At 38.4% G+C, this 41,739-nt stretch carries 41 protein-coding genes and 1 pseudogene; 23 read left to right on the plus strand and 19 right to left on the minus strand.

What is annotated here, in order from left to right:
* The 5 genes and pseudogenes from EYS08_RS26190 to EYS08_RS23165 form a co-directional block, all read right to left on the minus strand.
* Window positions 1-206 (minus strand): annotated as a pseudogene (locus EYS08_RS26190) (IS110 family transposase); the annotation flags it as partial.
* Between the two features lie 328 nt (window positions 207-534).
* On the minus strand, window positions 535-1,728 hold the full coding sequence (locus tag EYS08_RS23150; protein WP_131032317.1) for a Gfo/Idh/MocA family protein: 1,194 nt from the start codon (window positions 1,726-1,728) through the stop codon (window positions 535-537).
* Window positions 1,729-3,093 (minus strand): 3-keto-disaccharide hydrolase, encoded by a 1,365-nt coding sequence (locus tag EYS08_RS23155; protein WP_131032318.1) that lies wholly within the window; start codon window positions 3,091-3,093, stop codon window positions 1,729-1,731.
* Between the two features lie 98 nt (window positions 3,094-3,191).
* On the minus strand, window positions 3,192-4,547 hold the full coding sequence (locus EYS08_RS23160; protein WP_131032319.1) for a Gfo/Idh/MocA family protein: 1,356 nt from the start codon (window positions 4,545-4,547) through the stop codon (window positions 3,192-3,194).
* Between the two features lie 421 nt (window positions 4,548-4,968).
* Window positions 4,969-7,635 (minus strand): valine--tRNA ligase, encoded by a 2,667-nt coding sequence (locus EYS08_RS23165; RefSeq protein WP_131032320.1) that lies wholly within the window; start codon window positions 7,633-7,635, stop codon window positions 4,969-4,971.
* 210 nt (window positions 7,636-7,845) lie between these two features.
* Between EYS08_RS23165 and EYS08_RS23170 the strand changes: the two genes are divergently transcribed.
* Window positions 7,846-8,268 (plus strand): DoxX family protein, encoded by a 423-nt coding sequence (locus EYS08_RS23170; protein WP_131032321.1) that lies wholly within the window; start codon window positions 7,846-7,848, stop codon window positions 8,266-8,268.
* Window position 8,269: 1 nt separating this feature from the next.
* Here EYS08_RS23170 and EYS08_RS23175 read toward each other — a convergent pair whose 3' ends face one another.
* Both EYS08_RS23175 and EYS08_RS23180 read right to left on the minus strand, forming a co-directional pair.
* Window positions 8,270-8,485, minus strand: a complete 216-nt coding sequence (locus EYS08_RS23175; RefSeq protein ID WP_244216029.1) for a Uma2 family endonuclease — start codon at window positions 8,483-8,485, stop codon at window positions 8,270-8,272.
* A gap of 489 nt (window positions 8,486-8,974) precedes the next feature.
* Entirely contained in the window at window positions 8,975-10,957 is a 1,983-nt protein-coding gene (locus tag EYS08_RS23180) for a heavy metal translocating P-type ATPase (RefSeq protein ID WP_131032322.1), read from the minus strand.
* A 347-nt stretch (window positions 10,958-11,304) separates the two neighbouring features.
* Here EYS08_RS23180 and EYS08_RS23185 point away from each other — a divergent pair, with 347 nt between their 5' ends.
* The 3 genes from EYS08_RS23185 (at window position 11,305) to EYS08_RS23195 (ending at window position 14,950) form a co-directional block, all read left to right on the plus strand.
* Window positions 11,305-13,338: a M13 family metallopeptidase gene (locus EYS08_RS23185; RefSeq protein WP_131032323.1), complete on the plus strand. Its 2,034-nt coding sequence runs from the start codon at window positions 11,305-11,307 to the stop codon at window positions 13,336-13,338.
* Between the two features lie 311 nt (window positions 13,339-13,649).
* Window positions 13,650-14,462 (plus strand): DUF2625 domain-containing protein, encoded by an 813-nt coding sequence (locus tag EYS08_RS23190; RefSeq protein ID WP_131032324.1) that lies wholly within the window; start codon window positions 13,650-13,652, stop codon window positions 14,460-14,462.
* 23 nt (window positions 14,463-14,485) lie between these two features.
* A complete protein-coding gene (locus EYS08_RS23195; RefSeq protein WP_131032325.1) occupies window positions 14,486-14,950 on the plus strand; it encodes a DinB family protein in 465 nt (154 codons plus the stop codon).
* Between the two features lie 40 nt (window positions 14,951-14,990).
* Here the strand turns inward: EYS08_RS23195 and EYS08_RS23200 are convergent, their stop codons facing one another.
* Window positions 14,991-15,329 carry an MmcQ/YjbR family DNA-binding protein gene (locus tag EYS08_RS23200; protein ID WP_131032326.1) on the minus strand — a complete coding sequence of 113 codons (339 nt, stop codon included), beginning with the start codon at window positions 15,327-15,329 and terminating at the stop codon, window positions 14,991-14,993.
* Window positions 15,330-15,554: 225 nt separating this feature from the next.
* Between EYS08_RS23200 and mnmD the strand changes: the two genes are divergently transcribed.
* From mnmD to mazG, 6 genes are all read left to right on the plus strand, one after another.
* Window positions 15,555-16,223 (plus strand): tRNA (5-methylaminomethyl-2-thiouridine)(34)-methyltransferase MnmD, encoded by a 669-nt coding sequence (mnmD, locus tag EYS08_RS23205; RefSeq protein ID WP_131032327.1) that lies wholly within the window; start codon window positions 15,555-15,557, stop codon window positions 16,221-16,223.
* Window positions 16,224-16,476: 253 nt separating this feature from the next.
* Complete coding sequence (locus EYS08_RS23210) at window positions 16,477-17,424, plus strand: aldo/keto reductase (RefSeq protein WP_131032328.1); 948 nt, start codon at window positions 16,477-16,479, stop codon at window positions 17,422-17,424.
* 79 nt (window positions 17,425-17,503) lie between these two features.
* Window positions 17,504-18,613, plus strand: coding sequence for an AI-2E family transporter (locus tag EYS08_RS23215; protein WP_131032329.1), 1,110 nt, complete (start codon window positions 17,504-17,506; stop codon window positions 18,611-18,613).
* A gap of 1 nt (window position 18,614) precedes the next feature.
* Window positions 18,615-18,911: a hypothetical protein gene (locus EYS08_RS23220; RefSeq protein ID WP_131032330.1), complete on the plus strand. Its 297-nt coding sequence runs from the start codon at window positions 18,615-18,617 to the stop codon at window positions 18,909-18,911.
* A gap of 16 nt (window positions 18,912-18,927) precedes the next feature.
* Window positions 18,928-19,377: a DoxX family protein gene (locus tag EYS08_RS23225; RefSeq protein ID WP_131032331.1), complete on the plus strand. Its 450-nt coding sequence runs from the start codon at window positions 18,928-18,930 to the stop codon at window positions 19,375-19,377.
* 20 nt (window positions 19,378-19,397) lie between these two features.
* Window positions 19,398-20,204: a nucleoside triphosphate pyrophosphohydrolase gene (gene mazG / locus EYS08_RS23230; RefSeq protein WP_131032332.1), complete on the plus strand. Its 807-nt coding sequence runs from the start codon at window positions 19,398-19,400 to the stop codon at window positions 20,202-20,204.
* Between the two features lie 41 nt (window positions 20,205-20,245).
* On the opposite strand, the gene EYS08_RS23235 is transcribed toward mazG, so the two are convergent.
* Window positions 20,246-20,635, minus strand: a complete 390-nt coding sequence (locus EYS08_RS23235) for a YchJ family protein (protein WP_244216030.1) — start codon at window positions 20,633-20,635, stop codon at window positions 20,246-20,248.
* A 74-nt stretch (window positions 20,636-20,709) separates the two neighbouring features.
* Here EYS08_RS23235 and EYS08_RS23240 point away from each other — a divergent pair, with 74 nt between their 5' ends.
* Genes EYS08_RS23240 through EYS08_RS23250 form a run of 3 tightly spaced genes read left to right on the plus strand, consistent with a single transcriptional unit; the run spans window position 20,710 to window position 22,406 of the window.
* Window positions 20,710-21,510, plus strand: a complete 801-nt coding sequence (locus tag EYS08_RS23240; protein ID WP_131032333.1) for a tRNA pseudouridine synthase A — start codon at window positions 20,710-20,712, stop codon at window positions 21,508-21,510.
* A 36-nt stretch (window positions 21,511-21,546) separates the two neighbouring features.
* On the plus strand, window positions 21,547-21,993 hold the full coding sequence (locus EYS08_RS23245) for a hypothetical protein (RefSeq protein ID WP_131032334.1): 447 nt from the start codon (window positions 21,547-21,549) through the stop codon (window positions 21,991-21,993).
* 11 nt (window positions 21,994-22,004) lie between these two features.
* Window positions 22,005-22,406 (plus strand): hypothetical protein, encoded by a 402-nt coding sequence (locus EYS08_RS23250; protein ID WP_131032335.1) that lies wholly within the window; start codon window positions 22,005-22,007, stop codon window positions 22,404-22,406.
* A gap of 56 nt (window positions 22,407-22,462) precedes the next feature.
* On the opposite strand, the gene EYS08_RS23255 is transcribed toward EYS08_RS23250, so the two are convergent.
* Window positions 22,463-23,683 carry an ABC transporter permease gene (locus tag EYS08_RS23255; protein WP_131032336.1) on the minus strand — a complete coding sequence of 407 codons (1,221 nt, stop codon included), beginning with the start codon at window positions 23,681-23,683 and terminating at the stop codon, window positions 22,463-22,465.
* Between the two features lie 179 nt (window positions 23,684-23,862).
* Between EYS08_RS23255 and EYS08_RS23260 the strand changes: the two genes are divergently transcribed.
* Window positions 23,863-25,131, plus strand: coding sequence for an exo-beta-N-acetylmuramidase NamZ family protein (locus EYS08_RS23260; RefSeq protein WP_131032337.1), 1,269 nt, complete (start codon window positions 23,863-23,865; stop codon window positions 25,129-25,131).
* 144 nt (window positions 25,132-25,275) lie between these two features.
* Window positions 25,276-25,482 carry a hypothetical protein gene (locus tag EYS08_RS23265; protein ID WP_244216031.1) on the plus strand — a complete coding sequence of 69 codons (207 nt, stop codon included), beginning with the start codon at window positions 25,276-25,278 and terminating at the stop codon, window positions 25,480-25,482.
* Window positions 25,483-25,596: 114 nt separating this feature from the next.
* Here EYS08_RS23265 and EYS08_RS23270 read toward each other — a convergent pair whose 3' ends face one another.
* Window positions 25,597-26,640: a DNA topoisomerase IB gene (locus tag EYS08_RS23270; RefSeq protein ID WP_131032339.1), complete on the minus strand. Its 1,044-nt coding sequence runs from the start codon at window positions 26,638-26,640 to the stop codon at window positions 25,597-25,599.
* A gap of 91 nt (window positions 26,641-26,731) precedes the next feature.
* On the opposite strand from EYS08_RS23270, the gene fmt reads away from it, so the two are divergent.
* Complete coding sequence (gene fmt / locus EYS08_RS23275) at window positions 26,732-27,640, plus strand: methionyl-tRNA formyltransferase (RefSeq protein WP_131032340.1); 909 nt, start codon at window positions 26,732-26,734, stop codon at window positions 27,638-27,640.
* Window positions 27,641-28,138: 498 nt separating this feature from the next.
* On the opposite strand, the gene EYS08_RS23280 is transcribed toward fmt, so the two are convergent.
* Together EYS08_RS23280 and EYS08_RS23285 are read right to left on the minus strand one after the other, a co-directional pair.
* Window positions 28,139-28,978, minus strand: a complete 840-nt coding sequence (locus EYS08_RS23280; RefSeq protein ID WP_131032341.1) for an aminotransferase class IV — start codon at window positions 28,976-28,978, stop codon at window positions 28,139-28,141.
* A gap of 3 nt (window positions 28,979-28,981) precedes the next feature.
* Entirely contained in the window at window positions 28,982-30,010 is a 1,029-nt protein-coding gene (locus tag EYS08_RS23285) for an RluA family pseudouridine synthase (RefSeq protein WP_131032353.1), read from the minus strand.
* A 103-nt stretch (window positions 30,011-30,113) separates the two neighbouring features.
* On the opposite strand from EYS08_RS23285, the gene EYS08_RS23290 reads away from it, so the two are divergent.
* From EYS08_RS23290 to EYS08_RS23295, 3 genes are all read left to right on the plus strand, one after another.
* On the plus strand, window positions 30,114-30,557 hold the full coding sequence (locus EYS08_RS23290; protein ID WP_131032342.1) for a DUF6588 family protein: 444 nt from the start codon (window positions 30,114-30,116) through the stop codon (window positions 30,555-30,557).
* On the plus strand, window positions 30,472-30,744 hold the full coding sequence (locus EYS08_RS26545; protein WP_317130089.1) for a DUF6588 family protein: 273 nt from the start codon (window positions 30,472-30,474) through the stop codon (window positions 30,742-30,744). Before EYS08_RS23290 ends, EYS08_RS26545 begins: the two co-directional genes overlap by 86 nt.
* A gap of 173 nt (window positions 30,745-30,917) precedes the next feature.
* On the plus strand, window positions 30,918-31,787 hold the full coding sequence (locus EYS08_RS23295) for a 1-aminocyclopropane-1-carboxylate deaminase/D-cysteine desulfhydrase (protein WP_131032343.1): 870 nt from the start codon (window positions 30,918-30,920) through the stop codon (window positions 31,785-31,787).
* Window positions 31,788-32,059: 272 nt separating this feature from the next.
* Here EYS08_RS23295 and EYS08_RS23300 read toward each other — a convergent pair whose 3' ends face one another.
* The 3 genes from EYS08_RS23300 to EYS08_RS23310 form a co-directional block, all read right to left on the minus strand.
* Window positions 32,060-33,475 (minus strand): alpha-L-fucosidase, encoded by a 1,416-nt coding sequence (locus tag EYS08_RS23300; RefSeq protein WP_131032344.1) that lies wholly within the window; start codon window positions 33,473-33,475, stop codon window positions 32,060-32,062.
* A gap of 280 nt (window positions 33,476-33,755) precedes the next feature.
* Window positions 33,756-34,061, minus strand: a complete 306-nt coding sequence (locus EYS08_RS23305; RefSeq protein WP_131032345.1) for a GNAT family N-acetyltransferase — start codon at window positions 34,059-34,061, stop codon at window positions 33,756-33,758.
* A 128-nt stretch (window positions 34,062-34,189) separates the two neighbouring features.
* Window positions 34,190-34,537 (minus strand): winged helix-turn-helix transcriptional regulator, encoded by a 348-nt coding sequence (locus EYS08_RS23310; protein ID WP_131032346.1) that lies wholly within the window; start codon window positions 34,535-34,537, stop codon window positions 34,190-34,192.
* 98 nt (window positions 34,538-34,635) lie between these two features.
* Here EYS08_RS23310 and EYS08_RS23315 point away from each other — a divergent pair, with 98 nt between their 5' ends.
* From EYS08_RS23315 to EYS08_RS23325, 3 genes are all read left to right on the plus strand, one after another.
* Window positions 34,636-35,388 carry an SDR family NAD(P)-dependent oxidoreductase gene (locus tag EYS08_RS23315; protein WP_131032347.1) on the plus strand — a complete coding sequence of 251 codons (753 nt, stop codon included), beginning with the start codon at window positions 34,636-34,638 and terminating at the stop codon, window positions 35,386-35,388.
* A 372-nt stretch (window positions 35,389-35,760) separates the two neighbouring features.
* Window positions 35,761-36,156 carry a hypothetical protein gene (locus EYS08_RS23320; RefSeq protein WP_131032348.1) on the plus strand — a complete coding sequence of 132 codons (396 nt, stop codon included), beginning with the start codon at window positions 35,761-35,763 and terminating at the stop codon, window positions 36,154-36,156.
* Window positions 36,157-36,616: 460 nt separating this feature from the next.
* Window positions 36,617-36,796, plus strand: coding sequence for a hypothetical protein (locus tag EYS08_RS23325; RefSeq protein WP_131032349.1), 180 nt, complete (start codon window positions 36,617-36,619; stop codon window positions 36,794-36,796).
* Between the two features lie 206 nt (window positions 36,797-37,002).
* Here EYS08_RS23325 and EYS08_RS23330 read toward each other — a convergent pair whose 3' ends face one another.
* The 3 genes from EYS08_RS23330 to EYS08_RS23340 all read right to left on the minus strand — a co-directional run bounded on the left by EYS08_RS23330 (window position 37,003) and on the right by EYS08_RS23340 (window position 41,204).
* The gene (locus EYS08_RS23330; RefSeq protein ID WP_244216032.1) at window positions 37,003-38,694 is read right to left on the minus strand and encodes a sigma-54 interaction domain-containing protein; all 1,692 of its coding nucleotides are present in this window, start codon (window positions 38,692-38,694) and stop codon (window positions 37,003-37,005) included.
* 337 nt (window positions 38,695-39,031) lie between these two features.
* A complete protein-coding gene (locus tag EYS08_RS23335; RefSeq protein WP_131032350.1) occupies window positions 39,032-40,204 on the minus strand; it encodes an MFS transporter in 1,173 nt (390 codons plus the stop codon).
* 64 nt (window positions 40,205-40,268) lie between these two features.
* Window positions 40,269-41,204 carry an alpha/beta fold hydrolase gene (locus EYS08_RS23340; RefSeq protein WP_131032355.1) on the minus strand — a complete coding sequence of 312 codons (936 nt, stop codon included), beginning with the start codon at window positions 41,202-41,204 and terminating at the stop codon, window positions 40,269-40,271.
* 278 nt (window positions 41,205-41,482) lie between these two features.
* Here EYS08_RS23340 and EYS08_RS23345 point away from each other — a divergent pair.
* On the plus strand, window positions 41,483-41,739 hold a 257-nt coding region (locus tag EYS08_RS23345; protein WP_208745942.1), incomplete at its 3' end, for a transposase DNA-binding-containing protein.

The following is a 41,739-nucleotide window of genomic DNA, read 5'->3' on the forward strand; positions in this document are numbered from 1 at the left end:
CTTTCATAAGCACATTCATAACGGGCTTCTGGATAATTGGTTGAAAGAAAATTCCAAAGTCCATCCACTGACGGGGGAGACTGGACGAAGCTTTTGAGATACTGTTTCCCTAGATAGAGTGAAACAGTCCAGCTTTTAAGGTGAACATCGATGCCACAGCTTATCGTATGACCGCTAAAATCTAATTTTTCTGCTAAATTTGTCATGATCTTAGTTCTATTGTTTATTTAAATTTAACAATTGTGGCTTGCTAAAGACCACTTGAACTAAGATCACTTTTATTACATAGATACTGATTGAAATGTAAAGCCCACAGCGAGGACTTGTAATGAAAAGCAGGACTAACTTTAAAACCAACCACAACAATTGCTTTCGAAAAAAATTAAGAGCATTAAAGATTCTTTCTTTTTCCGTCATTGCGAGGAGGAACGACGAAGCAATCTTACAACGATCGCTATTAATCTATCTTTTAGATTGCTTCGTCGGCTGAAAAAGCCTTCTCGCAATGACGATTTTGTGCAGATGACAGATCACCTAAACACTATATTCCGTCTTCCAAATCTGTTTATTCCCGCTATAAATGGCTTCGTTACACATGGCCACACAAATAGCCGCTTGCGTTCCGGTATTGATATTTGATGCTGGTTCTTTCCTGGTTGTTATCGATTTATAAAATTCATCCAACGCATAATTTGTTCCATCAATGGTGGCTTTATCTAAAATCGGGATTCCGCCATCTTTATTTACCACAATCTTTGTGGCCCCGGTTACCCCATCAACTATGCCTAATTCTTTTTTAACACTTTCTTCAGGATAAAACAAGCCGGTATTGGTTAGCAAAGAAACCGAACCTTTGGTGCCTTTTATTTTAAACAGATAACCATCATGTGCATTGCCACAAGTGGCTCCAAAATTGCCGATCATGCCTTTTTCATTATAACGGAGAATGGCTTGGATATTATCGTAGGTTTCGCGCCCATCTTTAAACACATCTATCCCACCCGACCCCATAATTTCATCAGGCTGCGTTTCGAAAGCCCAATTGATAAAGTCAATCTGGTGCGATAAAAGTTCGGCAGCTAAGCCTCCAGAGTACTCCTTATACATCCGCCAGTTGATCTTACGTTCTAAAGCCGGATCTGGCACTGCCCTACGCCAATTGCCATTACGGTCCCAACGGCAATCGATCTGGCTAACCTTGCCCAAATAACCACTTTGGATCATATCCTTCACCTTAAAATATAAAGGCGAATAACGGTATTGATACCCCACCTGAAAAACCTGATTGGGATATTGTTTTACCAGTTTTTTAAGTTCGAGTGCCTGGGCAATATTGTATGTCATGGTTTTTTCTACATACACGTGTTTGCCAGCCAGTACCGCATCTTTGGCAATTCTGAAATGTTCACTTAAAGGTGTGGCAATAAAAACCGCGTTGATTGTTTTATCGTCTAAAACTTTGTGGTAATCTTTTATGGCCTTTGCATCTGCAGGAACATACTTTTCGGTTTCCTTAAGCCTAAAATCGAGTAAATCGCAATAAGCTTTAATTTTATACTTTGCAGGCATTGATTTAATTACCGACAAAACGCCTTTGCCACGATCGCCACAACCAATCATTGCCACATTAATAATTTCATCAGCCACTAAATTAGCAAAGCCCTGGTTACCCAAAAGTAAACCAGAGCCTAACAAAGCTGATGTTTTAACAAACGATCTGCGCTGCATCTATAATGTTTTAATTTTAATCGTCCTGAAATCTACTTTGTTACCGTGATCCTGAAGGAGGATATGTCCTTTTGGTGCTTCACCAAAGTTTTTCCAGTCTTTATATTTACTAATAGCTACCAGTTTTTTAAATTCCTCTGAGCCACGTGTATATTCCAGAACCTTTACGCCATTTAAATAATGCTCTACTTTGTTATTTGGGTAAACCACCAAACGACCATTGTTCCAGCTTCCAATGGGGCGCAGGTAACGGGCTTCTTTTTTCGAAGTCATTAAATCGTATAACGAAGCTAAAGTTCTGTTTCCATCTCTGCCCAATTTTGCATCTGGGTGTAAAACATCATCTAAAACCTGATACTCGAGACCAATAGCAGAACCTGTATTTTTTTCGCTCAGGGTAACAAAATATTTTACGCCACTGTTGGCACCTGGGGTAAGTTTAAACTCGAACGACAAATCAAAAGCAGCATATTCGTTCTTGGTTACAATATCGCCGCCGTTGGTCGATTCTGCGCCACCCGACGGCTCTACACTGATAACGCCATCGGCAATTTTCCATCCTTTGGCAGGGAAAGTAGTTTTATAAGCACCAACCCAACCTGCATTACTTTTACCATCGAACAAAAGTTTATAACCCTCTGACTTTTCGTAAGCAGATAAGGTATTTGGGGTTAAATTAACCGTATAAATTCCTTTTGGAAAAGCTTTGGCTTTTAACCCCTCTGTTTGAATGTTAATGTTTTTGAAATATACTTTCTTGCCGTCATTATCGAGGTTATTGCCAATACCGTGAACCTGCAAACCGATAAACCCCGATTTATCCAACGTATCGATTACATAAGCAACAGGAGTTCCATTTACCCAGGTTTTAGTTTCGTTACCAATGCATTCGATTTTGTAATGGTTAAATTCATTCTTTTTATACAGTGGTTTTGCTGATGGGCTAAGTTCTAAAGGATAAAGCCACAATCTTCTGGCTTCGTCGTAAATTCCGCCTGTCCACGCCCTGGGGGTAGGGTCTATTTCCATCTGTCTACCAAAAACCAATCCTTTACCGTTGTTCCCTTCTGGTTTAATGTGGCTGCGTGTTTGTACGCCCGAGTTGGTAGTTTCTCCTTCTAGTTTTACATCCAGTTCTAAAACGAAATCGCCATATTCTTTTTCAGTGATTAAGAATGAATTTGGTGTGCCTTTGGTCATTGTTCCGATAATCATTCCATCTTCAACTTTGTATGGAGCGGCTCCTGCAACTGCTTTCCAACCGGTTAAGGTTTTGCCATCAAATAATGGTTTTGCTTTTTGGGCAGCGGCTGATAAACTGATTAGCGAAAGGGCTAGAATACTATATTTTTTAAAATTTAACATGATTGGTTTTTTCTTGCCGTCATTGCGAGGAAGAATGACGAAGCAATCTTTTTTGCTAAGTAGATTGCTTCCTTCCTCTCAATGACGGTACACTGTGATTAATATTTAAATACTTTTCCGTTTGCGATTACTTCTTGTCTGTTTTCATCGAAAATTGCTTTTGCTCCTGTTCGTACCGCAGCATTGGTCATTATATTGGCAATAGAGTGTGAATAACCAGCTTCAACAGGTGCATTTGGTGTTTTACGACTACGTACACATTCCATCCAGTTGCGCATGTGGCCAGAGGTTAACGAATCCCCGCCCATATTGGCTCCTGTAGCCGCTTTAATTTCCGTTTTACTTAAATCAAATTCTGGCAAAAGATTGGCTTTTAGGCCCATAGCTGCAGCCTCTCTCTCCTTTAAACCACCTTTTGGCGATACTTTATTGGTAATCAAATTCAGTTCACCACCATTCGAATAATAAACTTCACCCACATCGCCCACACTATTCTGCATTCTTGAGGTAAAAGTAACCTGGAAACCATCTGTTGTATCGGGCTGACCATAATCGAATACGGCAACCATCGAATCCCAGTTTCTACGGCCATCTTTCCAGGTGTAAATACCTCCGTTTGCCACTACACTCCGCGGATGTTTTAAATTGGTAAACCAGTGTACGGTATCAATCTGGTGCGACATCCATTGTCCTGGCATACCTGAAGAATATGGCCAGAACAAGCGGTATTCTAAATATTTTCTTGGATCGAAGGCTTCGGTTGGGCGGTTCAATAAGAATCTTTTCCAATCGATATCTTCTTCTTTTAATTTGGCTACTAAATCTGGTCTGCGCCATCGGCCTGGCTGGTTTACATTCCAAACTAAATCTACAGCAGTTATCGGCCCAAATTTTCCATCCTGAATAAATTTTGCCGCATTGGTATAATTCTCTCCACTCCTTCTTTGCGAACCAATCTGTACAATCTGTTTGCTTGCTTTAACGGCTTTAAATGCTGCTTTGGCATCGTCCATGGTTTCGGCAAAGGGTTTTTCTACATATGCATCGCAACTGGCTTTTACGGCCTCGATGGTGTGAAGTGCATGCTGAAAATCGGCAGTACTGATAATTACGGCATCAAGGTCTTTTGTAGCATAAAGCTCATCGTTGTTACGGCAGGCTTTAATATCGTGACCAAATTTTGCTTTTAAATGGGCAATTCCTAAATCTCTCCGGTAGTTCCATAAATCAGAAAGACCAACGATATCGAAATTGAGTTCCTTGTTGTGGTTCAGGAAACAAGGCAAAAGGGTGTCTTTAAAACGATCAGAAAAGCCAACAACACCAACGCGCACCCTATCATTTGCACCGATGATGCGTCCATAACTTTTGGCACTCATGCCCATTGTACCCGCGTAAGTTGCAGCAGCAAATATTGCTGATTGTTTAATAAATTTTCTTCTGGAATTTTCCATTTGGGATATTAGGTTAGATTATCTCTTAGTTTGCTAATCTGACAAACCATTTAAATAAAACCTAAAATATGGTTAATAAAAACAAACCTTAAATATTCGCAAGTAATATTTTTGAAACTTTATATTAAAACAATGGCTTATAATCATATTAATCCTAAATAAATAGCCAGGAAGCCAGTATTTAAGGCAATAACATATTTTTATCGATATGTAGGAAAACGTTTGAAATAATTTATTCTTAATCAAATACTTTTATTCGACTATTAATAAAAAAGCCTTTCAGAAAATAATCTGAAAGGCTTTTTAGTAAAACTCATCACCCTGTCCTGAAACTTCGGGATTAGGGTCTAAATATAATAGCAGGAAAGATGCTTATCCCGAACATTCGGAACAGCATAATCGCAGCGTCTGTAAATTATTATTATCCTAAAACCGCTAAACTTTCTTCAATAATTTTGATTTTAGCTTCAGCATCGGCTTTTTTATTCCGTTCGTTTGCAATAATTTCCGGTTTTGCATTCTGTACAAAGCGTTCGTTGCTCAATTTAGAATCAACCGACTTTAAAAAGCCCCGTAAATATACTAAATCGGCATTTAAACGCTCACGTTCTGCTTCTACATCAATATTTTCAGTCAGCGGGATGAAAAATTCATCTTTACCAGCCATAAAAGCAGTTGCGCCAACAATTTTATCGTTTACAATTTCCGCTTCTGAAACATTGGCCAATTTGAAAACAATGTTCAACCATTTTTCATAATCCAGATCAGAGTTTATTTTGATGCTTAAAGGCAATGCTTCTTTAGGCGAAATCTGCTTCTGGTTCCTTACATTTCTAATTTCGGCTACCACGGTTTTAATTACCTCAGCATCTTTCAATAATTGCGCATCAAAAGCCCCTCCTTTCGGAAATTCGGCAACAATACAGCAGTCCATTTCTCCACGTTCGGCAAACAGATCATCATGCCAAAGCTCTTCAGTTAAGAAAGGCATGTTAGGGTGCAATAATTTGATGATATTTTCGAAGAAACCGACTGTAGCTTTAAAACTCTCCGCATCAATTGGTTGTTGGTAAGCAGGCTTAACCATTTCTAAATACCAGGCACAGAAATCATCCCAAACCAATTTATAAGTGATCATTAATGCTTCCGATAGGCGGTATTGCATAAAGTTAGCTTCAATCTCTACCAGAGCTTCGTTAAAGCGGTTTTCGAACCAAGATATGGCCTGGGTATTTGGGTTCGCTAAGTTTTCGTCAACTTCCCATCCTTTTACCAAACGGAAAGCATTCCAGATTTTGCTGGCGAAATTACGTCCCTGTTCGCAGTAACTTTCATCGAACATTAAATCGTTTCCGGCAGGTGACGACATTAACATCCCCACACGAACAGCATCGGCACCATATTTTTCGATCAAGCCAATCGGATCAGGTGAGTTACCCAACGATTTAGACATTTTACGGCCTAATTTATCGCGTACAATCCCTGTTAAGTATACATTTGTAAATGGTTTTTTACCCATAAACTCATGTCCGGCCATAATCATACGGGCCACCCAGAAGAATAAAATTTCAGGCGCGGTAACCAAGTCGTTGGTTGGATAATAATAATTGATGTCTTTATTTTCAGGATTTTTAAAGCCGTCGAAAACCGAAATCGGCCATAACCATGACGAAAACCAGGTATCCATCACATCGTCGTCCTGCCTTAAAAACGGTTCTAACTGATGTTTGAATCCAGCTTTCTCCGTTTCAGAGCAGCTTTCATCCAAATGTTTTTTCTTCCAGAATTCTTCTAATGCTTCATCTTTGGTTTTGGCAACCACCCAATTTCCTTTATCATCGTACCAGGCCGGGATTCTCTGTCCCCACCACAACTGGCGACTAATGTTCCAATCGCGGACATTCTCCATCCAATGGCGGTAAGTATTTTCAAATTTATTTGGAATCAGGTTTACTTCTCCATTCAATACATCATCCAAAGCTGGCTGTGCCATTTCTTTCATCTTCACAAACCATTGCATGGAAAGTTTTGGTTCGATAGCGGCATCAGTACGTTCAGAAAAACCAACCTGCGATTTATAATCTTCAACTTTATCCAAATGCCCGGCTTCCTCCAGCATTTTGGCGATTTTTTTACGGGCAACAAACCTGTCTTCGCCCACTAAAATAACTGCTAATTCATTTAAAGTTCCATCATCGTTTAAGATATCGGTAACTGGTAAATTGTGCTTAACCCCCAACTCATAATCGTTCAGATCGTGTGCCGGTGTAACTTTTAAACAACCTGTACCAAATTCAATATCAACATATTCATCTTCAATAACCGGAATTTCGTGGTTAACGAGAGGGACAAAAACCTTTTTGCCTTTTAAATGTGTAAAACGTTCATCGTTCGGATTGATACAGATGGCTGCATCGGCCATAATCGTTTCAGGACGGGTTGTAGCTATCGTTAAAAACTGGTCTTCCGTGCCTGAAATCAGGTATTTAATGTAATATAGTTTTTGATTTACTTCCTTACGGATTACTTCTTCATCAGAAACAGCAGTTTTACCGGCTGGATCCCAGTTTACCATACGGATACCACGGTAAATCCACCCTTTTTTATATAAGTGGATAAACGAATCAATCACCGCTTCAGAAAGATCTTCTTCCATCGTGAAACGGGTACGGTCCCAATCGCAACTTGCACCCAGTTTCTTTAACTGTTCTAAAATAATACCACCGTATTTCTCTTTCCACTCCCAGGCATATTTCAAAAATTCTTCACGCGAAAGATCTTTTTTGTTAATCCCCTGCTCCTTCAACATAGCCACCACTTTTGCTTCAGTAGCAATAGAGGCATGGTCAGTCCCAGGTACCCAGCATGCATTTTTACCTTGCATACGAGCCTTACGGATCAACACATCTTGAATGGTATTGTTAAGCATATGCCCCATGTGCAGCACACCCGTAACATTTGGCGGTGGAATAACGATGGTGTAAGGTTCGCGATCATCTGGTTCGGAGTGGAAAAATTTCTTCGATAGCCAATAGCTATACCATTTATCTTCTGTTTCTGCAGGATTGTACTTGGTGGATATGCTCATGAAAAATTATTCAATATCAATTTGAGTGGCAAAAATACGTTTTTAAGGGCAAAAATTAAAGCAGAAATCATTTGAAAGCAAGCATAGAAGTGAAATATTATAGTTTAAACGCCCACGATTTGATTCATCTTTCCGTCGATAATTGTATTTTAGTGTACACCAAATACCCATTACAAAGATTTGCTCCGCCATAAAACCATTTAAACTACCATGACTCCAAAAAACCTCAAAATTGGTTATGCCATATTACGTGTGTCAATAGCCATCATTTTATTGTCGCACAGTGTTTTGGGTGTATTTGATGGCGGGATTAATAATTTTGGCAATCTCTATCTGAATAAAATTGGATTTGCGCCCTATGGAGTAGCAATTGCATGGATAATTAAACTTTCACATATAGTTTGTGCCCTATTGCTTGTGATGAATAAATATATCCGGCTGGCATGCTTTGCAACCATTTTCTTATTGATTATGGGAATAATTATGGTACATTTTAAGGAGGGCTGGTTTGTTGTAGGTGGCGGAAGAAATGGCATGGAGTATAACTTCGTACTTATATGCGTACTAACCGCTATTATGTTTTTGAATCAGGATTCAAACAATACAACACAAAAATCAAAATTGAAAAAATAAGTTAATCGATATCCTCAAAAACATCATCTAATTCCAATTCAAAACCTGGCAATACCGATGAAGTGATTTTTTCGCTATGGGTAAATATTTTAGAAGGCTGAAATTTGCCTGAATCATTAAGGGTGTAAATGAGGATGCTTTGATCGCTTTGGCTAACCACCCAATATTCTTTAACCCCAAATTCTTCGTAAACGCGGTATTTATTAAGCAGCTCCATTTTGGTATTGCCAGGAGATAAAATTTCAATACTAAATCTGGAGCACCGATACAACCACGGGCATCTAATTTACTTTTATCACAAACAACACAAATATCGCATTAAGAAGTTAAGAAAGTTTAGAGAACTATTCCACCATAATCTTTTTAATGCCCTTAACTTCTTAATGGTAAACGGATCTACATTGTTTTTTCATCATTAAGAAGTTAAGAAAGTTTAGAGAACTGTTACACCATAATCTTTTTAATGCCCTTAACTTCTTAATGGTAAACGGATCTCCATTGTTTTTTCATCATTAAGAAGTTAAGAAAGTTTAGAGAACTGTTACACCATAATCTTTTTAATGCCCTTAACTTCTTAATGGTAAACGGATCTACATTGTTTTTTCATCATTAAGAAGTTAAGAAAGGTTAAGGCTTTATGTAATTTTCTTAATTATTTAAATGCCTTAATGGTAAACGATTATATACTCCGCATATAAATAGCGTATTAAAAATTCATCTTCTGAATTCGTACCGCATTTAAAATGGCCAAAAGTGCAACACCAACATCGGCAAAAACGGCTTCCCACATGGTGGCAATACCACCTGCACCTAAAATTAAAACCAATGCTTTTACCGTGAATGCCAATACGATATTCTGGATCACAACCTTTTTGGTTGCCTTACCGATTTTAACCGCAGTTGCAATTTTAGAGGGCTGATCGGTTTGGATAACTACATCGGCCGTTTCAATAGCAGCATCGCTCCCCATTGCCCCCATGGCAATACCAATGTCGCTAATGGCCAATACAGGCGTATCATTTATTCCATCACCGACAAAAGCCACTACCTTACTTTTGTCGCTTTTAATTTCTTCCAGCCTGGCTACTTTATCTTCAGGTAATAAATCACCAAAATAAGTATCAATACCTAAGCCCTTTGCTACTTTTTTAACGATTGAGGTTTTATCACCGCTCAGCATCACTACCTGTTTTATTCCGTTTTCGTGAAGCTGTTTGATGGCTTCTGCGGCGTCTTCTTTTATTTCATCGGCAATTAAAACATATCCAACATATTTTTCGTCAACGGCAACAACCACAATACTTTCTTCAATAGCTGTAATCTTGGCATCAAAGGCAATATTAAATTTCTCTAAAAGCTTTGTGTTCCCTGCCAAAACCGCTTTGCCATTTACCGATCCCTTTAAGCCCATTCCAGCAATTTCCTCAATGTTTTCGGCGGGATGAATTTCTTTCTGGCCTGCGTATTCTACAATGGCCTTAGCAATTGGATGTGTTGATTTTGCTTCAACCGCAGTTAATAAATTCAAAAACGTTGCTTCATCGATACTGCTTTCTACTTTCTGAACCTTAAAAACGCCTTTTGTCAGGGTTCCCGTTTTATCCATTACAACAGTATTCAGCTTGGTAATTAAATCGAGGAAATTAGAGCCTTTAAAAAGAATTCCATTTGCCGATGCAGCACCAATACCACCAAAATAACCCAAAGGGATAGAAATCACCAGCGCACATGGACAAGATATTACCAGGAAAACCAGCGAACGGTACAACCAGGTTTGGAAGTGATATTCGCTTCCTAAAACCAATATCGGGATAGTAACCAGCGCGAGGGCCAAAAAGAAAACTATTGGTGTATATATTTTAGCAAACTTACGAATAAAGAGTTCGGTTTTAGCTTTACGCGTAGTGGCATTCTGAACCATTTCCAAAATGCGCGACAATGCACTGTCGGCAAAAGCCTTGGTTACTTTTACCTCGATTACCTTATCCAGATTAAGCATTCCGGCCAAAATCGATTCGCCCTTAATGATTGTACGCGGTTTACTTTCGCCCGTTAAAGCAGCAGTATTAAAACTGCTTTTATCACTGACCAGTTCTCCATCTAAGGGGATTTTCTCACCAGCCTTTACTTGAATAATCTCGCCAATTTCTACCTTTTCAGGATTAACGTCTTCATATTTTCCGTTGCGGAATACATGTGCTACATCTGCTCGGACATCCAGCAAAGCTTTGATATTCCTTTTGGCACGATTTACTGCAGCCATTTGAAACAACTCGCCAATGGTATAAAAAAGCATCACTGTTACCCCTTCTGGGTATTCGCCAATTGCAAAAGCACCGATTGTAGCGACAGACATTAAAGAAAATTCGGTAAAGAAATCTTTGGCTTTAAAAGTTTCCCAAACCTCACGTAAAACAGGAATCCCCACAGGTAAATAAGCTACGATATACCAATAAGGCCGGATGAGCTGAAATGCAGGAACAGGAAATAAATTATCAAACGCAATTCCGATCAGCAGCATAACTAATGTTACAATGGCTGGTAAATAAGTTTGAAAGGCCGATGGATCTCCACCATGATCATGGCCGTGTTCGTCGCCTTCTTCGTGTGAATGATCGTGGTTATGTTTTGGGGCGGAATGTACTTTACTGCTGCAACAGCTATCTTCTATATCGTGTGAATGGCTCATTATATCTATTGTATGCTAAACATCATTTTTATTTATTATCGATAAAACCTCGCAGGTTTAGATAACCGTTTTCAAATTTATGGAAAATAAAATGCTTTATCCCGAATCGTTCTTAATAGCAATAATTTTTACAAGCACACAATAAATTTTGTTAAAAAATGTTAATAGTGTATAAAAGATTTAAAATCATGAAATCTATTAAAATTTCTTTTTCAGCATCCGAACTCTGGAGACGTTTAGGTTTAGCAAAAATCTACTACTGGTTTAACAAGTAATATTCTTAATATATAGTACCAGTATTAATTAGTATTTCATAAATTTCGCATAATTACTAACTTATTAAGCGAATGAAATACCAAAATTTGAAAAGATGTTTTGCGGCGCTAGGTATAGTCGCTGCTAGCTTTTCTGCAAATGCACAAACCAAAAAATTTATCGACCCTGCTAACATGGATCTTTCCGTTAAGCCAGGCGACGATTTCTACACCTACGCAAGTGGCACGTGGATCAAAAATAATCCTGTTCCTGCTAAAGAAACCCGTTGGGGTTCATTTAACGAACTTCGCGATTTCAACATCAATGCTGTTAAATCTTTAGTAGAAGATGCAGCTGCTGATAAATCTGCTCCTGCAGGCTCTGTTAAGCGTAGAGTTGGCGATTTTTATACGGCTGCCATGGATAGTGCAACCATAGAAAAACTGGGCTACACACCAATAAAAGCCGATTTAGAGAAAATCAAACAGATTAAAAACATTCAGGGTGTGCTTGATCAAGTTGCTTATATGCGAACCAATGGTTTAGGCGGTGGAATGTTCGGCCTGGGTGTTGGCCAAGACCGCAAGAATGTAAACAAATACATGGTGAATATTAGTCAGGGCGGTACAACACTTCCCGATCGTGATTATTATCTGAAAGATGACACGCGCAGTGTTAAAATCCGTGAGGCTTATAACACGTATATGGTTACGCTATTTACCTTAACAGGAAGTACACCTGAAGAAGCAAAACAAAAAGCAGCTACCGTTTATACAATTGAAAAGCAATTTGCTGAAGCGCAGATGAGCCGTTTAGAAATGCGTGATCCTTACGCCACCTACAACAAACTTACTGTTGCAGAACTGAACAAAAAAACTCCAGACATTAACTGGACAACCTATTTACCTAAATTTAAAATCAAAAACCAAGATACCGTTCTGGTTTCATCGCCTAAATTTATGGCAAACCTGGATGGAATGTTAAAATCGGTTCCAGTTACCGATTGGCAAACTTACCTGGAGTGGAACATTTTAAAAGGTTCTGCCTCTAGTTTAAGTTCTCCATTTGTTAAGGCAAGTTTCGCTTTCACACAGGCGCAAACTGGTCAGAAAGTACAAACACCACGTTGGCAACGGATGTCATCTTTAACTGATGGCACTATTGGCGAACTATTGGGCCAGCTTTATGTAGCCAAGTATTTTAAGCCAGAAGCTAAAGAACGCATGAACGAGATGATTGTGAATTTGCGGAAAGCTTTCGAAATCAGGATTAATGGTTTAGAGTGGATGAGCCCTGAAACCAAACAAAAAGCATTGGCTAAGCTCAATGCATTTACACCAAAAGTGGGTTATCCGGAAAAATGGAAAAACTACGATGGTTTAGTAATTAATAAAGACACCTACTTCCAAAACTTACGTAATGCAAGCGTTTGGGGTTACAACGAAATGGTTGATCAGTTAGGTAAACCTGTAGATCGCAAACGTTTTGGCATGACCCCTCCAACAGTTAATGCTTACTACAGCCCTACCCTGAACGAAATTGTTTTCCCTGCAGGTATTTTACAGTTTCCTTTCTTCGATCCAAATGCTGACGATGCCGTTAACTACGGTGGTATCGGTGCAGTAATCGGTCATGAAATGAGCCATGGTTTTGATGACAGCGGAAGCCAGTATGATGCTGCTGGTAATTTAAAAAACTGGTGGACAGCTGAAGACAAAGCCAAATTTGATGCTAAAACAAAAGCTTTAGGTGAGCAGTTTGATGGCTATACCGTTTTAGATACTATCCATGTAATCGGCAAATTGACTATGGGCGAAAACATAGGCGATTTAGGAGGCCTAAACGCGGCTTATACTGCTTTTAAAATGACTAAACAAGGTCAAAGTAATGAGAAAATTGATGGTTTTACGCCAGATCAGCGTTTTTTCCTTGCCTGGGCGCAGGTATGGAGAGGTAATATTTTACCAGAAAGTGCCGCTCAGTTAATTAAAACCGATCCACATTCTCCAGGCCCGTACCGTACTATTGGTGCACCTGTAAATATGGATGCATGGTACAATGCTTTTGATGTTAAGCCTGGCGATAAATTATACAAAAAACCAGAAGACAGAATTAGAATGTGGTAGATTGAGGTGGAAGGTTAAAAGGTGGAGGGCTTAAGGCTTTCACTCAATAGTCAATTATTTTATATCATCCCTATATTACAAGCGCCCCGATTTAATTGGGGCGTTTCGTTTTATTAGCGTGGCATCAGATGTAACATCTAACACTGGCTGAAATTATCAATTCAATTCAGTAGAATAATCAATTCTTTTAGATGTTGAATAAATCAGTCGGATGTTACCATCCGACTGCACAATTAATCAAAAATTATCCAACTCCTTTCAACAATTCTTAATTATCATTCTATCTTTGGAAAAACATAAGCCCCTTTTTCATGAGAAGCGCATTCAAAACAATTCTTATCCTAAGTTTAACTTTAGTCTCTTCAATAACTTTTGCTCAAGATAATAAGTTAATCAGTCTCGAAGCATTGGTAAATAAAACCGATCCAGCTTGGCCACTGGTAAAAAAGTGGATCGATTCTGCCAAAAATAAGGTCGAGATTCTGCCAGTTGATTCTGCAAAAGCAAAAGAAGTTTTATATAATTCGCAAATGACTACCTATGCTACACTTGGCTCGGTAATTTACAATACAGGAGGCATTTTGGTTGATAATGGCTGGATTAGAATTTTAGGTTCGGGCAGCGAAAGATTGAGCCGGAATGTTGCTGAATGGAACAAAGGAAAAACCATAAAAGAATATGGCGATAACATTCCTTACCTTTTAATTGCCGATGATGCTGTAGGTGGTTTCTTTGCCATCAATTATGGCGGCTTAGGTAAAGACATTAAAAACGTGTATTACCTGGAGCCTAACAGCCTAACCTGGCAACCACTTGGAGCGGGCTATGGTGAGTTTCTTGTTTTTTGTTTTGATAGTGATCTTTCTAAATTTTATAAAGGCTTACGTTGGAGCAGCTGGAACCAGTTTATTGCAAATTTAGATGGCACCAAAACTTATAGCTTTCGCCCATATTTATGGGAAGAAGGTACCGACATTGATAAATGCACTCGGAAACTTGTTGGGATTGAAGAAATGTACCGTTTCAATATCATGAAGTCGAAAGAACTGAATGCGGATAAAGGCATAAAAAAAGATGATACACAAAAGAAGGAAACCAAAGGGGAAACTAAAAATGAGCAGTAAGTTACTGTCTATAAAAAAATTAAATGACTGATACACTTGCTACCATCACCCAGATTAAAAATACCAGGACTTTTATACTAGAGCTGGTAAAAGATTTGAGCATCGAGCAATTAAACAAAATCCCAGCAGGTTTTAACAATAACATCATTTGGAATATCGCCCATTTAACCGCGGCGCAGCAAAATATGTGTTATGTAAGATCAGGCTTAGCGATAACTGTTAAAGACGAGCACTTTTCGCCGTTTTTAAGTGGGACAAAGCCTGAAAAGCTTATTGAGCAGAAAGAGATTGATTCGATTTTCGAGGTACTGTTAAATAATATGGATCGTTTAGCCGCTGATTATTCAAGCGGTGCCTTTCTAAAGTTCGACCCATGGGATAAACGTTATGGCATGAAATTAAACTCAATTGAAGATGCAATAAATTTTATTCCTTTCCACGAGGGTATGCACATTGGCTACATCATGGCCTTAAAGAAACTTGTATAGGAGGTTGCATCTATGATATTCCCATGCTTCAGTTTAAAATCTAAGCATACTTTGCCTGTGTTTTCTTGGGTAATTTGGCTAAAACCATCGCCCTCGAATCGGCCACTCTTTTTTTCAGTTCTGTATCATTAAACACCTCCAGATTATCAACCCGGATCCATTGTCGTTTAGCCATATGGTGGGCCTGTTGTATGCCATCTCTAGCCGTTAATGCATCAAACTCTTCAGGATCACACTTTATAGAGAAACTGTTATCTTCATCAATAGCGATAATGAAATACATTTTTTCTTCAATCATGAAGCATAAATGACCCCATTTCATTCCCTCGGTTGTACCAGGTAAATTCAAACAATATTCTCTGAAAGATTCGATATCCATTTTAGGGTTTAGGGTTTAGGGTTTAGGGTTTAGGTAAGATCAAAGCTAACAACAAAAGATTAAAGCTGAAAGAGAAAAAGTCAGAGGCCGGGCGTCCGGAGTCCGATGATTAAAGCGGCTTAGCTTTCCTATCTCTGGCTAATTTATCCTGAAATCCAGAAATCATATTGATCCTGTGTCTATATTTGCATCATTATCTTGAAAAAATCCTTTAAATCCTAGCTCATGAATATAATAACGCCTACTGCTGATGGTTCGAATACACTTTACAATGAAACTATAGGCGAACATTACCACAGTAAACATGGTGCATTACAGGAAAGCAAACACGTATTTATTGATGCAGGATTAAAATTCACATCTGCTAATTTAACTGAAATTTCCATTTTCGAAGTTGGTTTCGGCACCGGATTGAACTTTATTTTAAGTTTCGAATATTGTGCGGCAAATAACATTAAACTTAACTATACCAGTATCGAAGCCTTTCCGCTTCCTACAGCAGTAATTGAGCAAACAGGTTATGCAGCATATGTTCTCGAAGTAATATGGGCCGATTTTATTTCAAATTACCCTGATGCATTAAAAGCGCCTCAAAAATTAACTTCGCTTTGCAACTTAGAAATTCCACATACTACCTTGGCAGAATACCAGAGCGACCAAAAATTTGATGTGATTTATTACGATGCCTTTTCTGTGCAGCACCAGCCCGAAATGTGGAGTGATGAAATTATTGCACATGCCTGCAGTTTCTTAAAACCAGGCGGAGTTTTTGTTACTTACGCCATTACCGGAAAGCTGAAAAGAGCCATTAAAGCCTGCGGATTTACCATCGAAAAATTACCTGGTGCACCCGGAAAAAGAGAAATGCTTAGGGCAACGAAGGCAGAGGGTTAGAAGGTATAGGGCGGAAAGGTTTTGGGCAATTTGCAGGAAAATGTAAATAGTAGCATTTGCAAAAGTACCTAAACCTGGGTGAAGCGGCAGCCTCCGTTTTTTCTACGGAGCTATAGCGTAACGCAGGACTAACTTTAAAATTCAAGGTTAATTGCTTTCCAAAAACCCTCCTCACCTCATTTTGACATAATTTCGACCTCCCATAAAAACTGCTGGCTCCAAGATTTGTTAGTTTAATATTAACATTCGTATCATGGAAAAAAGAATTTTAGGAAAAACCGATTTAAATATTGCACCGATTGTATTTGGAGGAAACGTATTCGGCTGGACAATCGATGAGCAAAAATCGTTTGAAATATTAAACCAGTTTGTAGAAAATGGCTTCAACTTTATCGATACTGCCGATGTATATTCGCGTTGGGCACCCGGGAATAAAGGTGGAGAATCAGAAACAACCATAGGCAATTGGCTTAAACAACACAACAAACGCCACGACGTAATTATTGCAACAAAGGTAGGTTCTGATATGGGCCAGGGTAAATCTTTAAAGAAAGATTACATCATAAATGAAGTAGAACATTCATTATCACGCCTTCAAACAGATTATATCGACCTCTATTTCTCTCATTACGATGATGAAAATACTCCGGTTGAAGAAACTTTAAGTGCTTACGAAACTTTAATTAAAGCAGGCAAAGTACGTTGGATCGGCGCATCAAACTTTTCTGCTGAGCGGTTAAAAGAATCTTTGATTTATGCTACTGAACACGGCCTGCCTCGTTACGAAGTTTACCAACCAGGATACAACCTCTATGATAGAGAAAACTTTGAGCAGGAGCACGAAAAAATCTGTCTGGATTATGGCTTGGGAGTAGTAACCTATTATTCGTTAGCTAGCGGATTTTTAACAGGAAAATACCGCAGCCAAGATGATTTGAATAAAAGCCAACGTGGTGGTGGCGTTAAAAAATTCCTGAATGAACGTGGCTTTAAAATTTTAGCGGCATTGGATGAGGTTGCTGAAAAACACCATGTTGAGCCAGCTTCGGTAGCCCTGGCTTGGTTAATTTATCATCCATCAATTACAGCGCCGATTGCAAGCGTTACCGATTTAAGCCAGTTAAAATCTTTTACGGATGCAGTGAATTTAAAATTATCGCCAGAAGATATTTCACTTTTAGATAAAGCAAGTATCTATTAAAAAATAATCTCTTATATTTAAATGCCCGATTGGTGAGACAATAATCGGGCATTTTGTATTAAACAGGATTTAAAATTATATGAAAGACAAATTATCGTTCCTCCCCAAGCTTGCCTTGGTACTTTTCTGTTTAATAAGCTTAACCTATATCGCCATTTTAGGGCAATCGCTGTTAGCACCGCTACTTTTCTCTTTTTTAATGGCAATTTTATTGTTGCCCGTGGGCAATTTTTTAGAGCAGAGATTTAAGTTTAAACGAAGCTTATCTACTCTTGTTTCAGTAGTGCTAATGATCGCTGTAATTGGCGGAATTATATATTTTTTTGGCAATCAGTTGAGCGATTTATGGGCCGATTGGCCATTGTTAAAAGAGAAAGCCAACGTTTCGTACCATGAACTGCAGAAATGGATTTCGCACACCTTTGGTGTAAATTCTCAGAAACAACTCGATTATTTAAATGATAGTACCGAAAAAGCTTTGGCTACCAGCGCTGCAATTGTAGCTACAACCCTGGCCACACTATCTTCTACCCTATTATTTTTGGGTTTCACACTTTTGTTCACCTTCTTCATTTTAAATTACCGCCGTGTTTTATTCACTTTTTTAACTTCTGTTTTTAAAGAAGAACATAAAGAAAAAGTTTCAGAAATTGTTAGTCAGATTCAATATATCATTAAAAAATACATCATCGGTTTATTTCTGCAGATGCTTATTGTTACGGTATTAATGATTACCGTACTGAGTTTATTAGGGGTTAAATATGCAGTGCTGTTAGGCTTGGTAGCAGGCATTTTCAATGTTGTACCTTATTTAGGGATTTTTTTTGCTTTACTGGTAAGCTGTTTAATCACCTTTGCAACAGCTGGTGCAGGTAAAGTGCTTTTGGTTTTAATTGCCTTTGTCGGCGTACATGCAATAGATGGAAATGTTTTAATGCCTTTAGTAGTGGGTTCGAAAGTAAAAATAAATGCACTTTTCGCCTTTATTGGCATTGTAGTTGGCGAAATGATCTGGGGGATATCGGGCATGTTTTTATGTATACCTTATCTGGCCATATTAAAAATAATCTTCGATAGAGTGGATAATTTAAAACCTTGGGGTATTTTAATGGGCGAAGAGCATAAGCCCGACAAAAAGAAGCGTGTTTATCAGATTACGAAAAAAATTAAATTAGAAGAAAAGGATTAGTATGGCCGAAAATAGATCGCCTCATATTTTAAGCACTTCTGCCAATCTGTTGGGCATCTGCTTTATTGTGCTTACTTCTTTAAAAAAACTCGCACTTACCGATGGTTCCATAATTGATGAATTTGCCGTAGCTGCCGTAATGTTTTTTATGACCAGCTGCATCTTATCTTTTATCTCTATGAGAAGACAAAAAACTGCAAGCCAGCGGCTAGAAAAAGTTGCCGACTTCGTATTTTTATCTGGCCTATTGGTATTGTTTATTGCTACAATTTTAATTGCCTTTAATTTAATAAAATAGATTAAAAATCCACTTCATGAAACCCTTATTCGTATTAATCATTGTTTATGTTGCGCTATTGGCTTTTGGTGGCCATACTACCTTTGATAAAGGAAATATTTTTGCAGGCAATATTGCTATGGCTGTGATGTTACTTTTTACTGCTATCGGGCATTTCAAGTTTAAAACAAGTATGGCTGCCATGATCCCCCTATTTATTCCTAAAAAGGTAGAAATTGTGCTTTTAACAGGTATTCTGGAAATTTTATTTGCTATTGGCCTGGCGATTGAAAGCACCAGATCTTTTACAGGGATAGCCCTAATTATTTTTTACATTGCTATCTTACCTGCCAATATTTACACTGCCAAACACCGCATCAATTACGAAGATCTGCATAAACCAGGGCCTGGACCAAAATATTTATGGTTCAGAATACCCTTTCAGCTTTTCTTAATCGCTTGGGTTTGGTACTTTAGCGTTCGATAAATATAGCTCAACCATAAAACATGCCTAACAATCCAATTCCTGCAAGTGCCAATAATCCAGCTGATGCTTTTACACGTTTACTCACTGTTTTAGATACGCTACGTACGCAATGTCCCTGGGATAAAAAACAGACCATGGAAACATTGCGCCATTTAACTATAGAGGAAATTTACGAATTGAGCGACGCCATTTTAGAGGGCGATTTAGACGAAATTAAAAAGGAACTTGGCGATGTGATGATGCATCTGGTTTTTTATTCGAGAATTGCTTCCGAAACCAATGATTTTAACATTACAGATGTTTTAAACGGAGTTTGCGATAAACTGGTAAACCGACATCCACATATTTATGGCGATGTTGAAGTGCAGAACGAAGAAGACGTTAAACGCAATTGGGAGCAGATTAAACTAAAAGAAGGCAATAAATCAGTATTGGCTGGTGTTCCATCTTCACTACCAGCTTTGGTTAAGGCTGCCCGCATTCAGGAAAAGGCCCGCGGCGTAGGCTTCGATTGGGAAGATAAAAATCAGGTTTGGGAAAAAGTAGAAGAAGAACTACAGGAGTTTAAAACTGAATTTAACGTTGCCGATAATACGGCCATCGATATCGAAAAGGCAGAATCAGAATTTGGCGATGTACTTTTCTCTTTGATCAATTATGCACGTTTCATTAATATCAATCCTGAAAATGCATTGGAAAAAACCAATAAAAAATTCATCAAACGTTTTCAGTACCTCGAAACCAAAGCAAAAGAAAACGGAAAAGCCCTGGCTGATATGACCCTTGCAGAGATGGATGTATATTGGAATGAAGCAAAGAAAATATAGCCAAAAGGAGTAAAATCGCAAATTTAATATAAATTTGCGATTCAACCTTGTTCATAAAATTCCCCGTCCACATAATACCACTTGCCGTCTTCTAACCTGAAATTAGATTTTTCATGCAACACTTCTGTTTGGAACTTTTTATTCAGATAATAGGCCTTAAACTCGACGACATCAAAATCAGAAAAAACAATTTCGAGTTTTAGCCATTTGGTATTTTTCGCATTGCTTATATAAGCACTTTTCGAGTGCCCTTTTCTTTTACTGCTATGCGTGGTATCGTAAAGATAAGCAGCATCAGCTACTACAAAAGCCGAATATCTGGAACGCATTAAGGCCTCTGCAGTTGGTGCCGCCTTCACTTTTAAATGATAAGGCTGGCAACAATGGCTAAACGCAGCTCTACTTCCACAAGGACAGTTAATTAAATCCATGATTAAAATTTACCACACAAAAGTATGATTTAATATTCCTGCTGCTAAAATTTCCGTAAAATTGCAGCTGAAAAATGAGGTATTTCTTTCACATTGCCTATCAAGGCCAGTACTTTAGTGGGTGGCAAAAACAGCCTGGGGTAAAAAGCGTTCAGGAAGTTATTGAACAAACCCTATCGAAGATTTTAAAATTGCCGATTGCCATTAACGGCTGTGGGCGAACAGATGCGCATGTACATGCCAGTCAGTTTTTTTTTCACGCCGATATTGAAAAAGAGATTGATTTCGATCTGCTTTACATCCTGAATAAAGCCTTACCTTATAATATCGCAGTATTCGACATTATTAAAATGGAGGGGAAACCGCATGCCCGGTTTGATGCTGTACAACGGAAATATGATTATTTTATCCATACCTATAAAGAGCCTTTTTTAAGCACCCAAAGTTCCTTTTATCAATTAAATAATCTAGATTTTGATAAAATGAAAGCCGTTGTAAAATTATTACCCCAATACAAAGATTATAGGGCTTTTTGTACGCATCCTGATAAATACGAGCATACCATCTGCAATGTAATGGAAGCCGATTTATTTGTAAATCCAAAGGGCGACAGGCTGAGGTTTCATATTGCCAGCAACCGCTTTTTGGGCAAAATGATCCGCATTATTATGGGTAAAATCCTCATGGTTGGCAAAGGGGAGCTTAGTCTTGATGAATTTGAAAGCGGACTGATTACCCTGCAATCTTCAAAACTATCATTGCCCGCCCACCCAACAGGCTTATACCTTTCGAAAGTCACCTATCCGTATTTAAACCTCGAACCACGGACAGAATTTATCCATAGTACCCAAGGTATAGACTGGATTTCAATTTAAGTGTAGCGTTTTCATTTTGAACTCCGTTTAAGGGGTATGAAAGTTCAAATCTGTATTTTCCTCTTTGCCCTGATCCTATCTTTAGGCTGTAAAAAATCTACAAACGTAGATGTTTTATTGGATGGCTACTATACAGGTGTGTTGGTAATTACCAATAGTGTTAGGTCTGTGCCGGTAACCCGACCAATTTCAATCTCGTTACAGGATGGAAAATTCAACATTACTCCTAGTGCTGATGCTAACCTAAAACCATCAGGAGGTAAGGGAATCTATAACTTTAAGAACGGGATCGGATATTTTACCGATGAGGGCGTTTGGACAGCAGATTTTGATTGGAATATGATTTTAAACGGTGAATACGATATTAGAAGCAGCGGAGTAGATTTAACCCTTAGAAAACGGTTTATTGCAAAAACAGATTTTTCTCCGGCTACATCGTATGCTACCGTAGATTATGAATATATTTTAAAAAGAAGTAGTTAATCCTCATCTAAATGAAAAATTTAATATTCTTCTTTATTGTCTTATCTATTTTTGTTTTTGGATGTGAGAAAAAATCTGAAACAAAAACAACGGATTACGATTTTGAAATCAATACTTCAAAATCAATCGGTGCATCTACATTAGTATTAAAATCGATTACCGATAGCCGTTGCCCAATAAATGCTGATTGCATTGGCGCTGGTGGTGCAAAAGCTTTTTTCAAATTAACATCTAATAACATTGATCAGGAAATTATCTTATGCAAAGGAGATTGTGGCACCTTAGAGGGTGTAGCAAACCTTAAAATTAACGGCATAGATTATTCACTCAAATTAATTGACATTACACCATATCCTCAGCTTCAGAAAAGTGATAACACACAAACTGTAAAAGTTGAGTTGACAAGAGCTTAAGTTTAGGTTTGCTTGGGCATCGGAAAATGATCTGTCCGGTGACCCAAGTTTTTTCCTTATTTAAATCGGATTGCTTTAAGCGGAGAAACCTTACTGATCAATAACGAAGGGATAATCAAAACCGCTAAACACACCACTACCGTAACGATATTAAGCAACAGCACATCGATAAAATGAAATTCTATTGGTGCATAAGCTAAAAAGTAAGAGGCCTGGTTAAGTTTGAAAATGTGAGTGGCCTGCTGTAAAAAACCAAGTCCTAAACCCAGAATATTCCCCAGCAATAAGCCAATACCAATTAAATAAGCCGCATTGTAAAGGAAAATTTTCATAATACTCCAGTTACTGGCCCCAAAAGATTTTAGCATCCCGATCATATTTGTTTTCTCCAAAATCATAATCAACAATGCCGTAACCATGTTAATTACACCTACAATGAGCATCAGGATTAAAAGCACATTGGTGTTTACATCAAGAAGACCTAACCAGGTAAATATATTAGGAAAATTTTCTTCAATAGAATACGAGCGCAAATTGCGTGGAAGCTTTTCATAAATATTATTGGCAATAGGCTTAAGCCTGTTAAAATCATTAATCCTAATCTCTATACCACCAATTTCGTTGGCCTCCCAGTTATTCAGGCGTTTAATTATATTCAGATTGCCCAGTACAAAACCCTTATCAATATCTTCTACACCAATATCGTAAATGCCTACAATTTTAAATTTACGAGGCCGCAACTGGTTTTGAACAAAATACATGATAAAATCATCACCTGTTTTGAGTCTTAAACGATTTGCCGTATAATTCGAGATAAGTAATTCTTGCATGGCAGCCGTACTGTCGGAAAAATCGATAATGGTTCCGCTGATAATATGCTGCTTAATATAATCCCACTTGTAGCTCTTGTCTATCCCTTTAAAATTAATGCCTTCAATTTCATTATTGGCCGAAAGGATGGCAGGTTTTGTAGCAAAAGGATAATAATATTCAATATCGGGATTGTTTTTGAGCATTTTCTTTGTTTCTCCATCAAGTACGAAGGGAGAATGCTCAAAAGAATTATTCAGATCGTAACGGGTAACCTGCACATCGCCCAAATAGCCCCTTACTTTATCCTGAATTTCAGTTTTAAAGCCTTTTATAATGGCTATAGAGAGAATCATAACAGCCAAACTCAACATCACGCCTGCTATTGCAATACGCACGATAAGTTTTGAAAAAGTACGCTCAGATTTAATGGCTATCCGCCCTGCGATGAAATATTCGAAATTCAATTTAATCAATTTGTATTAACAAAAATGCTCAATTCCTTTTTAAAAATGGCATTTTCGGAAATAAATAACCAACTTTAAACATCAATCATTAAGTTGTAACAAGAAAATACCAATAGCATAATTAAAATATATTGTAAATTGTTTTGTTATAATACCGGAAGATTAGAATAATACTCAAAATGAAAAATTACATCAGCTTTGTTTTAACCAGTTTAATTGCATTATCGGCCTGCGGACAACCCAAACCACTCGAACAGGAAGTTCTTGGAAAGAAAAGCCCTGAAAACAGAAAACTGATGATCAGGAATGTTAAACTGCCATCTACAATTAAAACCGGTGCAGAGCAGACCGAAAAATACCTCCCGCTTTTAAAAGGAAAACGTGTTGGTATGGTGGTTAACCCTACATCAATTATCGGCACACAGACTTCGGTTGATAGCCTGCTGAAACGAGGTGTTAAAATCCAGAAGATATTTGGTCCTGAGCACGGCTTTAGAGGCAATGCCAGCGCTGGCGTTACCGTTAACGATGATGTTGATACCAAAACAGGCATAAAAGCCATCTCGCTTTATGGCAAACACAGTACACCGACGGCTGAAGATTTAGCAGATATAGACATTATGGTGTTTGACATCCAAGATGTTGGTGTTCGTTTTTACACTTATATCAATACATTACAGCACGTTATGGAAGCCTGCTCCGCAAACAACAAAACGCTGTTGATTTTAGATCGCCCCAATCCAAATGGTTATTTAATTGATGGACCGATTTTGGATCCAAAATTTAAATCGGGCATTGGTGTACAGCCGATTCCTATTGCTCACGGTCTTACGGTTGGCGAATATGCGCAAATGCTAAACGGTGAAGGCTGGTTAAAGAACAAAGTGAAATGTAAGATTACCATTATCAAAAACGCCAATTACAATCATGATATGGAGTATACTTTACCAATTAAACCCTCTCCTAACCTGAATACGCAGCAATCTATTTTACTTTATCCATCTACCTGTTTATTTGAGGGCACCTATTTAAACCATGGCCGCGGAACGATGTTTCCATTTACTGTTGTTGGAGCACCGTACCTTAAGGGAAAATTTGATTTCAGCTTTACACCAAAAAGTATAAAAGGAATGTCTGAAACACCATTGTTTCAGGATCAGGTTTGTTATGGCTTAGATTTAAGAACTTACGATACCTCAAAACTGGTAAAATCGAAACAGGTAAACATCAGCTGGTTAATTGAACTTTATAACGCATCGCCAAGAAAAGAAGATTTCTTTAATACCAAGTTAAGCAAAGAAATGGGTACTATCGAGAGATTAGTTGGTGTGGCAGATTTCAGACAACAGGTAATCGACGGAAAAAGTGAAGCAGAGATTAGAGCGAGCTGGGAACCGGGCCTGAGTGCGTACAAAACCATGCGTAAGAAATATTTGCTTTATAATTAAGGATTGAATGACTGAGTGAGAGAAGGATCAAATTGCCCTTGCAATTATTTTCAAACTTAACAGATAGTGGTTTGTTATTATTTGTAATTGATAAGCGTTGTGCTGTTCAATCATTCAAAAATCAATCATTCAATCATTTTAGCTATGAGCGGTCCGAAAATTAAAAGCGATAAACCAGGAAGCAATTACCAGGAAGAAGTACCTAAAGGCAGGGAGCCTGTTGACCATAAAACAGTTAGAAAGGATAATGACAGCACCCCTAACAAAGCACCAAAAACGAATAATCCCGCTAAGCAGCGTGAGCTCGAGGAGCAACCTGTTCATCCGATAAAAAAGGCCCCTAAAGAATAATTTCAAAACGCCGTCATTGCAACCGGAGTGTAGCTTATTACGGCCGTATACATACGACGGATTTCTCGACTGCGTTTCACTCCGCTAGAAATGACGATTTTTATAACAAAGTATCTATTTACTATTTGATTTTAAAAATGATAATAAAATTTTCTCATCGTGCGCTAAATCTAATTTACCGGTTGTTTTGTTATTATTCATTTTTTTCATGTATTTACCAAGTTCATTGTTTTCGTAAGCGGTGAGCAATAACGGATATACGTAAGAACTCTTACAAACGGCCCTGGTATTGCCTAATTTTTTCGCTACGCAATCTAAAACCGTTACAATTGTTTTTTTTGAATTTATATTAAAGTTTTCATCAGCACTACACTTCGAAAATTGGCGCAATGCTTCTAAGGTACCGCCCCAGGTCCTAAAATCCTTAGCCGTAAAATCATCGCCTGTAATTTCTTTAATGTAAGCGTTTATTTTGCCTGAATCGATACTTTTATGTTCTTTCCCGTTCGAATAAAACTGAAATAATTCCTGCCCAGGAATGTCCCTGCATTTCTTGACCAGTTTTGCCAGCGAACGATCGTTTAACTCTACTTTTTGCCGAACACCTTTTTTTCCAACAAAATCCATGGTAATTTTACTTCCTTCAATTTTAACATGCTTATCGCGAAGTGTGGTTAAGCCAAAAGAACCATACAATTGCTTATAACTTTCATTACCCACGCGGATTAGCGTTTTTTGCAGTACATCTACAGAAATGGCCAATACTTTGCGTTCATCAAAATCTTTTCTGCAGAGGTCTTTCTCCAGGTTTTTCCGTGCATTGGGCAATGCTTTTCCAAATTCCAGCAAACGGAAATATTTAGCCTCAGATCGGCGGCTGGTCCACTTTGCATGGTATTTATATTGTTTCCGGCCTGCAGCATCAATACCGGTAACCTGTAAATATGCATTTGGCTTATTGGCAATCCACACATTTTGCCATGCGGGTGGAATAACTAAGGCTTTTATCCGGTTGAGATGTTTCTCTTCGGTAATTTTGTTGCCCTCTTTATCTTCGTAATGAAATTTGCCAGGTTTTCCTTTACGGTAAATACCAGGCATGGTATCAGTTACATACACCAATCCACTTGCCTGAACAACATCTTTGCCTTGTACCATTTTTTACCTATAAGTATGGATTTATTTTTAGTTATTTGCAAAACTTTAACGTGGGTAGCCACGTTATTTTTAGAAACACAACACTTTCTTTATGAAAATAGTTTTTATGGGTACACCCGATTTTGCGGTAACCTCTTTAGATGCCTTGGTACAAGCCAATTTCGATGTAGTTGCAGTGGTTACTGCACCAGATAAACCTGCAGGCCGTGGCCAAAAACTGAATGAAAGTGCAGTAAAAAAATATGCTGTAGAAAAAGGAATCCCAGTTTTACAGCCTGAAAAGTTAAAAAATCCTGAGTTTATTGAAGAACTCAGATCTTATCAAGCCGATTTACAAGTGGTCGTGGCTTTTAGAATGCTACCAGAAATAGTTTGGAATATGCCGGCTAAAGGAACCATCAATTTACATGGCTCGTTGTTACCGCAATACCGTGGTGCAGCCCCCATCAACCATGCCATTATAAATGGCGAGAAAGAAAGTGGCGTAACTACATTTTTCCTTAAACAGGAAATTGATACCGGTGATATTATCCTCAGCGATAGTGTGCCCATTGCCGACGACGAAACTGCGGGTGAGTTGCATGATAAATTGATGGTTGTTGGCGCAAAGCTTTTGGTAAAAACACTACTTGCTATCGAAGCCAATAATATAACAGAGCAGCCGCAGCCACAAAATGATGATTTAAAGCATGCGCCGAAGATTTTTAAGGAAGATTGCAAAATCGACTGGAACAGTCCGGCGCAAACCATCCATAATTTAATCCGCGGTTTAAGCCCTTACCCAACTGCTTTTACCTCACTCAATGAGAAAACCTTAAAGGTATTTAAGGCCGAAATAGAAGATAAAGAGCCAGGCATTGTAGCCGGAGGCTTTTTAACCGATGGTAAAACCTATTTGAAATTTGCTGCTAAAGATGGTTTTATCAAGCTTTTAGATATCCAATACGAAGGAAAAAAACGAATGCTGATCGAAGATTTTTTAAGGGGAATGCGGTTGTAAAAGAGTTTGGAGTTAGCGCGTTTGGCGTCGTAGTATATGTCATCCTGAATGCAATGAGGGATCTTTATAATGAAGTTTAGCGGTGTGTTATTGCCAAGAGATTCTTCACTACGTTCAGAATGACAAACGATTTGTAATGAAAACTTTAGAGTTTTTTCGGAAAGCAGTTGCAGTAGCTTTTAGGTCCGTACAGCCCCGCTCCCGCTTCTGCCAATTTGAAGGAAATTGGCATATCGCTTTGATCGGGTTTAGGTGGCCACAGAAGTACAATTATTTGGGTTTAAACTGCATAGTAGAACTGCCCTTTGTTAAATAAACCCGACCGGCAGCGTTATCCCGATTCAGTATAGTTTATCTTATAAAGCAAATTTTATCGGGATTAAGCCAAGGGCGGGACTATCGGAACCGAAGCACCACGATCTTTGCTTTCCAAAAAAATAATGAGTTAAGTAAGGATCTCTCCGTTCCGCTGCGCTTCAATCGAGATGACGAGTATATTTATAAAGCGTTTAGTTTTTCGATCAAAAACTTCGATACCTCGTTAAAATAACGTTTCCGGCCATAGCCCATTACCCATTGAATGCCTTGCGTAGCGTTGGTGATAAAAACTTCTTCGGCTTCTTTTAATATTTCAGGATTAATCTGCGCTTCAATTAAAGGCATATCGTTCATTTTGCACAACTGCATAATGGCCGTACGCATTACGCCGCTTATACAACCTTCAGCTAGCGACGGCGTATAAATCTGTTTATTATAAACTACAAAAACATTGGCACTGATACTTTCGCAAAGAAAACCATATTGGTTCAGAATCATTGCCTCATCTAAACGGTTTTGGCTTTTAAAAATTCCGGCCATGACATAAAGCAGCGCATTGGCTGTTTTAAAATTCGAGAGTTTATTAACCGGCTTGGTCATTTCATCAAAAACATCAATGATTAAACCTTTGCTGTTCAACTCGTATGTAGATGCTTTTAAGGGAATACCTTCTAAAATATAACCTGCTTTATTTATTTCGGGCGTATAAACGCCAGCTCCACCCCTGTATACAGAAAGGCGAAAACGGACATTGCCATTCCATCTATTGCGTTTGGCCAGATCGGCAGTTTTTTGGCGAAGAAAATAATCATCCATTAAAGCATGGCCATCAATTTTAAGCGCTTTCATGCCAGCCGTTAATCTATCGGCATGTAAATCGGCAAATTGCAGCTTATTATTAATCATTCGCATGCTTTCGAATAGTCCATCGCCAAATTTGAAGCTTCTGTTCGAAGCCGTTAAAATCGGAAAATCAACTGCTTGAAATTCATCATTAAATAAAAGGTACTCCTGAAGCATATTTTATGATGTAGCGATATAATTTTCCCATTTGGTTAAGCCAGCTTTAAAATCGGGTGGCAATGGCGATTCAAAATACATATACTCTTTAGTGGTGGGGTGGATAAAACCCAAACTTTGTGCGTGTAAAGCCTGACGGGGCAGCAATTCAAAACAATTATCAACAAACTGTTTATACTTATTAAACGTAGTCCCTTTTAAAATCTTATCGCCACCATACATTGCATCGTTAAAAAGTGGATGGCCAATATGTTGCATGTGCGCCCTGATCTGGTGCGTACGACCCGTTTCTAACTCACAACTGATCAAAGTAACGTAACCCAAACGTTTTAATACTTTATAGTGCGTTACAGACCATTTCCCTTTTTCTTCATCATCGTAAATATCCATCACACGGCGATCCTTCACACTTCGGCCAATGTAACCGGTTACCGTTCCATCGTTTTCGATATCGCCCCAAACCAGTGCAATATATTTACGGGTAATGCTGTGGTCGAAGAACTGACGTGCAAGGTGTGTAATAGACTTTTCATTTTTACTGATCAGCAATAAACCCGAGGTATCCTTATCAATGCGGTGCACCAGGCCTGGTCGGCCATCATTGCCAGGCAACTGAGGCAGTTGCTCAAAATGGAACGCCAAAGCATTAACCAAAGTTCCGGTATAGTTATTAAAACCAGGGTGTACAACCATTCCGGCAGCTTTATTCACCACCAAAAGATCGCTATCCTCATAAATGATATCAAGCGGTAAATCTTCAGGATAAACTTCGGTATCGCGTGGTGGGTGAGGTAAAACGATAGATATCTCATCATAAGGTTTAACCTTATAACTCGCTTTGATCTGTTTCTGATTAACGAGTACATTCCCTGCATCAATTGCGTTTTGAATACGGTTTCGGGAGGCATTTTCTACGCGCACCATCAAAAATTTATCGATTCGAAGCAAAGACTGCCCCTTATCGACAATAATTTTTAAATGTTCATATAATTCCTGCTCTTCTGATTCCTGCAATTCGACCACATTTTCCATGGCGCAAAAATAAACTTTTAACTCCAAGAATTTTTTAATGATTGCAGTTTTCGAAAAAACAGCCCTATCTTTACTCACAATCAAAACATTCTAAATTTTTTATATGAAAAAATGCTACTCTTTAAAGGCCCTGTGTGACTTATTTTTATTGGTGATGGCTCAAAAAGCAAGTGCCCAGCAAGATGTTGGCGGCTTATTTGTTGGCGGGCCAGCAGATGCGACCAAACTGGTTAATGCCTATTTTGATTCTTTGTATAAAGGTTTGGGCCTGGGTTTAACCGATGGATGGTCGAACACTGCTCAATCGAAAGGTTTTTTAAAATTCGAGGTGCGGGTATCTGCCTCTGCACCATTTGTGCCGCAATCGGGCAGAAGTTATGATGTAAATACCTTGGGTTTAAGTAATATTAAACCTGCACCTGGTGCATCATCTATAGGCCCTACTGCATTTGGCGATGACCATGAAGGTGGTAAAATGCAAATTTATACAAGCGGAGGTCGGTTATCAAACCTCGAATACCAATTTAAAAGCGCTTGGTACTTATAAATTTGAAGATGGTGCAAGTAATGCAACTTATGTTGATCCGATTTCTGTGAAACAAACCGATATTGATGGCATAAGAGGAAGTTTAGGCTTTCAGTTGAAGTTTGGTTTCTTTAAATTTTACAGTTCATATACCCAGGCAAAATACAGTATGGTTAATGCAGGTATAGGTTTAGGTATCGGTAAATAATAAACGATTAGATATAATTATGTTTAAAGTGGTTGTATCATAAAGGCAATTTCAACCCAGATGCTGTCATGTTGAGCCTGTCGAAACACCCTAAAGAGTATTTAAATAGGTCCTTCGAAAGGCTCAGGATGACAAATCTATATTTATGATACAACCCCCTTTTATTTTCATACGTGTTCGAAGAAATCTATAGCCCGGTACAAAAAATAACATTTGCACCTTTCAACAACTTGTTTGTTAAAAGGGATGATCTTATTGATCCTTATATTTCCGGCAACAAATGGCGTAAGCTCAAATACATTTTAGCCAAGGCCAAAGCAGAAAACAAAACACACCTGGTCACTTTTGGAGGCCCTTATTCCAATCACCTTGTGGCAACTGCCGCAGCAGCATCAAGATCGGGCTTAACCGCTACTGCTTTTGTACGTGGAGAAGAAGTAAAAAATGAGATGTTATTACTGTGTAGTTTATTTGGGATGAAACTCATTTTTACCGACCGTGAAAGTTATCGGGATAAACACCAATTGTTTGATCAATATTTTGCGTCCAACGCACAAGCTTTTTTTATAAATGAAGGGGGGGCATCAGTTGAAGCCACCATTGGCTGCGCAGAAGTAATTGAAGAGCTGGCGGAACCATACGACCACATTTTTTGCGCTGCCGGAACAGGAACCACAGCTGCAGGTTTGTTGAAAGGAATTCAACAGCACAATCTAAACACAAAACTACATATCATACCCGTGTTAAAAGGAGCTTCGTTTATTAAAGACGAAATAGCGAAATATACTCCCCTTTCCAACCAGCTAACACTTCACCTCGATTATCATTTTGGAGGTTATGCCAAAACAACACCTGAACTGATTGATTTTATTAAAACTTTCACAGCCCAAACCGGATTACTTTTAGATCCTGTTTATACAGCAAAGATGTTTTATGCCATCCGGGATCTGCAGCAAAAAGGAATTATTGGTACAGATGAAAAAGTGTTGGCTATCCATACCGGAGGGCTAATGGGCCTTTTCGGCATGAAGGATAAGTTTTAAACTGGTTATACAATCTTTGCCAATTCATTCTGCAAATGCGCTTAACTATCTGATCAATATCATTAGCCCTAAATAAAAAAAGGGTCCTCATCGCTGAGGAACCCCAATAAGATCCCTAAATCGTCCCGTTGATTTGATTCTTGTTATAAAAGTACCGCTACTTTCTTTCGAATGAAATAAAAATAGAGCAAGACCGCTAAATAATAGATGAAGATGCATATCTATACACATTAAATAATAAATCGTACAAAACAACCGGCTTTAGTTCTTTTTTATAATCTCCGTTCATTAAAAACCTGAAATTCGGCAATGGATGGCGTTTCTCTGGCATGTGTAATACGGATACGAACTTTACTTGTCCAAACGCGATCGAAACGGTGAATTTTAATGCGGTCTTCATTTTTTCCGTCAAAAGCTTTTTTCCATTCTGCACCGTTCCAATATTCAAGTACATAAGTATCGATGTTTTCTTTTTGCTCAGCTACAACAATCATATTTATAGCTTTTTCGTTCTTAAAATCGATTTCGTACCAAGGATTTGTTACAGCACTGTTCGATTCCCATGATGACCGATAACTATCATCATTTGCAAAATCCATAATATTCATATCGTTGCTCCAGCTTGAGTTGCTTGCCTGATTTTTGGCAAGGTTACTGGAAATGATAGGCAAACCCAATGGCGGAAGCGATTTGGTCGGTCCTTCGTTCTTCCATAATTGACCAACTTCTTTCAAGGCAACTAGTGCATTATCATCAATTAAACCATCTCTATTTGGCGCCACATTTAAAATAAAATTACAGCTTGCCGTGTTTAAAGGCTTAATTAACTCATCTACAATCTCTTGTGGTTTTCTTACCGGAACCGTTGGAAAATCGGTTTTCCAAAACCATGAAGTATTAATGGGCAAACAAGCTAAAGTTGGCATCACTTTACTTTCTTTAGGCATGCGTTGGCCTGCACCCATTTCGTAAGTTTTAATATCGGTATAATAAAGTCCTTCTGATGGGTATTTTGCTCCATTTAAATCCATTACTAAACAATCGGGCTGCAGCGTTTTGATCAAAGTATAAATATCTTCGAAAGGCACGTCATCGTATGAAATTCTCGACCATGGTGCATCCCAGCCATCAATAATTAAAGCTTCAATTTTACCGTATTTGGTTAATAGCTCGGTTAATTGCTGTTTAATCATATCGATATGTTTTGGCGTAATCTGATTAGGCCTCAGTTTATGGTGTGTATCCAAAATGGAATAATAAAGCATAACTTTTAATCCGTTTGCACGGAAAGCATCGGTAAACTGCTTTACCACATCTTTTCCATAAGGACCGTTCATTACATTATAATCGGTGCTTTTGGTGTCCCAGATACAAAATCCGCTGTGGTGTTTAGTGGTTAAACAACCATAACTCATATTAGCAGATTTGGCCGCTTTGGCCCACTGGTTTGCATCAAGCTTTTTGGGGTTGAATAATTTCGGAGAAGTTTCAGGATCAGGCCAATCCGCATTTGCGTAAGTTGGGATGTTATAATGGATAAACATGCCAAAACGCAGATCAACGAACTGTTGTTGAAGTGCATTTAATTTCTTTGATGCATCAGCATTAGTGCCTTGCGCCAAGGCAGCAAGTGAAAACAGCATGAAAACAATTACTAAAACGTTTTTCTGAATGATTACGAGTTTCATTTTTGTGCGTAGTATAATTTAAGATTTAGTGGTTGGATTTTCTGTAAAGTTAATTTTCTTTGATGATATCGCACAAAATATCCAGATCAAAATATTTGATTAGTGTAGCTTTTCTGAATTTAATTCTAGTGATAAGTTAATTGTATGATGGCTATTAATTTCCCGCTGATCACATAGATTAACGCAGAGTAAAATTACAAATCAGCGCTTTCCTGCGTAATTTGCGGGAGAATATATGCCCTTTTTTTATGTTGAACATAATTCTAGAATTATTTATCGATTAATCGTTTTCACGCACTTTGTTCCAGATATCTCTGTAAAGTTCTTCGTGGCGTTTAAATTGCAAATGCACGTAAGGGCACAGTGGAATTACTTTCAGGTTATTTTTACGTACATAATTTATCATTGCATCAAGCAATAGTTTTGCATAACCTTTGCCCTCTTTTTCAGGATCAATTTCGGTATGGTAAACCGTTAAATTTTCTCCCTGAATATCAAAAACCATTTCTCCGTATTTTTCACCTTCATCATAAAGTTCGAATGCGCTGGGTTCTTCTTTTTGGATATTTAATTTAACTTCTGCCATAATACTTACCTCAATATAATTTTTAAACTCGGTTCATCAACTGATGCAGCATTAAATAGCTGCCAAATCAATTAAAGGTAACCAATATCTGCTGATTTACATATATCTATAGTCATACTTTGGCGGTTTTATGATCTATTCTTCTTACCCCAGGCACTTAATTGACAAAAAATGGGAAGAAACTCTACTGCTATCGGAGTTAGTTCATATTCTACCCTTGGAGGAACCTCTGCATAAACGGTTCTTTTAACCAGCTCATCCTGCTCTAATGCACGCAGCTGTAAGGTTAACATTCGTTCTGATATATATGGGAATTCCTTTTTCAGTTCGCTAAACCTCAATTTTCGGTTTCCAAGTTTATCCAATATTACAATTTTCCATCTCCCTCCTATTTTGTTGGCCGCATAAGTCAGATCGCAATCCGTTATAAATTTTTCGTTGAGGGTATAAGTCGAATTTTCTTTTCGTGCCGTCATTACTTACAAATTTGTTTGTACCATACAAATGGTAGTGTATGCTATAAAAATACGTGGTACAGATTATTATTGCAAGGTCATTTTAATCACGAGAAAATATGGACTTATATTTAACCGGGAAAACTGCATTGGTAACCGGAGCCTCTAAAGGAATTGGTAGAGCAATAGCAAAAGAATTGGCAAAGGAAGGCGTAAAAGTTTTTATAACAGGCCGTAACCAACAATCTCTAGAGAGCCTTTCCAATGAAATCGTTGCTGAAGGCAACCCTGCCCCTATTGTTTTTGCACAGGACTTGCTAGCACATAACGCGCCTCACAAAATTGCCACTGCGGCCTTAGCTGCACTTGGCCATATCGACATCCTTATCAACAACGCGGGCCAAAGTCAGCCTGTAGATGTTACAGGACCGGAAGAACCCTGGACTAAATCGATGGCTTTAGATTTTGAGCGCCCCAGGCTACTCACACAAGCACTATTACCACATTTTATTGCCCGCAAACAAGGAACAATACTCAATTTGACCAGTACTTATGAATTACGCTCATTGAATGTTTCAGCTATTGCTAAAGCCGCAGTGGCAATGTGGTCTAAACAACTTGCCAGTGAGCTAGGCAAATACGGAATCAGGGTGAACTGTTTACAACCAGGACTTATCGATACTGAAAACATCCGGCCTTATTTTCCTGGCGATGAGCGCCGGAAATACGCTGAGAGTGAAATACCTTTACAAGATTTTGGTAAAGTGCAGGATATGGCAGATATGGCTATTTTCCTGGTTTCGCCGCGGGCTAAATATATAACAGGAACGGTTTCAGTGGTGGATGGCGGAGGAACACGTTCGGCATTCTGATTTTATCAAATAAGATGCTTTGAAAAGAGATTTCTGCCAAAAAGTTTTCCACACCTGTGAAGTCCAAAACGCGATTTTGTCTATAATCATACTTTAAACTGTTTTGATAAAAAACGACAAAAAACCACCTTAAAACATATTTAAAGGCAGTTTTAGAACTGAAAAAGAAAATTAAAAAAATGCCTTTAAAGGCATTTAAACGCATATTATTTCCCCTAGTTTTTCCCCCTTTTGCCACTAAAAATCGATGGTAAAATCAACTCCAAAGAGCTGTTTCTACCTAAATATATCAAATTACAGATGAACTTTCAAGTTCTTATCCCATTAACATTATCTAAGCAATATCCAAATACTATTGTTTTGAACTAGGTTATGCTTTATACCGATGGATTGATTAGCATTGATAGATATATGAGATCAAAATTAAAAGAAATTAGTGAGTCAATGAAAGGTTTGGGTTTGGATAACAGCTCCCATAAACGACCAAAGCAAACAGAAAAACAACTCCTTAAAAACCCATCATCAAGGTTAGCAAATCACCTAGAAAATTATAGCTATCAGACTGAAAGTATTAATCTAATTACAGAAATACTGCAGAACATGAACCAACTATTAAGCATCATTAACTCTAATCTTCATTCTGTAATCGGAAGCGGAGAAGCAAAAAAATCGATCAAAAAACTTTCCAGAGAAGAAAGAATAAGCATTTTAAAAAATAAGCTTCTTTTTGATGGCAGATCATCTTCCAAGAGAAGAAATAAAGATTGAATTCGTATTTCAAACTGAAACGGATTGCAGTAAATGTCCTAGTTTTTATTAGCCCAAGCATGAAAATTCCAATGGGTTTTCAAGTATTCTAAAAACTATCATATAAGCCTCATTGTAAAATAATACTAGTCTCACTGACCGCTGATACAAAAATTTTATACTTCGCTAAAAAGTATTTTAAAGATTGGATCAATCATGCTCTTATTTTACCAATTATCATTAATTTTAGGTGCAGGTATGAGATCATACATTAAGGCAACAAAAAGAAAACCTACCAACAAAATACTGATATACAAATAATTAAACACAAACCAACAATAAATCATTAGCGATATAAAGTAAATTTATGATGAAATTTTTATAAAAAAATCTGTCTTGAACTGAAAATTGAATCATTGAATTTAAAACAAAAAAAGAGGATGTTAACGTATTTAAATGGTTATCTTTAAATAAAAAAACCATGATTATAGACCCAAATAAAGAAGAACTTTCTGACGATAAGGAAGACGCATTAACAAGTGAAGAAGATGCGCTAAATCAAAGTACAGTGATTAGCGGTGAAATGGCTGCCGAACATGATGCTGATTTATTGGATCAGGCAGATAAAGCCTCCAGATCATCTTTCGAATTGGATATTTAGGCCAATCGTTATTCCAAGAAAAATGGAGATATCTTTAGACTTGGCTCAGAAGATATCTCCATTCTAATGATTGCTAGCAAAAGGATAAGCACTAGCCTACTGCTCGTTCAAACCTGACTCTTTAACCGCTGCGTTACAAAATCATTTCCAGGGCAGAAATTAGTTGTTCAAAGTTTTGTTTATCTGGCGTATAACCTGTAGTCGTTTTAATTAAAAACATGCTTTTTGGCCAGGCCAAGCTTTTTAATTTTCGAATTCAGTGTTGTTGCCGGAACCCCTAACAGTTTTGCCGCGCCATGCTTTCCAGAAATCCTCCCATTACACAATTCTAAAACAGCGAAAATATGATCACGTTCATTTTCTGAAATGGTTTTAACACGCGCTACAGTTGATAAAGAATGTTCAGTGCTTTTAGGGATTTCGAGGTCCTTGATCATAGGCCCCTGTGCCATTACAACCTGCCTTTCGATAAGATGCTCCAATTCCCTAACATTGCCCGGCCAGCTATAAGCCATCATTGTAGAAATTGCTTTTTTCGAAAATCCATCGAAATTTCGATTCGACTTTTTGGCGAATTTCTCTAAGAAAAAGGTAGCAAGCACTGCGATATCCGATTTCCGATTTCGAAGCGGTGGCAATGAAACCGGAAGAACATTTAACCTATAATATAAATCACGCCTAAACCTTCCCGCCTCTACTTCTTCGAAAAGATTTCTGTTTGTGGCGGAGATGATGCGTACATCAGTTGCGACAGTTGTTTTACCACCAACACGCTCTATTTCTTTTTCCTGTAAAACACGGAGCAATTTAACTTGTAAATCGAGCGTTAACTCACCTATTTCATCAAGAAAAATTGTGCCCTTGTGTGCCTGTTCGAACTTGCCTATCCGTTTTTCAGTGGCACCTGTAAAGCTCCCTTTCTCGTGGCCAAAAAGTTCTGATTCGATTAAATTAGGCGGAATAGCAGCACAGTTAACCTTAATCATTGTTTTCTGGCTCCTTCCAGACCCATCGTGAATGGCTTTGGCGATCAATTCTTTACCCGTGCCTGTTTCGCCCAAAATTAGCACGGTAGTTTCTGAGGTGGAGATCCGGTTGAGCAGTTTGTAAACCTCCTGCATTTCCGGACTGCTGCCCACAATTTCTGGGTGATCAAGAATTTCGTTTGTTACTTCTGGTTTGAAAACAAGGTATTCGGCAAGTTGAGTGTTCAGTTTTCCAATTTCATTTTCCAACTGCTTAATTTTCTCCTCAGCATGTAATGATGTTTTGGTGCCATTTATCATTTCGGGCCTGGCAAGTCTTACAAACCTGGACGCATATCCATTTCTTTCCTCCATTACAGCCAGCAGGCCGGCAATAAAATCGGCAATGTTACAGCAAAAACTCAATCCTTCTGCGCTTAGCTCGCGATTATGGTTATGCAGTTCGAAGGTTCCCAATATCCGACCCTTGTGTTCCAAAGGAATATAACAGTGAAAATGATATTCTATAGGATGATTGGTTAAGCAATGATTTTCGCCAAAATCAGTTATCCAGTCTTGCCGCGATTTAAGCACAGGAAAATCAAAATCCGAAATTTCTTTTGTGATAAGCGAAAGACTCACCGGATCGGAAATGATTTCGGTACAGGATATTTTGCCCGAAATGGCTTCGGTCAGATAGGCTCTAGTGATGTGGTCCATTTCTTCGTTGTAGAGCATTAATGCTCCGCAATCAATCGAGAATAAGGGGTACAGTTTAAAAAACACACCTTGAAACAGTTCTTTTAAGGTAAAATTCTTTTCTTGTTCTGCCAAAGTTTCTGCCCGTGCTCCGAAATAAGAATTGGCATGAGGATTAATATCAATGTCATCAACATTAGTATTGGAGCTAAAATCTGATTCCTGCTTTATCATTCTTTATAATTGATCATCCCCGGAATATATCCGGGAACTGGGTGATTGAATTTTATAGCAATTGCCAAAACGATCAACACCCGGATGATGATTAATCATCACCAAGCGATTGAGGATTGATTCGATAGGGATTGATTTGCTTATTGTTCAAACCCGCGAATTCAAAGAATATGCCAAATGCTAGAATATGGCACTAATGATGTATCATCAACACCACGACAACAAATAGCTCACGATATTTCGCTAAAAGACGATTCTGGATACGAAATATAATAGAAGACCTGAATGATCGAGGTAGCGAATAATGAGGTGATTGAAAGGGAAATGATACTACCCATCATATTCCCTTATCTTTCCCTACAATAATCGTCAAAAATGCAAGCATTGCAAAAGTAATCATCTGCCAGGTTACCATTTCCCAGCCACCCATTTTCCAACAGATTAAGCCAACAAAGGCACCAGTTGCACCACCGATAAAATAGCAGGTCATGTAAACCGTATTGATCCTGCTATTGGCTTTTGAATCTAGGCTATAAATTAGTGCTATATTAGTTACCTGAGTAGCCTGAACACCTATATCCAATAATACCACGGCAACTGAAAGCGCAATAACCGAAAAAGGAAAAATCTTTAACACCAGAATACCTGCAATAACCAAAGACAGCGTAAGCATTAATGAACGCTTTGGTTTCCCGCCACCATCAGAAAGCTTTCCAAAGAGCGGAACCAATAAAGCACCCGCGACAGCCAAGAGGCCAAATAAACCTATGGTATCGGTCTGATAATTAAATGGTGCACCGCTAAGGTGAAAAGTTAACGCAATCCAAAATGAACTCAGTGTACCAAAAGTAAGCGCACCGGTCAGGGCCGTTCTCCTCAAAGTCCCAAAGCGTTTAAACTGCCCAAAAGTGGATTGAAGTAACTGCGCGTAACTGCCATCAAAACGGACCTTAGCTGAGGGAAAATCTGTTTGCATCAATATTGCCGACAGTGCCACCATTATTGCAGAAATACCGAAAACATAACGCCAGCTCAGCCATTCGGTAACGAATCCGCTGAATACCCTGGCCGCTAAAACGCCAACCAGAATTCCGGTAAAAATAACACCTACTATTTTTCCTCTGTTTTCGGAAACCAGACTTGCTGCCATGGGCAAAATGACCTGTGCTGAAACGGCAAATAAGCCAACGGCTAAACTTGAAGCGTAAATTATTGCCAGATTCGGGGATAAGGCCATTGCAACCAAAGCTACAACCAAGGCAAGCTGTAGCCAGAGAATCAATTTTTTACGGTCCATTTTATCACCAAGTGGCGTTAGGAAAAATAAACCCAAACCGTATCCCGCCTGGGATAAAACGGAAATCAGTCCCGCTGATTTTTCATCTGTTTTTAAGGATGTGGCAATTGCGCCGAGTATAGGCTGACTGTAATAAACGTTGGCCACACATATCCCTGCCGTTACCGACATAATGAGAATCTGGGCGGTGCTGAGGCTTTGTTTTTCTGACATAATGTATAAGTTAAAAGGTGGATATCCCGCACGGCAGTGTGCGTGATATCCACCAGATGATTGATTATTCTTTAATGAATCTGATCAGTTCTTCATTGAACTTATCTTTTTCTTCGAGGAAGGAAGCGTGACCGCTTTTATCAAAGGTTACCAGTTTAGAACCTGCTATTCCCTTATTCATCTGCTGTGCTAAGGCATAGGCCACAATGTGATCATGTTTTGCATGCATGATCAAGGTTGGGACTTTGATTTTTGCCAAGTCGGCCCTTAAATCTTCATCTCTTAGGGAAATAAGTGCCTGCTCCATTGCATAAGCTGATGACTGAAGTTCAATAGAATATAACCATTGGCCGATGCCTGGAGAAAGTGAAGTTGGAGTCAGAGCAAATTTGGAACCAACCGCGGCCAATAATGAAGGGCGATCTGAATCGTTAAGCGCAACCCAACCACTGATATCATCTTTTGTGAATAATGGGTAAGGATAATCGGCAGTTTTAGTGTGACGTGGGGCAGCCGCCGAGAACAGACCAAGCTTTTTAATATGTGCACCATTGTATTTGGCTACATAATGTAACACAATTGCACCGCCCATCGAATGTCCGCCAATTACCGCGTCTTTAATATCCATTTGGTCCAAAACGCTTTTGATATCATCCGCAAACTGATCATAATCATACTTGCCAAAAGGTTTATCAGACTGACCAAAGCCTCTCAAAGTAATCCCGATCGCCCGATAACCGGCCTTAACCAAAGCGTGGTACTGGTATTCCCATGAGACATCACTCAACGGATAACCATGGATCAGCACGACTGCAGGACCATTGCCCAGATCTGTTACATGCAGCTTTACATTTGGTGCAACTTCATAGTATTCTTTTCTTCCTTCAGTAGTCGCTGTTGTTTGTTTTTCTTCCTTGTTTTCTTTCGGCTGTTCTTTACATGAACCTAAACCGATTGCTGAAATCAGCAAAGTACCTGCAATGAGTTTATTGTACTTCATAATGAATTGTTTGTGTTTTAAGATGATTGATAATGCCACTACTTTAGTGATCATCTTTTATGTTTCAAAACAAAAGCCAGCAAACAAAATGCTGATTACCAAATAATTAATAAAAACAAACAAGTTTTAAGTTTACCTTATTTCGTTAATTTATGATACTATCCCCCGATCTTTGGCTGCAGGCCGGGTTTACCAGTAACATGTTTCTAACAGTATGTCGTCATTCCCCCGTATGCCCTATCGTGTGGACACATCTTTTTATTTACTTTGCACTTGATATGCGTCGAGAATTTACAGATTTAGGGGATCACCGTTTACTTTTAAGAGGGAATAAGATTTTAAATGATCTTTTTAGCCGGAGTGTTCATTCGATACGCCAACTTACAGATGATGATGCATCCGCAAAAGGCTTCTACCGTTTTCTCCTGAATGAACGGATAAGCGAGAATGAACTCTTGTCCAACCTTATTGGGAACTGTAAAGCAGCCTGTTCAGGCAGATATGTTATCTGCTTTCAGGACACTACCGAGATTAA

The sequence above is a fragment of the Pedobacter kyonggii genome (assembly GCF_004310665.1).
GTDB classification, from domain to species: domain Bacteria; phylum Bacteroidota; class Bacteroidia; order Sphingobacteriales; family Sphingobacteriaceae; genus Pedobacter; species Pedobacter kyonggii.

What these genes read in the sequence shown, in the direction of transcription:
- EYS08_RS23220 (WP_131032330.1), top strand. Translation starts at nt 18,615, where the DNA reads ATGGCCGAAAATAGATCGCCTCATATTTTAAGCACTTCTGCCAATCTG.
- EYS08_RS23260 (WP_131032337.1), top strand. Translation starts at nt 23,863, where the DNA reads ATGAAAAATTACATCAGCTTTGTTTTAACCAGTTTAATTGCATTATCG.
- EYS08_RS23320 (WP_131032348.1), top strand. Translation starts at nt 35,761, where the DNA reads ATGCTTTATACCGATGGATTGATTAGCATTGATAGATATATGAGATCA.
- EYS08_RS23305 (WP_131032345.1), bottom strand. Translation starts at nt 34,061, where the DNA reads ATGGCAGAAGTTAAATTAAATATCCAAAAAGAAGAACCCAGCGCATTC.
- EYS08_RS23290 (WP_131032342.1), top strand. Translation starts at nt 30,114, where the DNA reads ATGAAAAAATGCTACTCTTTAAAGGCCCTGTGTGACTTATTTTTATTG.
- EYS08_RS23215 (WP_131032329.1), top strand. Translation starts at nt 17,504, where the DNA reads ATGAAAGACAAATTATCGTTCCTCCCCAAGCTTGCCTTGGTACTTTTC.
- EYS08_RS23315 (WP_131032347.1), top strand. Translation starts at nt 34,636, where the DNA reads ATGGACTTATATTTAACCGGGAAAACTGCATTGGTAACCGGAGCCTCT.
- EYS08_RS23235 (WP_244216030.1), bottom strand. Translation starts at nt 20,635, where the DNA reads ATGGATTTAATTAACTGTCCTTGTGGAAGTAGAGCTGCGTTTAGCCAT.
- EYS08_RS23285 (WP_131032353.1), bottom strand. Translation starts at nt 30,010, where the DNA reads ATGGAAAATGTGGTCGAATTGCAGGAATCAGAAGAGCAGGAATTATAT.
- mazG (WP_131032332.1), top strand. Translation starts at nt 19,398, where the DNA reads ATGCCTAACAATCCAATTCCTGCAAGTGCCAATAATCCAGCTGATGCT.
- EYS08_RS23240 (WP_131032333.1), top strand. Translation starts at nt 20,710, where the DNA reads ATGAGGTATTTCTTTCACATTGCCTATCAAGGCCAGTACTTTAGTGGG.
- EYS08_RS23340 (WP_131032355.1), bottom strand. Translation starts at nt 41,204, where the DNA reads ATGAAGTACAATAAACTCATTGCAGGTACTTTGCTGATTTCAGCAATC.
- EYS08_RS23280 (WP_131032341.1), bottom strand. Translation starts at nt 28,978, where the DNA reads ATGCTTCAGGAGTACCTTTTATTTAATGATGAATTTCAAGCAGTTGAT.
- EYS08_RS23225 (WP_131032331.1), top strand. Translation starts at nt 18,928, where the DNA reads ATGAAACCCTTATTCGTATTAATCATTGTTTATGTTGCGCTATTGGCT.
- EYS08_RS23195 (WP_131032325.1), top strand. Translation starts at nt 14,486, where the DNA reads ATGACTGATACACTTGCTACCATCACCCAGATTAAAAATACCAGGACT.
- EYS08_RS23325 (WP_131032349.1), top strand. Translation starts at nt 36,617, where the DNA reads ATGATTATAGACCCAAATAAAGAAGAACTTTCTGACGATAAGGAAGAC.
- EYS08_RS23160 (WP_131032319.1), bottom strand. Translation starts at nt 4,547, where the DNA reads ATGGAAAATTCCAGAAGAAAATTTATTAAACAATCAGCAATATTTGCT.
- EYS08_RS23175 (WP_244216029.1), bottom strand. Translation starts at nt 8,485, where the DNA reads ATGGAGCTGCTTAATAAATACCGCGTTTACGAAGAATTTGGGGTTAAA.
- EYS08_RS23200 (WP_131032326.1), bottom strand. Translation starts at nt 15,329, where the DNA reads ATGGATATCGAATCTTTCAGAGAATATTGTTTGAATTTACCTGGTACA.
- EYS08_RS23150 (WP_131032317.1), bottom strand. Translation starts at nt 1,728, where the DNA reads ATGCAGCGCAGATCGTTTGTTAAAACATCAGCTTTGTTAGGCTCTGGT.
- EYS08_RS23180 (WP_131032322.1), bottom strand. Translation starts at nt 10,957, where the DNA reads ATGAGCCATTCACACGATATAGAAGATAGCTGTTGCAGCAGTAAAGTA.
- EYS08_RS23250 (WP_131032335.1), top strand. Translation starts at nt 22,005, where the DNA reads ATGAAAAATTTAATATTCTTCTTTATTGTCTTATCTATTTTTGTTTTT.
- EYS08_RS23165 (WP_131032320.1), bottom strand. Translation starts at nt 7,635, where the DNA reads ATGAGCATATCCACCAAGTACAATCCTGCAGAAACAGAAGATAAATGG.
- EYS08_RS23245 (WP_131032334.1), top strand. Translation starts at nt 21,547, where the DNA reads ATGAAAGTTCAAATCTGTATTTTCCTCTTTGCCCTGATCCTATCTTTA.
- mnmD (WP_131032327.1), top strand. Translation starts at nt 15,555, where the DNA reads ATGAATATAATAACGCCTACTGCTGATGGTTCGAATACACTTTACAAT.
- EYS08_RS23310 (WP_131032346.1), bottom strand. Translation starts at nt 34,537, where the DNA reads ATGACGGCACGAAAAGAAAATTCGACTTATACCCTCAACGAAAAATTT.
- EYS08_RS23330 (WP_244216032.1), bottom strand. Translation starts at nt 38,694, where the DNA reads ATGATAAAGCAGGAATCAGATTTTAGCTCCAATACTAATGTTGATGAC.
- EYS08_RS23210 (WP_131032328.1), top strand. Translation starts at nt 16,477, where the DNA reads ATGGAAAAAAGAATTTTAGGAAAAACCGATTTAAATATTGCACCGATT.
- EYS08_RS23300 (WP_131032344.1), bottom strand. Translation starts at nt 33,475, where the DNA reads ATGAAACTCGTAATCATTCAGAAAAACGTTTTAGTAATTGTTTTCATG.
- EYS08_RS23265 (WP_244216031.1), top strand. Translation starts at nt 25,276, where the DNA reads ATGAGCGGTCCGAAAATTAAAAGCGATAAACCAGGAAGCAATTACCAG.
- EYS08_RS23155 (WP_131032318.1), bottom strand. Translation starts at nt 3,093, where the DNA reads ATGTTAAATTTTAAAAAATATAGTATTCTAGCCCTTTCGCTAATCAGT.
- EYS08_RS23335 (WP_131032350.1), bottom strand. Translation starts at nt 40,204, where the DNA reads ATGTCAGAAAAACAAAGCCTCAGCACCGCCCAGATTCTCATTATGTCG.
- EYS08_RS23190 (WP_131032324.1), top strand. Translation starts at nt 13,650, where the DNA reads ATGAGAAGCGCATTCAAAACAATTCTTATCCTAAGTTTAACTTTAGTC.
- fmt (WP_131032340.1), top strand. Translation starts at nt 26,732, where the DNA reads ATGAAAATAGTTTTTATGGGTACACCCGATTTTGCGGTAACCTCTTTA.
- EYS08_RS23185 (WP_131032323.1), top strand. Translation starts at nt 11,305, where the DNA reads ATGAAATACCAAAATTTGAAAAGATGTTTTGCGGCGCTAGGTATAGTC.
- EYS08_RS23170 (WP_131032321.1), top strand. Translation starts at nt 7,846, where the DNA reads ATGACTCCAAAAAACCTCAAAATTGGTTATGCCATATTACGTGTGTCA.
- EYS08_RS23270 (WP_131032339.1), bottom strand. Translation starts at nt 26,640, where the DNA reads ATGGTACAAGGCAAAGATGTTGTTCAGGCAAGTGGATTGGTGTATGTA.
- EYS08_RS26545 (WP_317130089.1), top strand. Translation starts at nt 30,472, where the DNA reads ATGAAGGTGGTAAAATGCAAATTTATACAAGCGGAGGTCGGTTATCAA.